Genomic DNA, 57,671 nt, shown 5'->3' with positions numbered 1-57,671 from the left:
TCCGCAAAATACCCGTATACCAGTGGCATAATCGCGTTTCCGCAGAGGCCCATAATCATCAGTGATCCACCTGCTTTGGTGAACCGGCCCAGCCGAGCCAGCGCTAACGGCCAGATGCCCGCCCACACCAGCGAATTGGGTAAACCCAAACTCACTAGAAACCAGAATGATAGCTTCATGGAGTGGCCAAACAACGTGAGGTTCCCCGGTGCAAACAGAATCCCCAAACTAAATAATACGCCCAGCAATGTACAGATACGCAGTGCGTTGACTTGTCGCATGAAGCGGGGAATGGTAATGATACCAATAAGGTAGCCGCAGATGGTTGCGAACAGAATGTACGACGGAAATCCCTTGGCTTCCAATAGCGAAACACCCATCGAACTCGCATAACCAATGACAGTGTCAATCGCGATAACTTGGGAACCGACGTGAAAAAAAATCGCTAACGCACCTAATACCAAATGCGGGAATTGCAGCACACTCGATTTGTCCGAATTAGCCGCAAATATTTCTTCGCTTTCGTGTTCGGTATCGATCTCTGGCAGAGAGGAGAAGCGGATGAACAAACCAAGGCCAAACAGCACGGCACTCACACAGGCATATGGAACCATAACGCGCCGGATCAGTTCGTCCAGGGCTATGCTTCGGTCGCCGGGTGCCATGAGCGGTAGTTGCTTGAATAACTCGGCATCGGAGGCTCTCAGAATCACAGCAGCGAACAGTAGGGGGGCAACAATACCAGCCGTTTTGTTACAGATGCCCATAATACTGATCCGCTGGGCAGCCCGCTCAATTGGACCCAAAATGGTCACGTAAGGGTTCGACGCTGTCTGTAGAACGGCCAAACCCGTGCCGATGGTGAACAGCCCCAATAGAAAAAGGCCGTATGTTCGGGTATAAGCCGCCGGCACGAAGAGCAGTGCCCCGAAGGACATGATGAAAAAGCCGACCATCATTCCCTGTTTGAACCCCACTTTTTTTAGCAGTATCGACGCGGGCATGGACATCACCAGATAAGAGATGTAGAATGCGAAGGCGACCAGATAAGACTGGAAATGAGTAAGCTCACACGCTATTTTAAAGTAAGGAATCAGGATCGAGTTGATCCAGGTAACAAAGCCAAACACAAAAAACATGACGCCAATAATCAGGATGGGGCCAATTGTGCTTTGCCTTACGCCAGGGGTACTGTCCAGTGTGTTTGTTGTAACCATATGTCGATGCCAGAACGGAAACCTGTTAGTTCAATGTTTTAAATTGAGTTTATTACCCACGAGCTGAAGCCCGTGGGTAAAAACTTTTATTGCCCGTAAGAATCCGTATCCACATACAACGTACAATCCGGGTGCTGGCGCAGGATAGAGGCCGGGCAAGCTGTTGTAATGGGCCCGTTCAACATCGCTTGTACTGCCTGATGCTTCGTCTTGCCGGGAACCACGCAAAAGAGATGATCGCCGGAAAGCAACGTAGGAATTGTTAACGTCAGGGCTTCTTTCGGAACGTCGTCGAACGTAGCAAAACACCCGTCATTCACTTGTTGCTGCCGACAAATGTCGTCAAGTTGTACGCGCTTGATGATTTCAGTGTCATTGAAATCAGCCACAGGGGGGTCATTGAAAGCCAGGTGGCCATTCTCGCCAATGCCTAAACAAACGATGTCGATGGGACCCTGCTCAAGCAATTGTTTGTACCGTTGGCAGGCGGCATCCGCTCCCTCCGAATCGTCGATAAGATTGACCGTGCGGGGCGAGACTTTCGCAAATAATTTCGTGTTCAGAAAATAGGCAAATCGTTCGGTGGCATCTGCGGGCAACCCTACGTATTCATCCATATGAAATACGTCAATTCGGGACCAGTCGATACCTTCGGCACTGGCCAGAAAATCCAGCATTTCATTCTGGGAAGGGGCTGCCGCAAACACGATGCGTAGACTTTCCTTTTCGGTAAGTAGCTCCTTTATTTTAGCCGCTACGTCCTTTCCAGCGGCAACGCCCATCGCCTGTCGGGTGTCAAAGACGCACACGTGCAGGGCATCTACCTGCTCTATTGTTGACTTCATTCTACTGTGTCCTGTTAAATTGAAAGTTGATTCTGGCTCAATACAATAGCCTAAAAGTTAGGGTTTTGTACAAGATTAGTATTCAGGGTTATTTCGGTTTGTGGAATCGGATAAAGGAGGAATTTGTCATCAATTGTCCGATTATACACCCGTTTCTGAACCTCTTTATATCGGCCCAACCGAAGCAGGTCGAATCGTCGAAGTCCTTCGGCACTAAATTCCCAGCCCCGCTCGTTCACCAGCGCGGTAATAAAATCCTCCTTTGTCGGGGTCGTTGTCAGACTCAGTTTGCTAATTCCAGCGCGCGTCCGCACGGCATTGATGCCGTCGAACTTGCTGGGGTCCCCCGCGTTCAATTGATTCAGCGCTTCTGATTGCATCAACAGTACATCGGCGTACCGTAAAATGAGAGTGTTGTTGCGGGCGCTGTTTCCCTGGCGCAATGGATCGCGAAACTTGATATAGTACGCATTAGCCAATGTTTGCGTCCCGGCCTTCTTGGTCATCGTCCAGTTTTTACGGATGGTGTCGGCGGGAGCAAAAGAATTGTAGAACCATTCTTCTACGTAAAAGGCCTGGTTGCCATCCAACGACGCGGGTAAATGCATCCGTGGGGTAATGTTGCCCGCATTCGGCGGCAGATCGAACTGAACCGAAAAGATATGTTCGGGACCATTTTCAGTCGCAATATCGAACACATTGGCATACGGCACCAACGAATACACTTTTGAATTAATGACCCGATTCGTTGCGTCCAGTGCCGACTTGTAATCTGTCGTTTCAACAGCCGATGACGCAGCACGAGTCAGATACACCTTTGCCAACAGCGAAGCCGCTGCCCCGCTGGACACGCGCCCTTTTTCACCCGCCGTGATTTTATTCTCGGGAACACAGTTGGCTTCGGCGAAAGTCAAATCCTCGATGATTTGTTTGTAGACATCTTTAATAGGTGAACGAGCCGGTTTCAGGCTCCCGTCGGCTCCCGTTGGTTTCGTCAGCAAGGGAACGTCACCATAGCTACGGACGAGGTCAAAGTAAGCCAACGCGCGCAGAAACCGGGCGTTGCCCTCGATGTTGGCGCGACGAGCCGCATCCATCTGGATTTTTGGTACATTGGCAATGACGTCGTTCGCCCGGTTGATCATCAGGTACGAATAGGTCCACCAGTTGCTGATCTCGGCATTCGTCGAGGTGTAGCTCACTTCATCCAGTTCCGGCCGACCAGCCTGCGGATTGCCGACCTTCATTAAATCGCCGGTTAGCTCCGACAAAATCCAGAAAGTCCGGGCATAATACAGGCCGTTTTGCATAAGGCTGAACACCCCGTTCAGGGCTGTTGTCGCGTCGGCTTCACTGCTGTAGAAGTTATTGGTGCTGATAAAATCGTAGGGCTCCTCCTTAAGAAAATTTTCGCAGGAAACGATGGTGAGGGAAAGGACTCCCAGTAGGATCAGAATACCTTTTTTCATGGTTTTCTTGGTTAGTAGGTAGGGTTAAAGGCCAAGCCGAATTCCAGCCGTGAAGGTTCGTACGTTCGGATAAGCGTTTAAATCGGTGTTCAGACTCAAGTTGGAAGCGCCAAACGAATTGACTTCCGGGTCGTAGCCTGAATAGTTGGTGAATGTGAGCAGGTTCTGCGCCGTCACGTAAATATTAGCAGTTTTTACAACGCTGCTGATCGCGGTAATCTTCGGGATCGTGTACGAAAGCGACACCGTTTTGACCCGCAGAAAGCTGCCATCTTCGACAATATCACTGGTTATGCCGGTTCCCCGCCGTAGCGTGCTGTTCGCTTTGGCAATGGTGTTACTGGTGCCGGGACCGGTCCAGCGCTGGGTTTGAGACTGGAGCTTGTTGCCATTGATATAGCCCCCTGTTTCGAGGTAGTAACGGTTCATATTAAGCACATTATCACCCTGAACTCCCTGGAGGAAAACGTTTAGGTTGAAATTGCCCAGGGTGAAGTTATTGGTTAGGCCATAAATGAATTTGGGCTGCGCCTGCCCAATGATCGTGCGGTCTTTGGCATCGATCAGCCCATCACCATTCAAATCGGCATAACGCGGATCGCCCGGCCGGACACCCGTACGCTTGCTGGCGCTGATTTCGTCCTGGGTTTGCCAGATTCCCTGGAACACGTATCCGTAAAAGGCGCCGATAGGCTCGCCGATACGCAACAGACTAGTGGCACCATTGCTGGCACTGGGAAAAATGCTACTGCTCGATGTGCCCACAAAGCGTTCATATTCACCGTTCAGATCGAGCACTTTGTTCCGGTTGGCCGAAATGTTGGCTGCCGTTGTCCACTTGAAGCGACCCGAATTGATGTTGACGCTATTGATGCCCAGTTCAAACCCTTTATTTTGAACACCTCCCGCGTTCAGCAGAACCGTACTATAACCCGACGAAACAGGAACCGATACGTTCAGCAGCAAATCCTTCGTCCGTTTGTAATAGTAATCGGCAGTGAGCGTAATGCGATTGCTCAACACACTCAGGTCGATGCCAAAGTCGAGCGAGGATGTGGATTCCCAGCTAATATCCGGGTTCGGAATGTTGTTTGGCGAGAGGCCAATGACCCGCGTACTACCACCTAGTGTATAGGCGTTGCTGGTATAGCGGGCAAAGGATGAATAGGACGCTATTTCCTGATTACCCGTAACACCATAGCTGGCCCGTAGTTTCAAATCGGAAATGACCGGAACCGATTTCATAAATGACTCATCAATGACACGCCACGCGAAGGCTCCTGATGGAAAATAACCCCATTTGTTGTTGGGCCCGAAGCGTGAGGAACCGTCAGCACGCATCGTGAACGTGAACAGGTATTTGTCCATGAACCGGTAATTGGCCCGTCCGAAGTAGGACATTAGGTTGTTTTTGCTCCGGCTCGAACTTGGCGGCAAGACGTTGGCACCAATACCGATGTTATCGGATTCCAGCAGGTTGGTGAAAAAGTTACTGTTCGAGGTGGCAAAGTCGGTGAAATTGAATTCCTGAAAGGTAAGACCGCCTAACAGCGTCAGCGCGTGTGATTTGTTAAACTCCCGGTCGTAGGTCAACGTATTTTCGTTCACCCAGCTATACCGGCTTCCCGATGTGCGGGTTGCTGTTCCTTTACTGTTCGAGCCACCATAAATATCGGAGGGCAGGTAGTAATCCAGGCTGGAATAATTGAAGTCCGTTCCAGCCGTACTTCTGAGTTTTAGGCCTTTCACGATTTCATATTCGCCGAAAAAATTCAGCAAACCGCGTAAATTACTGTACTGATTTTTGACTTTGTTGGCATAAGCTACGGGGTTGCCAACCAGTTCGACGTAGCCAGAGGGGCCATTGAGGTACGTATAGGCACCCGTCTGGTCGTAAACGGGCAGGGCCGGATTGAAACGCATGGCGTCCAGAATGACCCCACCCGCTTCGGTAGAGCCCGCTGTGTTGACCAACGCCCGATTCTCGACCGAGCGGGTCAGTTGCGAGGTAAACCCAATGTTGATTTTATTGCTTATCTTTTTGTCCAGATTCAACCGGATCGAGCCGCGCTGAAAGCCAGAGTTAATGACGATGCCCTGCTGGTTGAAGTAATTCATACTCAAGTTGTAGCGGGTATCGGCATTGCCTCCCAGGAAATTAAGCTGGTAGTTACTGATGGGGGCCGACCGTAGCACCTGCTTCTGCCAGTTGGTGCCTTCACCCAGTGCCGAAAGCTGGTCCTGGGTATACGGCAGAGCTTTGGCCGATGCCGGTGTTTCCTGGTTAGTAAGGGTCTGAACATCATTTAAATACGTCGCAAACTCTTTGGCGTTCATCATCTCGTACATTTTGCTCACCGTCTGCACACCGTGATACGCTTCAAAATTGACGGATGATTGCTTGGTAGATCCTTTTTTTGTTGTCACGATCACGACGCCGTTGGCCCCTCGACTTCCATATATGGCCGTGGCCGACGCATCTTTCAAGACTTCCATCGACTCGATGTCGCTTGGGTTGATGGAGTTGAGGTCCCCTGCGCCGGGAAAGCCATCAATCACGAAGAGTGGTTCGTTGCCCGAGTTGATGGAGTTGGTTCCCCGAATACGAATGCTGATATTCCCGCCCGGCTCGGCATTGGTCTGCGTTACCTGTACGCCACTAATACGGCCCTGTAAAATTTGGTCGGCGCGGGCAATAGGCAGGTTTTTTACCTCGGCTTGCGAAATGGATGCAATAGCACCTGTCAGGTCCCTTTTTCGTTGGGTACCGTAACCAACCACGACGACATCACTCAGCATTTGGGGAGATTCGTCAAGGCTAATCGTTAGGGTTGACGATTGCCCAACAGTCACTTCTTTGGCTAGATAACCGGTGTACGAAACTACCAGCACCGCATTAGCCGGCACACTGATCGAAAAGTCCCCATTCGCATCGGTGGCGGTCCCGACAGCACTTCCTTTGACCAGGACCGAAGCTCCTGGCAAGCCTGTATTCTGCGAATCCAGTACCTTACCGGACAGCTTTCTGATTTGGGCTTCAGCCATCAGAAATGTCAGACAGAACAAACTCAGCATAAGTAGTCTTATTCGCTTCATAGATAGTTTAGTTAGTGAGCCAATTGGTTAATGAGTAAGTGTACTGTAGCCGTCATTTTAAGGTCGTTATCGATTTACGGGTACGTACCCGTAAATTGGGTAAAAAAATAGAAGCTTACTTATTTAGGCTAAATTTTCACAAAATGGCCTCGACAATGGGGGCTTCTATTAAGAGAGAATTCATTGATAAGAGGGATTCGTAACTAATGAACGGGTACGTACCCGAAAATTAGAAAAAAAATAATGATTGACAAAAAATATGAGAAAATTATTTTGTCTTATAAGCCTGTTAGGAAATTAATGGTCAATTTTTTGCGCCGATATCTACGTAAAATTTTGTCAGTGCCCCTATTGATGAAGGATGGTTTGTTCTTGTAAACTGCTTTAATAATGACAGAATCCTCTAAAAGGGCAGGGCTGTTAATCTCCCTGTTTCTTTTCGCTCCTATAACAGGATAGGAAAAAGCAGAGCAATAAGTTAGTACTTAGTAATCGCGTCCTTAGAAGGGGTTAGCTTTACGGCTTAAGAAACAGTTTCTGTCTGTAGAGAAAATACATAAAGCCCCAAAGTACAGCAATGGCTGCTACAACTGAGCCCAGCGCTTGAACCGGCTCTGGAAAGAAACCAAGAATACCACCGAACAGCGCATTGGCTGTGTATCGGAAATCGATGAATTTACCAACCATGTAAATGACAATTGAATTCATGCCAATGACGATAAAAAAGAAGGTCCACCGGCGCCAATTGAGTACATCGATAATCGTATAAAAAAGCGACAGCAGTAACAGACTGAACCCACCCGTCAACATGACAAATGAACTTGACCAGAGTATTTTGTTGATGGGAAAAACGATGTTCCAGAGAAGCGCTATGCCCAAACAGATAAGGCCACTAAGGGCGAGCCACAACGCCTTTCTGGACTTCGGCATCATTTGCTCATTTGTCCGAAGTAGGTTCCCGGCAAAAATACCCAGCAAGCCCGTTGAGATGGCCGGCAGTGTCGACAAAATTCCGACGGGATCATAGATCGTGTTATACATCCGTCCGGGCAGTAGTGCTTTATCCAAGTAAGTGGCGGGATTACATTCTGGAGTAATTAAGCCAGCACCGCATCCGGGAACGGGCACAAACTGAATGATTAGCCAATACCCGATGAGTAGACCTCCAAACCAGATGTACTGAGTTCTTCTGGATGAATACAGATAGATAATCTGCGCGAACATCCCTGCCAATCCAATCCTGCCCAAGACGCTGGGATAGCGCATACTTGCCCATTCGGTTTTGAACAGGCCGTTATTATACAGAATGCCCAACAAAACGAGAATAATTCCCCGTTGAATGACTTTACGGATTAATTGATTTGGAGAAACGCCTTTCTCAAGCCGACTGCCTAATGAAAAAGGTGTGGAAACACCCGCTAGGAACAGAAAAAGCGGAAAGATTAGGTCATAGGCATGAAAGCCGTTCCAGTAAACATGAGTAAACTGCTCTGCCAGCACAAGCGACCATCCCCAACCCGTTACGTCGGCCAACACATGCATGAATTTATCTCCGCCAGAAATCCAGAACATATCAAAGCCCCGCAACGTATCGAGTGACAGCAATCGGGGGGAGGTTGCTAAAGGGATTGATCCACTACTAGTGATGCCAGTTTGGTGTCCGTCTGGGACGGCTAGTCCGGGTTGGATTTTTGTCTGCATACCTTTGAATAGGGAAATTGTTGAAACTGGAGAAAGCAGTTGTATTGGTAATAAACAGTTCTGTAGGATCGGGCGAGCCTAATAGCGCTGTAAACAGGGATTTATTCGTATTCACCTAGCCCTTAGTATAGACGATCTGGCCATTGACGATGGTTGTATTGATGGTAATGTTCTCATCGAAAATTACCAGATCGGCGTCCTTTCCGGCAACCAGCGAACCTTTGCGGGCGTCCACACCCATAATTCGAGCGGGTGTCGTGCTAGCCATTCGCACTGCATCCAGAAGCGATACGTCGGCCAATTGGACCATGTTGCGCACGAGTTGGTTAGCTGTCGCGACACTACCCGCAAACGAACTACGGTCCAGCAGCTTAGCAACGCCATCTTCGACTACTACGGGTAAGCCATTAGCCCGTGAGCCTAAAATGCTTTCCCCTTCAGGCATACCAGCCGCCCGCATGGCATCCGTAATCAGCGCGGTGCGGTCGGCGCCTTTGATTTTATAGACCAGTTTGAGCAACGGTGGTGGCAGGTGAATACCATCCGTAATGAGTTCGACATCCATATCCAGCAGTAAGGCGCTCTCGATGGCTCCGGCATACCGAAACGCATTCCGGCGGGTCACACCCGACATGGCCGAATATAGATGTGTGGCCAGGGTATACCCATTTTCGTAGGCTTCGAGTACGTCGGCATACACCGCATCGGTGTGGGCGATAGCGGCTAGAATTCCTTTTTCACGCAATCGGCGACCGAATTCGATAGCACCAGTTAGTTCAGGAGCGGCACTCCAGCGAACGATAGACGCCGAATAGGCCAGTATTTCTTCGTACTCGGCTAGGTCAGGATTGCGTATGTACCGAGGGTCCTGTGCACCCCGCTGGCTTAAGGCAAAGTAAGGGCCTTCCAGATGGATACCCAGGAATGATGCGCCCTTGTTGTTTATTTTGGCTTTCTCATAGATATCCAGTGTATGGAGGAGATCTTCCTTTTCGGCTGTTAACGTCGTTGGTACCAACGACGTAGTGCCGTATTGGGCGTGTAATTCGGCGATTTTCAAAAATGCTTCCTCCGTGCCGTCCATAAAATCGTAGCCGCCACCGCCGTGCACGTGAATGTCAACAAATCCTGGCGCAACGAACATGCCCTGTGCATCCAGAACAGTGGCTCCCGGAACATCTACATCCCGTTCGTGAACGCCTGTAATACGCCGATCTTGAATAATGATGGTGCCACCCCGAATGTAGCGAAAGGGGGTAATGAGCGTCCCGTTGGTTATTTTTAAAAATCCCATTTTGTAGCTGATGACCTTGTAATGCAGGATACACATTAGACCGTCGGCTCCCAGCGCGGCTGATAGGTCCGATGCCCGAGTTTTTCTGCTTCCCTGCTGTTTTTGATGTGTCCGTTATTGGGATCAATGGTAAGCGCTCCAACCGTATGCTGAGCAAAATTTCAGAATGGTACCCCTTTGCTTCGAGATGTTGCTGTAGAAGGGGACGCTTCTAACGGACTATATACCACTAATTGACCTCTAGTTATTTAATGGCCAGTTTCTTTTTCGCTTTTGCCAGCACAGTTTCTAGCGACACGGCGGCCCCGTTCTGACGTTTGCTTTCGTCAGCGGCTTCCATAAACGCGAAAATTTCGATGGTTTCTTCTGGCGTCACCGGCGATTTTCCCGTTTCGAAATAGGAAATAATCTCTTTCAGCAACGGCTCGTAGCCCCCATAAGGCCCCAGCTTCGTATTTCCAGCCTGCGTGTAAACGGTTCCGCCATATTCGTGTTTTCCAGTACGTGTACCCCGGAACGTACCCACCCGGCCATCGGCCCAAGTCCCAATAGCAATATCGGTTCCGTCGGTATGAACCCGTACCACTTGCCGACAGCCAGTTCCCATGGCTGTATAGAGCGTTTCTACCCCATGAACACCATACCAGAACAGATCGGGGTGTGTTTTTTCCAGAACAGCAGGGCTAAAGGTATCGGCTCCCAAAACATGACTTTTATCGATCCCCTCTATACCTTTGATATAGCGCAGGGAGGACGCGGAGAAAACGGGAATGTTGTATTTACTGGCAAGCTCGAAAATGGCCAGTACATCGGCGAGGGATGCAGCAATTGGTTTATCGATAAATACACGTTTCCCGGCTTTAAGTACCTGCGTTACCTGCTCAAGATGAAGCCGTCCGTCGTTCGTTTCCAGCAACACTACATCGACTTTTTTGAGTAGCTCGTCGATTGTGTCAACTATGTCCACATTCAGTTTTTTGACTTCGCTGGTGTAGTCCGGGATTCTTTTCGCGCTACTCTCAATGGTTTTACTGCCATAGGGATAAGCAGCCACAACCTTGTAGCCAGCATAAGTGGAACTTGCTTCCGTAGTATTAAGCGCTTTGGTGAATGCCACGCTGTGGGACGTATCCAAACCAATCATGCCAACTCGTTTGCCGGGTTCTACTATATTACTGTATGGCCAGGTGAGTGGTGCAATACCCAATGCCAAGCCACCCAATGTAGCCTTTCGTAAAAAAAAACGCCGGTTGTGAATCGAGCTGGTCATAGTTAAGAAGGGGCTAAAAAATAGCAATCCGCATATTTACGGGTACGTACCCGTAAATATACAAACAATCTTAAGCAAGAAAGAAATTTAGGAAGAAAGTGGGCTAAAATTTTGCCATGATAGGATCTGGCGGTAGGAAATATTGCCTGGATGCGGAATAGCTCTGTCTATCAATTTCGATAAAAGGCCTGATTCTCCTTAGTGACGATATCGATTGGCATATAGTATTCTTTGGCAACAGGAGCTAATAGAACCAGATGCTGATACAACGCCATGATGCTGCGATATCCCTGGTCTTTAGGTTGGTGGCAGATCAGAAAATCGATGGTTCCGCTGGCTAAGAAACGGATGTTTTCGTTGACAAAATCATAGCCAATTAGGAGAGGTTTGGGAAGTGATCGTTGACCATCCAGAAAGCGAGCTACTGAAAATACCCTGGAATTGCTGACAAAAACCGCATCAATATTGGTATTCGCATCGAACAACTGTTGAAGATGATTCGCAATAGATGCAAAATCCGTTTGCCGAATATCGGTCCGTATAATTGGGTACTTCAGTTTATGATCTGTAAAATAAGTCCTGAAACCCTCTTCAATCTGCTTGTAGGTAAAGCTATCCAGCGACGTAGCAATATTGACAACCAGTAATTTACTAGCTTCCCGAAGTTTGTAAGTGCTTAGCTTTCCGGCCAGATAACCACTTTGAAACAAAGGTGGCCCGATGTAAGAGAGGCTTTGCTGGCCCGGTATGTCAGCGTCTATAAATACAAAGGGAATACCTTTTGTCTGGCAGGCAGTGGTAAAATTCTGGGCTTCATCAACAAATGAAGGGGCTAAGACAATGCCATCGACGGTAGAATCCAGAATTCGATTTGCCTGTGTAATAAAAGAATTAGGGTCACTTAGCTCAAAAAAAAACAGATTTACGTTGATTCCATACGATCTAATTTCGGCTTCGGCTTGCTGAATACCCTGTAAAGGAGCTTCCCAGAAGTCGGTCTCCTCAGTGACAGAAGGAATTAAAACGGCGATCGAAATAGTCTTCCCTGACGCTAATTGCCTAGCTAACAGGTTTGGCTGGTAATTAAGCTCGGCAATGATTTTGTTAATTTTTTCCCGTGTTTTGGCCGAAACGCCAGTCCGGTTATGGATTACCCGGTCAACAGTGGCAATCGCTACGTTAGCACGTCGGGCTATTTCCTTAACTCCCTGTAATTCCTTTTTTTTCATCAGCTGGATATGCGGTCAGAGATAAGTGACCAAATGGGTTAGCCTCTTCGTAAAGTTTTGCAATATTAAAAATTGTTTTGGCCTGAAAACAACTGGACCTTTTTCTGAACGTTAGCCCGCTAGGAGGGAAGTGCCTGAAACAGCCTTTTTTGCGTTCAATAAACCCGTTCAGTTTAATAGTTCAGCGTTTTGAATGGGGCTGAGGTTTTCTGTACGATTTGTCCTATTTAAACTTGGTTACATAAATGACGTGGCTGTTGCACAACTCGGAATGTAGGGCAGTCCGCTATTCATGATTTGCTATAAGAGCCGTTTTAGCCTTCCATTAGCACGGAATTTTGACCGTAAGCGGCTTTTTTAACTATGTTCTTAACCGAAGATGAGTTGTGCAACAGCCGCACTCATCTACCTGAGACTGTCTTGTTACAAAAGATTCGATGCAGTAGTTATTCACTGCCTTCATCTAACCCCTAATCACTTTACCTCAGTGAGTCGATGACCGACGCTGCTACCCAATAAATATCGCCGTCTTTTGAAAAGAAAAAGTATTTTCCGTCTCCGGTCACGAACGGACAAAACTCATAGCCACTCGTATTGATCACAGAACCCATGTTCTGAGCTTGCTGCCACTCGCCAGCCTTGCTCTTGAAACTGATGTACAAATCACCTTGGCCAAAGCCATCCGGCCGTTCGGCGCAAAATATAAGATATTGCTCATCCGGTGCGACAAATACATCCGCTTCGTAATGCTCCGTATTGACTCGATTCGTTAAGAACTGAGAAGCTTGAAATTGACCCTTGTCGTACCGGGAAAACCGGATGTCATAATTCTTGTCAGTAGACGGATCGGTGCCACCATTCGAGGAGAAGTACATCGTTCCCTCAGCGGTAAAGGACATGTAATATTCATTTCTAGCCGTGTTGATGCTGGGTCCGGCATTAACCGGCTTATCAGACCACCCCCCTTTTTTCGCTCGATGTACCAGATGTCAAAATCCTTCTTCTTACCCCGCCCGTCAGCGGCTCGGTCCGAAATGAAGTACAATCGCTGACCATCCGGCGATAGAAACGGATCATTGTACTCGTATAGATCGCTGCCGATAATAGTTTTGGGAGCTGTCCAGGCCTTCTTGTCAAACTTTATACACCGAATTTGGGGGTTCCCATTGATAATGACCGCATAATAGAACTCCTTGCCGTCTTTTGAAAAGACGGACCCATATTCATAGTGCTCTGTTGAGGAGACCCCGTTGGGAGCGAATCGGGTGGGAACTAGACCCGGCGGCTTCTGATTCAGATACAGGGAGGGAGTGGGTATGGCTGGTTGAGCCAGTAGCGATCCAGCCGTAATGAGAATCAGCGTAAATATAGTCCATAAAGTCTTCTCATTAAATGCTCCCGTGTAAGACGGAGGAGTTCATTTGTTAGCTCCTTTATTGGCCAAATAACCAGACTATACCTCCAAGAGTAAGGATAATAACCATCCAGTTGACAAATACCTCCAGCCCACCTTTAATAACAAATGTTTCTGGTTTGTCTTCCTGATAATAAACCGTCACCGCTCCCTGACGGACAAAATAATTCAGTTCATGGAATATCGAGTGGTCTGGCTGACCCTCAATCCAGGTATTATCGCGCGTCTTAAAGCGAACTAGCGGGACAAAAAGCTTGCGAAGTAAAAAGAAATCACTTCGATCGAAACCGGTAATCATTCCGGTTGCCTTATGGGCCCTGCTTACTAATCGATAATAAGAGAGCAGGAAGAGACCCGAAAATAGGGAATAAAATAGGCCTCCTATTAGAAGGGGTATCAGGAATTTCATAGGCTACCCAGTGGCTAGTGGTTCAAAGATAGGCCACAGGCAGGGGCCATACCAGCGGTTAACTACGCATATGAGCAGGTAGAGTAACGGGTTGGTAGGCTTAGCAGGCCTTTTAACCATACGACTTACCCTCAGTTCGACCGTTGGCGACTTACTACGTTTGACAGATGTTAAAGTATGCGTCTCATAATTCGCTCTTTAAATGGGCGTCTATTTAAACCCTTGTCTACACGACTGATCACCGCGCCACTTAGATAACCACTTGGACCGCGTGGAAATAATAGATTCTGTTTCTAACTAGATGGTTATTTTTTCGGCTTATTGGCGGAGGGTGGGCCAGGGATATTTGGGATTTGTAAGGCCACTAATTTTTTTCGCGTTGCCGATGCCTCTTTCACAGAAAGCGCTTTCTGGAAATTAACGCTGGCATTGACCGTGTCTTTTTGGGTCACTAAGTAATCCCCATACGAGTCATAGACGTTGAAACTGGTTGGGTAATTCACCACATTGAGTTTGAACAAACTTTCCGCTTTTTTAAACTTCTTCTGGGAGACCATATACTGGCCCAGTTCATTGACCAGACCTTCCGGGGGCTTCACCAGGTAGCCCAACTGCCGGGTGGCGGCCCTAAAATGGGTTGTCAGTTTATCGGCTAGTTGGGTATTGTCTTGCTCATAGTCTTGGTCGGTCAGCTTTAATCGGTAGGCGTCAAAAATGAAATGGAGCGCGTCGTACTCGGTGATGAGTGGCACCGAGCTATGGTCATCCAGGCCGTAATATTTCCCCTGGTAGCGTAAGCCGGTTTGGCCATTGGCCTTTAGCAACCGATCCAGGGCTAAGATGGAGCGAATGTGTTTGGTCGAGCCACTCGTATCGGCCTGTACCTGTAAGGTATCCATCGCCGACTCCATCGTATTGGCAATACCCAAAAACAGGACTTTGCCCGCATACTGCTGGCGGGCTATGACCTGCTTAGCGGTCTTGAGCAACTGTTGATCCGCCCACCACATACTGGGGTCGATAGCCACGTAGGCGTTGAACAAGTTGGGGTGATGAATGAGCGTGTTGATGACCAGCAGCCCGCCCAGCGAATGGCCGATGAATACTTTGTAGGGCTCAGTGGGATACAGCGAGTCAATGTGGGGAATCAGTTCGCTTTCGATGAAGGCGGTGAATATCTCCCCTCCGCCCGAGTTCTTGCGTCGTGTACTGTCGGCAGCCGAGGGAATCATTCCGCCCCCCGGTGTGGGAGTCAGATCCCGCCCCCGGTTGGTATTGGCAATCCCCACCACGATCATCTCGGGGCAAATTGTATTGCCATTGACGGAGCTTAGTTGATGGATCATGCCTACCACCGAGGGAAAGTGGCTTTCGCCATCCAGCAGATAGACGACCGGATAGCGTCGTTTGGACGGTCCTTTCTGTTTATAACTGTCAGGGACATGCACCCATAGTCGACGGGTCTCATGGAGAATTTTTGAGGTCAGGCTATCAATCTGCCCGATGACAATTGGCCGAGTTGGCTGGGCTGGTAGTAGCTGGGGTAAGAGGAAAAACAGGGTAAGTAGAAACCATTTTTTCATAGCGTTCAGGCAAGAAGATTGATGGCACAAAGGGACACAAGCCAACCCATAAACGAGGCAAATCTATTTGTATGGTGGATGCCAATAAATACAACAATTTAGTTTACAGCAAGTTATTTCAATTCATAAATTTATTGAAAACCAGTTATAGTTTAGCGAAACTACGAAAAATGGTAGACTAACTACTCATGAATTATTCGTCTCAATAATCGCTTCCATCCGAGACAAAGGCAGGGGGCGCTTAGGAGAAAGATATTGTTAAAGTTTCATAAATGGCTAGTGCTGGTCAATAGGTAAACCAAAGGACCGCCTTTTACGCTAACAATCAGTCGCCAATTCCAGTGGCGGATCTCTAACCATGAAATCATTTATCCACTGAATCATTAATGGCGGGCGGAGCCACTAAACGGGAGGCCCGTAATTTAGTCGCACAATCGTTAAAGGATTTGAGACAACAGGTTTAGGGGACGAATAAGTTTTCGTTGAACAAAGCTACTTGCCTATTGCCTCATTCCCCGGAAAGCCCTGATACAATAGCTGATTTATAACCTATACGTTGAAGTAGCCATCGTCGTAGGCGGAGCAATAAGCGGCATAATCTGTTTTAACCTGCCGGGCGTACTGACGGGCATACTCAATAAGTTGGTCACGCCAAGTGTTGTAGTCCAGTCCAAAGGCAATCAATTCGTCGGCAATGGCTGACCCCTGGCGGCCACTGCTACGGAGATGGCCCCAGGCGCATAAGCGTCCCAGACTACCAACCAGGTTTTCCAGTTTCTTTACTTTGCCAATCAACTCGGTCAGGATAATTTTGTCTTCGCTGGGTTGAAGTTCGCGCAATACATACGATGTACCATCCGGCATCATTAACGGATGAAGCAGCGCAGGCGACGCTCCCTGAACCCGTTTCTGGATTTCAACAATCCGCTCAGCTTCGCTGAACCAAAAGGGCTGCTGAGCCGCCAAATGGGCTTGAAGCGTCGATGGCCTGGCTTTTTTGAGGTCCAACAGATACTCCTTGCCCGGCCGACCCAGTCCCCGAACCAGAATCATAAACCGTTCGATGCCCAGACTGCCCGTTCCGGCCACGCGACGGGCAACATCCAGGACAGAAAAAAAACGAGGATCGGGTTGACTTTCTGCCCAACCGTTGATCGTGTTACTGATGTGTATTTTTGTCGCCTGATCAATTTTGGGAGTAGGCAGGATGCGTTTTCGAAATTGAGTGCTACGTTTTTTGTACGCAACCCGGTTTTCCAGAAACATATGCCGTTTTCGGCACTCGACCGACCGAAGAAGGTCGCGGATAATGCCCGTTGCCGTATCCTGTTCCAATTGCCGAACGTAACCACGGGACAGGGTAACCGCATAGGCATCGGTGAGGGTTCTAGCCAGGTGGTTTAGCTCACTGTTACTCAGCTTCAGATCATCGGCGGCTACAAACAGGCTGCAGATCAGGCGGGCCAGGTCAGTCAGATTTGGTGCCAGAATGCATTCGTCGAAGTCATTCAGGTCAAAATACGTAACCCGGTTGTCAGCCTTGAAGGAGCCAAAATTTTCAATGTGAAGATCCCCGACATTCCACGTGTTCGGCGCATTCCAAAGAAAGGAATCTGCTGGAATATCATGATTGAACAGGTGGCTGGTTCCGCGAAAAAAGCGGAAGGGGTCTTTGCGCATGGCCGCATATTTTCGTTGCATCAATACTGGGTTTCGGCCAGCATTGAATGACCGGATACGCCAGGGGATGGAGGAGGCCGCCATAATATTTGTTAATTAATGCCGATTAGGTGGGTAGTCACCCAAATATAGTTGTCAGTCGTTGGGATTAGCCCGAACTTTGTGCTACCGGTCGATAGCGCACCAGCGTTTAGCAAGAACGTAGAAGAATGATTCTCAGAACTGAAAATTTGATTAAAAAATATGGATCGCGGTTGGTCAACAACAACGTATCCTATCAGGTTGAAACGGGCGAAATTGTGGGGTTGCTAGGGCCAAACGGAGCCGGTAAGACAACGTCGTTCTACATGGCTGTTGGCCTGGTGAAACCCAATAGCGGGAAAGTTTTTATCGACGATATGGACGTGACCGATCTGCCGATGTACAAACGGGCTCGTCTTGGGTTGGGCTATCTGGCGCAGGAAGCCTCCGTATTTCGCGACCTGTCGGTTGAAGAAAACGTGCTGGCCGTTCTGGAAATGACCGATTTACCCAAAAATAAGCAAAAGGAAAAGGTAGAAGAACTACTTGAAGAGTTTAGCCTGACGCATGTTCGCAAAAGCAAAGGCAAGGTGCTGTCTGGTGGGGAGCGCCGACGAACGGAGATTGCCCGGGCGCTGGCCGTCGATCCCAAATTTATTCTGCTCGATGAACCCTTTGCCGGTGTCGATCCGATTGCCGTTGAAGACATTCAGAGTATTGTCGCTAAACTGAAACACCGGAATATTGGTATTCTGATTACCGACCATAATGTAAATGAAACGCTCTCCATTACCGACCGGGCTTATCTGTTGTTCGAGGGGAAAATTCTGAAGCAGGGAACGGCGGAAGAGTTAGCCAACGATGAACAGGTACGCCGGGTATATCTGGGACAGCATTTCGAACTCAAACGCAAAATTTAATTGGCCAGCAATGTCTGAAGGATTGAATATAACTCACCAACCGTAAACGCACGAACGACAGGTTTCTGACCGAAGCCAAACCACCAACTTGGAATATCCCACCCTTCACTGTGAAACAGATACTCATTGGGACTCAATTTAAACGGTTCTCGGACACCAGTTTGATTGTTGCCTATAGCTACACCGAAGTGGTTCTCCACGGCTTCCAGTAACTCCACACCATCATCACCGGTAATACCCAGATCTTTCTCAAACTGAGTAGATGGACAAATGGGCTTCTTGCTGGAAATTCCAGCGTATTACCGAATGAAATCACTCAAGTTTTCAAACGTAATCTCCTGCATAAAAAAGTCAATTATCACCCTAATACTTCCCGTAACACCGGCAGCGATTTTACTTCACCAAGCGAATCAATATGAATGTGGTAGTAGGTGACCAGGGCGTCGGCCAGTTCATTCCGCGCAGATCGGTCTAGCTTGATTGGCGTACCGAACGGCTGGCGCAGCATCGTGTTTAGCGCAACATCCATCTCTTCATCGGGTAAGAAAGGATAAGAGTTTTCGCGGAGCTGGCTCTCAAACTCACGCGCACTCTCGGGCCCAAAGCCCAGAAAGAACGAAAGCTTTAGTAAAAAAACCAGGTGGAAGTTCTCGTAATTTGTTTTTGCTTCTTCCAGAAAAACCACCGACTCGACCAGAAACCGGAATAGTACCGGACTGCCCGTTTCTTCTTTCAGCACTTTATTGAGCATCTCTGTCACGAACATGGCAATGGTGGACTTGCCGACTTCGAAAGGTAAGCTCTGAAATGGATAGTTCGTTTTAACTTCCGAAAGCCGTGTCAGGTCACGGTCGTTTTTATAATAAACGACCATTTCCAGCAGTGTTAATGGCTGGAAAAGAGCAATGCGGTTGTTTTTACTCCGGGCTGTCCGCACACTATTGACAATGTAACTTTGCAGGCCAAACTCTTCGGTGTATACGCGGGCAATGATGGAGGTTTCGCGGTAACGAATATAGCTGAGGGCAATACCCCGTGTTTTTTGCAGCATCTCAGGTTGACAGTAAACTATACAATATAACACCTTTTGGGATAAATCGGTCTGTTTATTGGCCAATTATCGCTTAGTTCGTCGCTCATGAAACTTTACAAAACTCGTACCGGTATCGTCATTGACTCGCAAAATCAATTTTATTCTGTTCCTGCCACCGACTGGGATGAATTGATCAACCGAGATGATTTACATGAATTTTTAAATACCCTGACTGCCGTGGCTGAGCCATCGGATGAGTATCAGGCTGCAACGACATCTGGCTTGCTCGCACCCATTGGCCGACAGGAAGTATGGGCATCGGGCGTAACCTATCTACGCAGCCGCGACGCTCGAATGGAAGAGTCGAAAAAATCGGGGGGAGACAATTTCTACGATCGGGTTTATGATGCTGAGCGGCCAGAGTTATTCTTTAAATCGACACCTGAGCGGGTAGTGGGACCAGGCGCAGAAGTACGCATTCGCGCCGATTCGAGCTGGAACGTGCCCGAACCCGAATTAACCCTTTTTATTACATCATCGGGAAAAATCGTGGCCTATACGTGTGGCAACGACATGAGTTCGCGGAGTATCGAAGGCGAAAATCCGTTGTATCTACCACAGGCCAAAAGTTATGACGGTGCCGCGGCACTCGGGCCGTGCCTGTATGTGCCAGGAGCACCCATTGCTTCTGATACACAGATCCGGCTGGAAATTATCCGTGATGAGCAGGCCGCTTTCGCCAACAGCATCGCCATCGATCAGATGAAACGGCAGCATACCGAACTCGTGTCGTTCCTGTACCGCGAGTGTTCGTTTTCGTACGGTTGCTTCCTGATGACGGGTACGGGCATTGTGCCACCCGATGATTTTACCCTTCGCTCGGGCGATGTGGTTCGAATTACGATTGATGAAATTGGTACGCTGGAAAATGTAGTGGCGTAATATTATTTCTTAACCGCCAGGACGCAAGGGGTATCGCGAAGAACGCAAAACGCGCTACTCGTTGCGTTCTTCGCGGTTAAAAACCAGTTATGAAATTACCCGAATCCCTGTTCGCACCACGGCCACTTTTTCGCGCAGGGAATCCAATGAATCGTCCATAACGGTCACGTGGCCCATTTTACGGAATGGTTTGGTGATGGCTTTCCCGTAAAAAAATGGGAATACCCCCGGCATGGCCAGCAGATTTTCCAAGCCCTCGTAAACAGCGGGGCCTGTATGATCCTCTTCGCCGAGTAGATTGACCATAGCGGCTGGTTGATAGGCCGTGGTATCGCCAAGGGGATAGTTCAAAATAGCCCGCCAATGCTGCTCAAACTGAGAGGTAACATTGGCGCGCATGGTGTGATGACCACTATTGTGCGGACGCGGAGCGACTTCGTTGATCAGCACGTTGCCTTGTTTATCCAGAAATAATTCGACGGCCAGTAGCCCCACAATGCCAAAGGCTTCGGTGGTTCTTCGGGCAATGTCCTGTGCTTGCCGGTCTATGGACTCCGAAATCTCGGCCGGAGCAAACAGGTATTCTACCAGGTTTAATTCAGGGTGGAACACCATCTCCACCGTTGGAAAGGTTTGCATTTCGCCCCGCTCGTTGCGGGCCACAATGACGGCCAGTTCCTTCTCAAAATCGACCGCTTTTTCCAGGACACCGGGGGCGTCGAACGCTTTTCCCACATCAGCCACCGAGGCAATCCACTGAACGCCCCGACCATCGTAACCATCGCGGCCAAGTTTATGAAAAGCGGGTAGAAAATCGGGTTGTTGAATCTCCAGGAGAGCCACATCGGCACGATTATCCGTTAAAATAAAATCGGCGGTTGGCAGGTTATGGTCGCGATAAAACTGCTTCTGTACTCGCTTATCCTGAATGATACGGATGACGGAGGGTTGGGGGAACACCCGCTTTCCCTCTCGTTCGAGAGCTTCAAGGGCTTCCACATTGACGCGCTCAATTTCAATGGTCAATACGTCAACGGACTGGCCAAACTGATAGACTGTATCATAATCAGTGAGAGAGCCCTGTGTAAACTGGGTGCAAAGGTGTCGGCAGGGGGCTTCGGCGTCGGCGTCGAGTACATGAACGCGGAGGTTCCAGTCAATAGAAGCCTGCAGGAGCATCAGGCCCAACTGGCCCCCGCCAAGAATTCCAATAGTAGGTGTCAAAATGGTGAAAGACCGGGTCGCCGGTACGAAAAAAAGAGTGAAAGAGCGAAATTAGCTATTCACTCTTTCACTCGTTCACTCTTTCGCTCTTTTTCTAATCTTTCCGCTTAATATCGGAGCCGCCCGATTTGCTGCTCGCGAGTACGCGGCCCTGGCCATAATAATAAATATCAGAACCGCCCGATGCTTTCAAACTCAGTTCTTTGCTGGCGTTGACATATACGTCTGAGCCGCCGGATGAGTTGGCATTGCAGATCTCCGCGATGAGTTTGCGTGCATCGAGGTCGGAGCCTCCCGAACCATTTGCATTCAGTGTCCGGGCCGATCCTTGCAAAACCGCATCCGCTCCGCCCGATGCCGTCACATTTAACCGCTCCGCTTTAAGGTCTAGTTTCACATCGGACCCGCCCGATGCATCCAGGTTCAACTCATCGAATGACATCGTCCCCTGGCCGAAAACATCGGAGCCGCCCCCGGCTTGCAGATTGGTCAACTGCTTGAAGGTTATATAGGCTTTCACGGAGTTGTTCCGGTTGAAATTCCAGTTCATGCCCTTTCGGTCGATGTAGAGTTCGAGAACCCCGTTTTTCACCCGCGAAACGATCTGATCTTCCTCCATTCCTTTTACCTCAAGGGTCAGTTTTTCGGAATTGCCCTGCGTCAGGTAAACATCTATGCCACTGGTTACGCTCAGACCCGTGAAACCAGAAACCGTCCGGTCTTTTTTCCATTGGCTGCTGGCGGTGTGCGAACCCGCTACCAGCATGAAAAGTACTAGAGCAATTGCTTTCATTGTGTTGGTGTTTTTAGCTTTATCAATAGATGATGAAAAAAACTGTTGCGTTGCATGCCGAACGGAAAAGGTGTCCGATTTCAACGGTATATTTGTCCGTAAGCGGACGTTGCTGGTACTAGCGTAGGTGATAAAATTCTGTCAATTAGAGTTTTATGAATCTGGCACGACGCTTGAACCGCTAAAGAAAAGAAATTAAATCTAATTGTAGAACCAGCGAAAAAGATGCGTGTTTGGTCAAACCCTCATTGGCTTTCGTATATCCCTACAAAAGCCGGGTGTTGTAATCCTGAACGAACTCATCCAGAATGCTATAATCACCAGAAATTCACGTTGTCTTAACCTACGTAAAAACCTTTTCAAAAGTAATTAATTATGATTCAACTCCACAACGTCTCTAAATACTACCCGGCTGGCTTCGGACGGGTCTATGTGCTGCGTAACATTACCCTCGATATTGCCCAGGGCGAGTTTGTGTCGATCATGGGGCCATCGGGCTCGGGTAAGTCCACGTTACTGCACATTCTGGGCCTGCTGGAAGAACCATCAGAAGGAGAATACCTGCTCGACGATCATCCGGTGCAGAAACTGTCCGAAAAAAGACGCACTGAACTTCACCGGACACAGATCGGCTTTGTGTTTCAGGCCTATCACCTGATCGATGAGCTGACCGTTTATGAAAACATCGAAACGCCCTTACTCTACAAGGGATTAAGTGGCTCCGAGCGCAAAAGCCGCGTGGCCGAATTGCTCGACCGGTTCAACATCGTGGCCCGGAAAGATTTGTTTCCCGCTCAGTTATCGGGTGGGCAGCAGCAATTGGTGGGCATTGCGCGGGCACTGGCGGCACATCCATCCGTTATTTTTGCGGATGAGCCAACGGGTAATCTTCACTCCGATCAGGCCCGCGACATTATGGATATATTCCGGGAGCTAAATCAAAAAGATGGCGTAACCATTGTTCAGGTCACGCACTCCGAAGCAAACGCCGAATATGGATCGCGGATCATCCGCCTGAAAGACGGCTGGCTGGAGCCCTCAGCGCTGGATGTGACGCCATAATACGTCGAGTCGTTCTCTTGCCTTTTCCGACTGATGTATGTTGTCATTATTTACGCCATTCAGCCATTGAATGCCCATGACATTAGCGCAAAATATAGCTTGGGCTTCACGAAGAGTTTCGGGTTTGTATAATCCCTCCTGTACGGAAATTCCCAACCCCGGAGCCGTGCGTAAAAGTTGCTGACGGATAATACCGTTGATGCAGCCGGTTTGCAGAGAAGGCGTGTAGAGCGTTTCGTTAGCGTACCAGAATAGGGTAGAGGCCAGGCATTCGGCGAGGTGACCGTCGGTATCGAGTAAAATGACATCGTCGAGTTTATGGTACTCTTTATGCACGCCCGCCAGCACATAAGGAAGAGCATTCAGGGTTTTAAAAGCCGAAACGGGGGAGGGCGACAACCGAAAGGCGTCATAAATTCCTGTTTGGGCTTTTTCTGTGATTGAAAAGGGAATCCCTGGCCGCACTGTGATGAGTAGATTGACTTCGTTCGTGGCAGGGGTGTATAAGCCACCCGGTTGCCGCCAAACCTGAATCTTTAATCGGGCGGGTTGATGAGTAAGTCCATTACTACTCAGCAGGTGAAGAATAGCCTCGTGAATGGTTTCGGCCGAAAAGCTTTTTGGGGGTGTAAAGTGAAAAGCTGACATGCCAGCCGACAGGCGGGCGAAGTGGTCGGGCCAGAACCATACGCGGTTGGTTTCATACCGAATTGTTTCAAAGAGGCCGTCGCCATACTGAAAAGCGCGGTCATTGATTGCCAGGCGAAAGTCGCCTTCAGAAAGTATATCCGAATTATAAACCAGAAACATGCTTAGTTTGCGCCGTTTATCCCAAAACGATAGCCGCGCCGAAGGTAAGTTTGTATCATTGAACCATCAAATACTATGAGTATGCAAGTGGCGTGGAAACAGGTGCGGGTTGTGATGACCCTATTACTAACGACAGGTTTGTCGGCAACATACGCACAGAATACAGGCTCGGCTGTATCGCCCGGTAATGGAACGAATGCATCGAATCGGCTGAATCTACAACAGTGTATTGACATTGCCCAACAGAACAATATTCAGATTCGGCAAGGACAGTTGACGGTTGCCAATAGTGATTTACAGTTACACCAATCGCGGTTAAATCTCTTACCGACAACTAACTTCCAGGCCAATCAGGGCTTGAACGGGGGTAGGAGCATCAACCCGCAATCCAATGGATTTATTCAGCAATCCATTTCTTCGGGTAACTACCAGCTCAATGCCTCGGCAACGCTGTATAATGGGATGGTGTTAAGAAATACCATCAAGCAAAACGACTTGATATTACAGGCGAGCCATCAAGAGTTGAATGCAACAAAAAACAATGTATCGTTAACGGTTGCTCAAAATTACCTGAATGTGTTGGTCGGTTCAGAACAGTTGGCCGTAGCCCAGCGGCAGGCCGATGTAACCCGGGCACAACTGGACCGGACACAGCGCCTGGTGAATGCCGGTTCGGCGCCGGAAGCAAACTTGTATGAGCTTAGGGCAACGCTGGCCAGTAATGAAGTGGATATTGTAACGGCGCAAAATACGCTGGACCTGGCAAAAGTTTCGTTATTGCAGGCCATGAATGTGCCCATCAATCAGGAATTTGAGGTTGAGCAGATCAATGTCCCGGATCCAGGTTTAACGCCTTACGAAGCATCTGTACAGCAACTTTTCGATGTGGCTGTTGGCAATTTGCCCGAAGTAAAAGGGGCCGACTTGCGCGTCAAAGGGGCTGCTTTGGGTGTGCAGGTTGCTAAAGGGGCCCTTTATCCGGTATTGACATTGAACGGTAACTTAAGCAGCGTGTACTCAAGTGCGGCCAATCAGCAACAGATACCTAATGGAACAACCCGCCAACAAATTACTGGGTTCTTTACGGATGCGAATGGGTCTCAGGTACCCGTATATACAACCATAAATGGGGCAGATGTTGTGAATGTTAGTTATTTTGATCAGCTACAGAATAACTTCAACCGGTCAGCTTCCTTATTTTTACGAGTTCCTATTTTTCAGGGTAATTTGTCCCGTAACCGGATTACAACCGCTAAAATTCAACAACAAAACGCTGAACTAACGGCCCAAAATACCCGATTGACACTTCGTCAGCAAATTGAGACGGCTTACACCAGCATGAAGGCGGCTGCCAATAAATTTAAAGCCACTCAGGTGCAGGTAGCATCGCTGGAAAAGGCGTTTCAGGTTGCTGAAAGTCGGCTGAATGCTGGCGCTATCAACGCTACGGATTACAGCATTGCCAAAACCAACCTGGATCGTGCTCGCAATAGCCTGGTGCAGGCCAAATACGATTACGTATTTCGGACAAAAATTTTAGATTACTATCAGAACAAACCGCTTAGTTTTAATTAAGTTAGTGAATTAGTGATTGAGTGAATATATACCACACGTTCATTCCGTTGCTCTTTCACTAATTCCCTAATCATGAAAAAGAAGTCAAGTCGCATTTGGTGGATCATGGGTGGGCTGCTGGTCCTGCTCGTTGGAGGATTAGTAGCCGCAAAACAGGCGGGTATGCTAGGCAAACCCAAATCAACGGAAGTTGATTTTGCCGCAGTCAGGCGTCTCGATATTACCGAACATGTTAGTGCCTCCGGCCGGGTTCAGCCCCAGGTTGAAGTAAAAATTAGTCCCGACGTATCGGGCGAAATCATTGGCCTATACGTTAATGAAGGCGATCCCGTTAAGGCGGGGCAGCTTCTTTGCCGCATCCGGCCCGACAACTACGAATCACTCCTGGCGCGGGCGCGGGCGGCCGTCAACCAGAGCCGGGCGCAGTTAGAACAGTCAAAAGCATCTGTAGCGCAGTCGAGCGCCCGGTTGATTCGGGCCAAAGCTGATTATGATCGTAATCGTAAACTGTTTGCGGATAAGGTAGTTTCGTCTGCCGATCTGGAAACCAGTGAGGCCAACTTCAATGTGGCCAAGCAGGAAGTTGAAGCGGCCAATGCCAACGTGAGAGCTTCGCAGTTCAACATTCAGAGTGCTGAAGCCAGCTTGCGCGATGCCAACGAAAACCTGCGTAAAACCTCAATTTACTGTCCCGTTAATGGCACGGTTTCCAAGCTTAACATCGAGTTAGGCGAACGCGTAGTGGGTACGTCTCAAATGGCAGGTACCGAAATTATGCGGATCGCCAATTTGCAGAATATGGAAGTACGGGTCAATGTCAACGAAAATGATATTGTACGGGTAAATCTTGGTGATACCGCTGATATCGAAGTGGATTCATACACGACCGCCGGCCGTAAATTTAAAGGTGTTGTCTACGAAATAGCCAATACGGCCAACGGATTGACGAGTTCATCAGGAGCGGCTGCTTCTCTATCGGCCGATGCCGTTACGGAGTTTGAGATAAAAGTTAAAATTCTGAATACGTCATATGCCGATCTGCTGGCCCTAAAAGATAAAAAAGGATATCCTTTCAAACCCGGAATGACGGCTTCGGTCGAGATCATTACGGACCGTAAGTCGGGCGTGCTGGCCGTTCCTATTGCGGCCGTAACCACCCGTGCTGCCGACTCATCGGCCATCGATACGGCGGAAGTAAAGGACAGATCGAATGGTACAGTTGATGAGAAACCCGCCGATGTTGTCGAAAAGAAAGACAAGCCTAAAGAAATTGTCTTTGTGAATGTTGGCGGTAAGGCCACGCAGCGGGAGGTAAAAACGGGCATCAGCGACTTTGAAAATATCGAAATTTTATCGGGTCTCAAAGCGGGCGAACAAATCATATCCGGCCCGTTCATCGCCGTGTCGAAGAAGCTTAAAAATGGCGAATTGGTGGTGAAGCGTGATCCAAATAAGAACAAGAAAAAAGAGGACGAGAAAGAGGAGTAAAACTGTTCGCACATAAGGCAAGTGGGTAAGGCTAGGCTGTCTTACCCATTTGCTTTATGTAGGAAACCCATTTTACAACTGATAGAGTCTAATTCAGGCCGGGGTCAATGGTAGATTTGGCCTGCAACTGCTTTCTTCTTTTCTTTACCCCATGAAAGTAAATCAACCGATTCGGCTGACAATGGTTGGTGGAGGAAGCTGGGCAACCGCACTCGTCAAAATCCTCTCCGAAAACAATGTCAGTGTCAAATGGTGGCTTCGTAAAAAATCCGACGCAGACCATATTAAAACCTTCGGACATAACCCAAGCTACCTGAGCGACGTGCAGATCAATACCCGCAAAGTGAAAGTCTGCACAAAAATTAAAGAGTCATTTAAGGATAGTGACTACGTTATCCTGGCCGTTCCGGCCGCCTTCATCAGTGATGCACTGACAGGCTTGAAACCCGCGGATTTTATTGGTAAATCGGTCGTTTCAGCCATTAAAGGCATGATTCCGGGTGCGAATCAGTTAGTGACCGATTGGGTCCGTGAACAATATGGTGTTCCGGTAGAGCGAATGTCAGTTATTGCCGGCCCCTGTCATGCTGAAGAGGTTGCCCTCGAAAAAAAATCTTACCTCACCATTGCTTCTCAAAACCCGGCCTGTGCTGCATCCGTAGCTGACTTCCTCCGGTGTCGCTTTGTACAAACGACACCCGTCGATGATATCTATGGCATCGAATACAGCGCGGTTATGAAAAATATTATTGCCCTGGCTTGTGGTATTACCCGCGGTCTGGGTTATGGCGATAATTTTCAGGCCGTTCTTGTATCGAATGCCATGCAGGAAATCAGGCGGTTTGTGGATGCCGTGTATCCCAAACACCGCGATCTGAGCGGTTCCGCTTATCTGGGTGATTTACTGGTGACGGCTTATTCGCCCTTTAGTCGAAACCGGACATTTGGTACGCTTATTGGCCGGGGCTATACCATACAATCGGCGCAGGCAGAAATGAACATGATTGCTGAAGGCTACTACGCCGTAAAGAGTATTTATGAAATAAACCAGCAATTCGGCGTCAATATGCCGATTACAGATGCTGTTTATGCTATTCTTTATGAACGGGCCGCTCCCACAACTGAAATGAATTTGTTGACAGGTGTGTTAGCCTGATATCCTTAAAAATAAAAAGCCTCCTGACTCGTCAGAAGGCTTTTAACCGTTTATAGCGATGTCGGTAAGATGTACCGGCAGTTGTGCCTTAGCAAAAATTACTTCGCGCTATCAGCAGACATCGTCGAAGCAGAATCCGTAGCCATCGTCGAATCGGTAGCCATCATCGAAGCAGAATCTGCAGTCGTTGTGGTGGTCGTTTCGGTGCTTTCGGTCTTCTTCGAGCTGCAAGACGTAGCCAGGGCGATCATAGCCATGAAAAAGAAGGCGGATTTCGTGATTGCTTTCATATTTTTGGGGATGTTTTTGTTTAGTGATTACTAATTAATGTCAGTGTTAATACCCTATAGGGAGAAAGGTAACCCAACTTTTTTTTAATTTTTTTATGGGTTACGTCTCAATCGTTTCTGTATTAAGTAATGACTCAACTCAATGAAGGAAAGTAGGTCGCCCATATTCACCGATGACGAATTGCTGATGGGGTTGGCCGATGGCTCCGACGACGCCTTGACGCAATTGTACCGACGATATTTTCCGATGGTTCTCCATTTCGTCACCAGCAACAGTGGGAATGAAGATGACGCCAAGGATATTTATCAGGAAGCCTTAATTGTGCTGTATGAAAAAGTGAGGAGTGGTTCGCTGGAATTGCATTGCCAGTTGAAAACATACCTCTACTCGGTTGGCAGGCGCTTGTGGTTGAAACAGTTAGCCCAGCGAAGCCGATATATGGTACGCGATGTGGAAAGGCCCGCTACGGACGAATTTGCGGCCGGACAGATTGACGACGATCTAACCGATCATGAAGAACGGGATCGTCAGTTCGATTTGATGGCAGATTCACTGTCCCGCCTTGGCGAACCATGTCGAACGTTGCTGGATGATTTTTACATTCAGCATATGAGTATGCAGGAGATTACCGAAAAATTTGGCTATACCAATGCCGACAATGCCAAAACGCAGAAATATAAGTGTCTGATGCGGCTGAAGCGGTTGTTCTTTTCGGAATATAAACAGTAACTGTTGTCAGATTAGAGAGGTATAAAGGGTTACCGTAGCTTAACTATATACCTTTTTGTCTGATAACTCGATAACTCTTTTTAGCGATGGACGAAGAAAAAGATATTGAGAATGCACTGCAGATGTATGGCGAACGCGTTCAGTTCAGGCAAAAGCTGAATGCTGTGCAGGCACGTACGGACATGAACGTCATTCGTCAGGATGCCGCCAATTACCGATCTGAACCGGCTGTGCAGATGCGTTCTCTCTGGAATACCTATCGGACCACACTGGCTGTGGCTGCTTCGGCAGCTATCATCACCACGTTCAGCTCTATTTTTCTTTACCGGTCCTATCAGCAGAGCCATAAGCAGGAACAGCAGTATAGCCTGTTGAGCAAGGAAATTCAGGCGGTTAAATCCTCACAACGTAAGTTGTTGAACGATTACAATGGCCGTGGACAACGCCTGAGTACGAACCCGGCGCAAGTAGCAGGGTCAGGATTTTTAATTACGGGTGACGGCTATTTTGTAACCAATAACCACATCGTCCGGGATGCGGACTCGGTTTATGTTCAGAGTACGAAGGGCGAAGTGTATAAAGCGCGCGTCGTATATGCTGATAAAGCCCATGATCTGGCGTTTCTGCAACTTTGTGACGACAGTGCGTTTCGGTCAATGCCGTCCGTTCCGTATAGTTTCGACGCGCGTCCGTCCGACCTTGGTGAGCGGGTGTTCACACTCGGCTACCCGCGTGAAGAAATTGTTTATGGCGAAGGCTACCTCAGTTCGGGCACTGGTTATCGGGGTGATTCCACGGCTTATCAGGTTGCTATTGGTGTGAACCCTGGTAACTCGGGTGGTCCTTTGTTGGACGAAAAAGGGAATGTGATCGGTATCATCAGCGGTAAACAAACGACGTCGGAAGGGGTTAGCTTTGCCGTGAAAACAAATTACATGCTCGAAGCGCTTAACAACATTCCGGCTGACTCACTCAAAGGCCAGCCACTCCGGCTGAATAAAAAGAATGTACTGTCGCACTTGTCCCGTAAACAGCAGATCAAGCGCATGCAGGATTATGTGTACCAGGTTAAAGTATTCAAGCACAAGGACTAACAAATAACCTAGTTTCTGTCTATTCAGGAAACGAGTAAAAAAAGAATCCGGCCTAAACAATTGTTCATTCGTGGAGTTATTTTGAGGACAAATCAACTCAACTTCCATGAAAAAGTTAACAATGCTGGCAGCTGCGCTTTTCTTCTCAGTTGCCCTGGTATCGGCTCAGGATACAAAGCAAAACGCGAAAGAAACGGCGCATCAAGCTAAAGAAACCACGAAGGCTGCCGGTAGAAAGGTAGGTCGTGAGGCTGACAAAGCAGGTGATAAAATATCCGATGCGGCTAAAAATACGAAAGAGGATATTAAAGACGGGACAAACAAAACCCTCAACAAAGCGGATCGTAAGATGAAGAAAGCTGAGCGGAAAATGGACAACTCGAACTAAGTCATCCGGTATCAATAAATGGAACTGTGCCACTACCTTAAAGCAGTGGCACAGTTTTTTGTTGGTATCTGGCGAACTTCAACTAACCTTTGCTGCGTTCTGCTGACAACTTACTGCTTTATCAAACGGCCTTACCCGTACTCATGACCCAATCTGTTTCGGTGCTTTTATTTGGTATCACCCGTGATCTAACCGGCCAGTCGGCGGTTGCTGTACCGCTTAGCGAAGGGGCTAGTGTTGGCGACCTGCTTAGTCAGCTGCACCAGGCTTACCCTGCTTTAGCGGGCATTCGCTCGCTGCTGGTGGCGGTTAACGGCGAATATGCCGAACCTGAACAACTACTCGCTCACCACGACGAAATAGCCCTTATTCCACCCGTCAGCGGAGGCTGATTTCTGCTTTACCTTATTATGATTGCTCTTACTTCTGACCCCATTGATGTTGCCGCTGCCCTAACATACCTTCAGTCGGAGCAGGCAGGGGCCATTGATTTTTTTCTCGGCGTTGTTCGCGATAATACACAGGAACGGCCGGTCGATCGGCTCGAATACGAAGCGTATGACCGTATGGCACTCACTGAAATGCAAAAGATTGCAGATGATGCGCAGCAACAGTGGCCTATCTTGCGGTACACGATTATCCACCGAAAAGGAACCTTACAAATTGGTGAAATTGCGGTACTGATCGGTGTGGCCACTGCCCACCGGGCGGCTGCCTTCGAAGCCTGTCGGTATATCATAGATACCATTAAGCAAACAGTACCCATCTGGAAAAAAGAAGTTTTCACCGATGGCGAATCGTGGGTGAACGCACACCCGTAAATGATATAGGGGATACATCATATATACTACCTCATTTGAGCAGGTAGGTGCCTACGATGGGGTAATGGTCGGAATACTTGATGTAGTTGATGGTTTCAAAATTCAGCAACGTGAATTTCGGATCGTGGAATTGGTGGTCGATACGAATGAAACCCGGTAAATGGTTATACGTAAACCCAAAGCCTCGACCAGCGTCTTCAAAACTGTTCGGTAAGGTTCGGCGTAGTCGCTCATAGACTACACTATAGGGGGTATCGTTATGGTCGCCGGTAACAATAACTGGATAGGGGCTCTCATGAATGTATCGTTCCACTTTGATTACTTCCTCCCGTCGGTCGGTGAAACCGTTGTGCAGCGCGCTCAAGACGCCACGCGTTTCGCGCTGGACGCCCTTTATTTCTTTTTGTTTTAGGACCTTCCCAACCCGAATGCCCATTGAGTGAAGATGAACATTAATGATCCGTATAGTATCATTGCCTAGTTTAATGTTAGCCCACACAATGCCATTTTGCGGTCCAAATGCCTCACGGCCAGAGGCTAGTATGGGGTATTTAGAAAAAATGGCGACCCCAATATCACCATCCTTTGCCTGGGCCGCTTCCGGGAACAGAAACGCTGTGTAGTGATAACCGGCCTCCCCAAATCGTTTGACAAGATTATAGTCGGGTATCGTTGTCGAATTGTAAAACTCCTGGAAGCATTTAATTGGCGCGTCATAACGCAATACATAGTTCATCGTTCGGCGGACCCGTGGCGAACTTTGATAAAGGTCATAGGAGGCAGTCAAGTCAAATGACTGGACATTGTAACTGAATACCGTAAGGGGTTGGCCCTTTCCTGAATAGTCGGTGGGGCTATGCCAGACAAATGTTCGGGAGCCGAATAAAATCAGCCCGACGATTAATGTAACGCCTGAGAGCCAGCTACGCCAGGGTCTGGCCGTTAACCATAAGCAAACGACGATAAAGTTGAGCACCCAGGCCACGGGTAACGTAATCATAATCATGCTGGCCGACCAGTGCTCTGTCTGCAAACTGTACAGCAGCCAATAGGCCAGACACGTATATAGAACCAGTAGTAAATTAATTGACCACAGCAACGACCGAAAAAAATAGGCGATGAACTGTCCAACTCGCATTCTGAGCGTCATATCGTCGTTATTGAGCGAGACTAATACCTTGAGAAAGCCAAAAATAAGGCATAATGCCCGGAATGCCTGCAATTGCTCCAGTAGAAGGGCTTGCGATGCATGTATAAACGTATTACCTTTGTGGCACAAAAACCATACGGCATTGATTAAAAAAGGGAGTCGCACTCCCTTTTTTGTTAGCCTTACCTTATGGACGACAAAGCGAAAATTACCGAATTACTACAACCCTACCTGAACGGCGATGAGTTTTACATCGTTGATATTCAGGTTGCTGGAAGGCAAGGTGGCCGCTTAAAGGTCACTATTTTATTGGATAGCGATGCAGGCATCAAAATTGATGACTGCGCCGATATCAGCCGTAGGCTGGGTGGGCAGATGGATGAAATGAATTTTTTTGGAGATTCGGCATTTACACTCGAAATTTCATCGCCCGGAGTTGATTATCCGCTAACGTTCCCACGGCAGTTTACGCGAAACGTGGGTCGGCAGCTAACGGTCACGCTTACGGATGGGAAAACGAGAAAAGGATGGCTGGATTCTGTCGCCAACGATCATATCGTGCTGGATATAGAGGCTGAAAAAGTATCGAAGAGTAAAAAGAAAAAAGAAGCTGATTTAACTGCTGAAATTCCACCAGTCGGGCTTACACCGATTCCATTCGAGCAGATAAAGAAAGCGCAAGTAGAAGTATCATTTAAATAGAGTAGTAAGGAATAAGTCGATACGTTTTAACCCATTGCTGCCCGCTTTATCGGTGCCGCACGGCTTACTACCCTTGATTTACAGACTTACGACTTACAGACTGTTTACTACCATGACCAGTGGACTATTAATAGAATCGTTTGCTGATTTTGCCCGGTCGAAGAACATTGACCGGCCTACCATGATCGCTATTCTGGAAGATGTCTTCCGGACGATGATTCGTAAAAAATACGGGACAGACGAAAATTTCGACGTTATTATCAACGCCGAGAGTGGAGATCTGGAAATGTGGAGGACGCGCGAAATTGTTGACGATAATTCGGAAGATATTTGGGATTATGATAAAATCCCCCTCGCCGAAGCGCGTAAAATTCAGGATGACTTTGAAGTAGGCGAACAGGTTGCTGAAGAAGTAAAACTGGACGATTTTGGCCGCCGGGTTGTGCAAACAGCTCGTCAGACGCTCATCCAGAAGATAAAGGACATGGAGAAAGAACTCCTTTATCAAAAATATAAAGACCAGGTTGGCGATCTGGTTGGGGCTGAAGTATATCAACTCCTGAAGCACGAAATTATTCTGGTCGATAGCGAAAATAACGAATTGAGTCTGCCCCGTACGGAACAGATTCCTAAAGATCGTTATCGGAAAGGAGAAGCCGTCAAAGCGGTGATCAGCCGGGTCGATATGCTGAACGGGACCCCAAAAATTATCCTGTCACGTACGTCGCCAGTATTTTTGGAGCGTCTTTTTGAGATTGAGGTACCGGAAATTTACGATGGCCTGATTTCGATTCGTAAGATCGTTCGGGAGCCGGGCGAGCGCGCTAAAGTAGCGGTTGAATCCTATGACGACCGCATTGATCCTGTTGGCGCCTGCGTTGGTATGAAAGGTTCGCGCATACATGGTATCGTTCGTGAACTTGGTAATGAGAACATCGACGTAATCAACTACACTGAAAATCTCGAACTGCTTATCAGTCGGGCACTTAGCCCGGCCAAAATAAGCTCGATGCAGATCGACCGGGAAACGAAACGCGTATCCGTTTTTCTAAAACCCGATCAGGTGTCGCTGGCCATTGGTAAAGGTGGTCAGAACATTAAACTGGCCGGCCGGTTGGTTGATATGGAAATCGATGTATTCCGCGACAACGAAGGCCAGGAAGATGATGAAGACGTCGACCTAATGGAATTCTCCGATGAAATCGACGAGTGGATGATTCAGGAACTGCGTAAGGTTGGCCTTGATACGGCCAAAAGTGTGCTGGCACTGAACAAAGAAGAACTCGTTCGGAGAACGGATCTGGAAGAAGACACCGTCGAAGAAATTTTGAATATCCTCAAACAGGAATTTGAATAAATGCAGTGACTGTAGAAAGAGGAATAGGCGTTTGTTAATTTATTCCTCTTTTTACACCCTAAACGCTTCAATATTGAAGAGAAGGGATTTTTATTGTTGGAACTGGTGTTCATACCTTACCAACAACTATTAAATTTGCCGAATATAGACCGAAGTATGGCAGAAGAAAAGTCAATGCGCCTGAGCCAAGTGGCAAAAATTCTCAACAAGGGACTATCCTCTGTTGCGAGTAGTCTGTCTGCCAAAGGGTTTAAGGTTGAAATTAATCCTAACACCAAAATCAACACAGAACAGTTGGAGGTGTTAGCGAAGGAGTATAAATCTACGGAACTCCTGAACGGAACTCGCCGGGCTGAACCGCCGGTTGCAGCCGCCGAGCCACCGCGTCGTCAGGAGGAGGATGTCGTTTTGTACCGTCGTGATGATGCGAGACGTCCAAATGTTGAAAACAAACCAGACTCAGCACCAGCTGATTTACCTAAACCTGCTCCAGAAGAGCAGAAACCAACTCCACAAACCGCTCAGACCGGTTTGCCAGGGTTGAAAGTGTTGGGTAAAATTGATTTGAACGCAAAGCCTGCCTATTCACAACCTGCTCCGCAAGCGAAAGCTCCTGCACCACAGGAGGTGAAACCGGCCGTGGTTACTCCGGCTGTGGCCCCGCCTGCTCCGGCAGTTGCGGTGGAAACGCCAAAGCCTGTGGCTGCTCCAGCACCGCCTGCTCCCGTAGCACCGCCGGTTGCTGTAGAAACGCCAAAGCCCACGCCAACACCACCTGTCGAAGCAAAACCTGTTTCGACACCACCCGTTTCTGCACCAGCTGTAACTGAGCCACAAGCTAGTACTGCTAAAGCAGATACCAAACCTGTGGAGACGCCTAAGCCAGTAGTTGTTGAATCAACACCTGTACCGACTCCGCCGAAAGCAGTTGTCGAACAGCCAGCAACTCCAGCCCCGGTTCGGCAGGAAGAACCGAAACCAGCAGCACAGGAAAAGCCAAGGGAGAATCGACCTGCAAACAACCAGCCGAAACCAGATGCTCAGCCAGCCGCTAAACCGGCCCCCGCTGACGAGCCGGATGCAGCAACGGAAACGATCCGCGCAGCCGGTAGTCACCAGCTAGGTGGTTTGAAAATCCTTGGCAAAATTGAGTTACCCGTTAATAACCCACGTCAGGGTGGTGGCGGCAACAACGTCGATAAGAAAGGAAAACGTAAGCGTATTCGCGGTGGTCGCGAAGGCGGCAGCAACCCCGGTCAGCCAAATCAGGGTGGCGGTCAACCACAAGGACAGGGCGGTAATCGTCCTCCTCGTGAAGGCGATCGTGGCCCGGCAAACCGGACACAGGGCGATCGTCCACAAGGCGACCGCGCTCCGGCAACTGGCCAAGGTGATCGTACCGCTGCACCACGTGATGGTAACCGTCCGCAAGGCCAGGGTGATCGTACCGCTGCACCAGCAAATCGTGCTGGGGGTACTGGAACGGGTCAGGGCGGCAACAATGCCAACCGGGGCGGAACGGGTAACAACGCCAACACTAATAATAATAATCGTTCGGGCGGTGGAACGGGCAACAATGCCAACCGGAGCGGCAACAATGCCAACCGGGGTGGAACGGGCAACAACGCTAACCGGGGAGGAACCGGTCGTCGGGAAGCACCTACACAGGCAGACGTTCAAAAGTCCATTCAACAGACGAACGCCCGGATGCGCGGTAACACGCCGAACCGTGGAGCCGACCGTCGGCGCGATCGCCGTAGCCAACGCGAAGATGATCGTCGTTTGATGAACGAACAGGAGGAACTGGAAGCAAAAACGCTGAAAGTTACTGAGTTCGTATCTGCCAATGACTTAGCCTCGTTAATGGACGTGTCGATCAATGAAGTAATCTCAGTTTGTTTGAACCTGGGTATGTTCGTATCGATCAACCAACGTCTCGACGCGGAGGCCATTACTGTTATTGCCGATGAATTTGGTTATGATGTTCAGTTCATCTCAGCGGAAGACGAAACAGAAGCTAGTATCGATGTTGAAGCCGATGAGCCCGGTGAGTTACAACCACGGGCACCAATCGTAACCATCATGGGTCACGTTGACCACGGTAAAACATCATTGCTTGATTATATCCGTCGGGCGAAAGTTGCCGCCGGGGAAGCCGGTGGTATTACGCAGCACATTGGTGCGTACAGCGTAAAACACAATGGCGATCGGATGATCACCTTCCTCGACACACCAGGTCACGAAGCTTTTACGGCCATGCGTGCACGGGGTGCTAAAGTAACTGACGTCGTTATTATCGTCATTGCGGCTGATGACAGCATCATGCCGCAAACACGCGAAGCCATTAACCACGCTCAGGTAGCTGGTGTTCCGATTGTATTTGCTTTCTCGAAAGTAGACAAACCGGGTGCCGATACTGAAAAAATCCGGACTGAGCTGGCGTCTATGAATATGCTTGTCGAAGAGTGGGGCGGTAAATACCAGGCGCAGGAAATCTCGTCGAAATCCGGTCTTGGTGTTGACGATCTACTTGAAAAAGTATTACTCGAAGCTGAACTGCTTGAACTGAAGGCTAACCCGTCACGTCGGGCATTAGGCACGGTCATTGAAGCGTCGCTCGATAAAGGTCGCGGTTACGTTTCAACCGTTCTGGTTGAGAACGGTACGCTTCACCAAGGCGATATCATGCTGGTTGGCGCTCATTATGGTCGCATCCGGGCTATGACAAACGACCGGGGTGAGCGGATTAAAGAAGCGGGACCATCGCAACCTGTGCAGATTCTTGGTTTGCCGGGTGCTCCGCAGGCGGGTGATAAATTTAACGTGATGGAAACTGATCGTGAAGCCCGTGAGATCGCAAACAAACGGGAACAGCTATTGCGTGAGCAAACATTGCGAACCCGCAAGCACATCACACTGGAAGAAATTGGCCGCCGGAAGGCAATCGGTACCTTCAAAGAGTTGAATGTAATTGTGAAAGGCGACGTGGATGGGTCGGTCGAAGCTCTTTCGGATTCACTCCTGCAACTGTCTACGGAAGAAGTACAGGTGAACATCATCCACAAAGCGGTTGGACAGATCTCCGAGTCGGATGTATTGCTGGCGTCAGCTTCAGATGCGGTCATCGTTGGCTTCCAGGTCCGGCCATCGGCCAGTGCCCGGAAACTATCCGAGCAGGAGCAGATTGAAATACGGCTTTACTCAATTATCTACGATGCGATCAACGAAGTGAAAGACGCTATGGAAGGGCTGTTAGCTCCGACTGTGGAAGAAGTCATTGTTGGTAACATCGAGGTAAGAGATGTCTTTAAGATCAGTAAAATTGGTACTGTAGCAGGTTGTTACGTAACCGAAGGTACGATCAAGCGGAATAACAAAATCCGGATCATTCGGGACTTCATTGTGGTGCATACGGGTGAAATCAGCGCTCTGAAACGCTTCAAGGAAGACGTTAGTGAAGTGAAGTTCGGCTACGAATGTGGTCTGAGCGTACGGAACTTCAACGACATCGAAGTCGGTGACGTGATCGAAAGCTTCGAACTGAAAGAAGTGAAACGGACACTTTAATCTGAACCTGGATTTATGTGGTTTTTCTGATCACTCTGAAAATAGAATCATAGTCTGTCAGAAAAATCACACAAATCCAGATTCAGATATAAGCCCCGGTAGGTTTTCCTGCCGGGGCTTTTTGTATCTTATGGTTCGATTTTAACGGGATGAATATTCTAACCATAAGCGACCTGCACGGGCGAACCGTCTGGAAAGAAGCACACACAGAAGGGTATGACCGAGTTATTTTCCTAGGGGATTATACCGATAGCCATGTTTTCGATGATGGGACGATTTATGCTAATCTGAAAGAGATCATTCGGTGTAAAGGCCGTCAGCCCGATAAGTTTGTGCTGCTCATTGGTAATCATGATGCGCAATACCTGCATTTTCCCTACTATCGCTGTTCGGGATTTCGCGAACGGGCACAGCCCCAATTAAGCGCATTGTTTGCGGAATACAAGAATCTGTTTCAGATTGCTCATCAAGAGGGTAATTTCCTCTTTACGCATGCCGGAGTGACCAATAAGTGGCTGACTCGTTTTCTGCTCCAAACCGGTAATAACGCATCTGAGATCAGTTCGGCAGGTAATCTGGCCGGATTATTGAATGAGACAAATCAGCTATCCGGAAGCGACCGGGACAAGTTATTCGAGGTTGGCCCTGTTCGGGGTGGTTCCGATGCGTTCAGTGGACCCGTATGGGCTGACCGTTCCGAAACAAGAAGGGATTTTTTGGCTGGCTTTCAGCAGGTTGTTGGCCATACGCCCGTAGCCGACTTCACAACAACAGGTAACGAAACGGGTTCTATTACTTATACGGATGTGTTACAAACCAAAACGGCATTTTACGAAGTCATAATACCTGATTAACTTGGGAACTAAAGAAACGAAAGGCTTATAGCCGGTCGTTAGTATAAAAAACCTGTTTGCCGAAAATACCCTGAATGAATTTTCTCTATCCTTCTTTTCTGTTTGGTCTGCTAGCCGTATCGGTTCCGATTGCCATTCACCTGTTTAATTTTCGGCGAACTCGGCGGGTCTTCTTTACAAATGTCGCCCTGCTGCGGACAGTGCAAACCGAAACGAAATCATTTCGTCGGCTGAAACATTGGCTCATTCTGGCCTGTCGTTGTTTGTTCCTGGCGTTTCTGGTATTGGCCTTCGCTCAACCCTTTATTCCCAGCAAGAATAAGCTCGGTTTATCCCGGCAAGGTGTAACGAGTCTGTATGTCGATAACTCGTTCAGCATGCAGAATGAACGGAACACGAAACGATACCTCGATATTGCCATCAGCAGACTGGACGAGCTACTCTCACTATTTCGTAACGCGACCTCGCTTCAGTTATTAACCAACGATTTTTCGGCCGCCGAGCAGCAGGCCGGAACCGCCGAATCGGTTCGGGATCGTGTATCCTCCATCCGGTTTGCCCATACCCCCCGCACGCTAGAAACAGTTTATCGTCGGCAACGGAATTTGTTGAGTTCGTTGAATCCAGGTGGTCGTAATCAGCTTTTCTGGTTTTCTGATTTTCAGAAGAGCACCGCAGGCGATTTATCCAGACTTAGGATTGATACAACGGATCGGCTGTTTATTGTACCGCTGGATGCACAAGCAACGAAAAACGTCTACGTTGATTCGGTGTGGCTTTCTACACCCTTCATTCGTGAGATGCAGAACAACAGCCTGAACGTAAAATTGAATAATGCGGGCCGGGAGAATGTGAAAAACCTGGCCATACGGTTGTATCTGGACGATACGCAAACATCAACGGCTTCAGCCACGATAGCTCCCGATGGTACGGCCACGGTTTCGCTTAATTTCAACGTAACGTCAAAAGGCTACCACCGGGGCCGCATTGTGTTTGAAGATTACCCCATTACGTTCGATAACCAGTATTTCTTCGTCATTGAAGCCTCTCCGGCGGTTCGGGTGCTGCATTTATACGAGCAAAAGTCAGGTCCGTCAGATCGTTCAGCCGATTATGTCGATGCGGTTTATTCCAATGATAGCCTGTTTGTCCGGCGGAGTTTCAATGTGCAAAACTTTGATGTGGGCCAGCTTAAAGAAACGGATCTGGTGATTATGGAAGGCGTTACCGATGTGACAGGTACACTTCGTACGGAGTTGGAACGGTTTGTCCGGCAGGGCGGTAGTTTAACAATTATCCCACCCACAAGCCCGAATGTTAACTCGTATGGCCCTTTCTTGCAAGCCCTGGGTGTAGGCGGTGTGCAGTCGACGGCAACAGCGGGGGATGCCCCCACCACGTTACCCGTGGCTGACCCCGACCGGAGAAATCCGTTTTTCCGGGATGTTTTTCAACAAAGTTATCAATCGGAGCCGTTGAATATGCCAACGGCCGCTCCCGTTTGGCGTTGGCGTGCTGGTGAGCGCATATTGAGCCTGCGTGACGGAAATCCTTTATTAACGCAGTCGAAAGTGATTGGCGGTACGGCCCAAGGAAGCGTCTACCTATTGGCTAGTCCGCTTGCATCGGCATACGGTAATCTGGCTGAACATGCGTTGTTTGTACCGATTATGTATAAAATGGCTGCGCTCAGTGTTCGGGCGCAACGCACGGCTTATTCGTTCGATGACAACCTGATCACGATTCCAGTCAGCAACCCATCGGAGCGGGCGGTTTATAAGCTCAAGCATGACAAGTTAGAAATTATACCTATTCAGCGCATTGTTGGCAACCAACTCCAGCTTGAAATGCCTAAAAGTAACGAACTGGCTGCCGGTCAGGAAGTGGAAGCCGGCTATTATGAGCTACGGCTAACCCGTAATGACGGATCAGACAAAACCGAGCGATTGTTGGCTTTCAACCACGGCAATCAGGAGTCGGCAATGAACTTTTATTCAGCGGACGAATTACGCAAAGTCTTCGCTAATCAACCGAATGTCGAAGTGTTTGACAGCATTCAGGATGGCGATTTCGTGCAGGTGTTGGAGCAGCAGAATCTGGGTAAAAGCCTGTGGAAGTACTTTCTGTTAGCTGCTCTGGCGTTTATGCTGCTCGAAGTAGGGCTCGTGCGTTTCATGAAGGGCTAATCTATACAATCATGGCGTAATCTGCCACATTGGTAGGTATACGGTTATAAATGAAGTCGTCAACAACCTATCTTGTCTTTGGCGTTAACGTCACGGGGCCAAGCAAGCCTGAGGGTAGAGCATCCCATGTTGTGGCATCAAATGGTTTATAGCGAATGTCGACAATGTTGATATCGTAGAACTTTTTCCAGCCGGGGTTTTGCCGGTCGTAGAGTCGTATGTAATTGGCTGACAGATTGGTGACCGCAATGTCCAGCGTATTTCCGCTTGCTTTCAATCGATTAGCTGGAATGGACAGTTGAAAAGGAATGCACCAGGCCGTCCCCAGCGGTTGGCCGTTTAGCTGTACCTCGGCTACTTCGCGCACATCGCCTAGCGTAAGCACATACGTTGACGCGGTTGCACCCTTGGGCAAATCGAAGGTGGTCGTGTAGTGGGCCGTACCCGAAAAATAACCTGCTGAATCGGAAAGCGTAGTCCAGGAAACCAAGTTCGGCATACTGGCAGGCGTGCTTAATACCGGGCGCCCCTGAGCCGGATACCCCTTCCCGAATTGCACTTGCCAGGGGTTTTGTAATGGAATGGCTGGTGTTGTCGACTCCGAAGTGAGTCGTTGTTGTCCGGCCGCATCGATATAAGCGGGTGTGCCTGAACAGACATTGATGAAGCAGGACTCTCCCGGCTCAAGGTGTAAAAAAACGTTATTCCGCCCGTTCTTGCCTTTTCGGATGGAGAGAAATTCCTGCTGATTCGTCAGTGGGTTATAGCGAACGGCCTGACCCGTCGCCGAAAGTGTAAGCCAGTCTTGATGAAAGCGATTTCCCAGATTCGTGATAAAGTACTGAATGGTATCTGCCGAATTACTGGTTTTCTGTCGTTTACGAATGAACGATAAACCCTGAGCTGCCCAGCTTTCTACTCGGATACCCAGGTGTTCCATCGTTTGGAAAACATCGGTACTAACCACGACCGACGGAAGCTTTCGAAGCATTTTACCCAGTTGCTGCACGGCTGCCGATCGGGCCTGATGCTTATAAAAACCGGCTGCCTGCTGGGGCAACTGCCCCTCGAAAACAATTCGTACGCCTTGTTGAGCCAGTTTTGCTAGTTGCTTCAGTGAAGTTTCGGGAATATAGGTAGTCCGGGGCACCAGAATAACCGGATACATGGCGCCACTGGGGCTACGAACACCCTGCCTGCTGGCCGTCAGGCTGTTCAGTAATGCGTCGGAGACATAATCAAAGGTGTAGCCCTTCTCAGTCAATTGCTCGCATAACCGACCAAACGGCTGAGGTAATAACCAGTTCTCTACATGGTGAACTTCCAGTTGGTGGATGCCGCCTGCCGATTTGGCGGGTGTGGTCCATACATCGTGGATAGGGAAGTAAACGAGTATGTCGTTGTCGGGTTTGCTCGTTTGCAAGCGTGTCTGGCAGCGTTCGATGTACTGATTCAGCAGGGGCAGATGTGGCCAGAAATGCGACGTGGGTCCGTAATTGGTCGATGCGTAAAATAACCAGCCGGGCCAGGTCTCGGCTGGTGGCGAATAGGGTATGCCGTGATAAAAAACGTGGTTGATACCCGCCGTAAACAGCTCGTCTACCTGTGGCTTTATCTGCGACAGCGAGACTTGAAAATGGTTGGCCAGCCAGGTGCCGGTTTCTGAACTGACCAGCGGTTTTCCCAGCAGGTGAGCCGCCGACGAAGCAAATTTCATGGCCAGCGGATTCGGCGTACCAAACCGGTCGACTTCGTAGTTGGCATCCACGCGCAGTCCAGGAATTGGAAATCGGCTGGAGCCAAACGATTCGGTTTCGGGAATATCGGCGGCTGCATAGAGGTCGATCAGGTTACCGGGCGAGCCATGTGCCTGGTTGCGGGTTTTATAACCCATTTTGTGCGCCCAGTTGGCCCAGGGTTTGGCAAAGCCATCGAGTAATAATTCGGCCAGTGTCTGATGATAGTCCTGATGAACGAGCTGGCTGGTTTCGGTTTGCGTGGTATCCAAAAAAGCAGCCAGCTGGCTGTTGAGATCGTAGCCGCGCCGGTTCCTGAATTCGATCAGGAAATTGGCCGTCCAGTTGGCACCGTATACTTCGTAGGAGTCATTATAAACGGAACGGGGTTTTTCGGGCAAATGAGCCAGGGTGGAGTCGAACCGGCGAAGGTACTGCTCTACGGCCTGTTTGCTAAAGTAGTCAATGACCAGCCCCTGTCCGCCCGGTGCTGGTCGCTTTACCTGCTGATTGGTCAGTGTAGCCGTCAGTTTGCCATTTTCCAGCGCCCACTTTTTAGCCGCCATATGGGGCGAGACACCGGGTCCACCAAAAGGCCAGCCAGTTCCGGTCGTCAGGTCAACGCCCATGCCCAGCCGGTTTCCTTCACGAACCGTATGCGCAAACACCGTCAGCCAGCGATTCGTCAGAAAGGTAATAAACTTTTTCTCGTAGCCTTTTACCCCATAAATCGGGATGATGTGAACGCCCCCGATGCCGGCCTGCGCAAACTGTTCGAGCTGGTTCGTAATATCGGCTTCGGTCACGGCATTTCCCATCCACCACCAATAGGTCCAGGGCCGAGCGGTGCTGGGTGCAGGTTGTTGATTAACCGACGTTACGCGAGCCTGGGCAAAGGAAACCCGCGATGTGTTCAGTCCTAAAACCAGTGCCAGACCAGCGAGGAAAATGGATCTCATGGAAATTGCAGGAGAACAAATGAACGAGCGACGTACGGACGGCCCGTACTCACTTACTTCGGGTTGTTTTTTACCTCAAACAGCACACGCTGGCTACCGGCCTGGCCATCGGTCGTCAAACCATTGACGTCCACAACATAGGTCCCCGTCTGATCGGAGGTATAAAACTGAACCCGACCTTTGCCCTGGGCGTCGGTCTTAAGGTCAGGATTCCAGTACAACAACGTTCGGGCGTCGGGAAGGCGACTGCTGAGTTGTTTTTCCGTCTCGTAACGGGGTGAATAGAATTCCCGCTGTAGCTGCAATCCGTCATAGTCCAGCCTGAGCACACTGGGGCTTATCGGGAACCCTGCCAGATCACCTTTGTAGGACATGAAACTGATAATGCCCGGAAATAAAGCCGGACCAATGAAATAATGATTCGTGATGACATCGATCTGCTTGATTTTTAAGGGGCTAAAATCAATAATTTTATCCATGTCAAATTGAGGAACACCATCCAGCAGCACCAGTGATGGGTCTTCGAAAAAAGTCCGATACGGTTCATTGGGAACATAGAGCCGGAAATGGCCCTGTTTTTTTCGGGGCATTACGCCCAGCACATACTCCCGCAAGACCTCTTCCATTCTGGGAAAACGCGTATACGCATCCAGGGCATAGGATTCTACGGGTTTTCCATAAAACGCGGAGCTGTCTACTAGCGGGTATCGGTATCGGATGGCCTGGTCGCCCCCGTACGTAGCCTGTACCTGCATGGCCACACTGCGGTTAAGGAGCTGATCGGCTTGCGACTCCATGACGGACAGTTCCGGCAAATGCGTGGTCGATACGGAGGCCGAGAACGGATTCGCTATCGTCAGTTTCAGAAGGCTATCCTTTGGATTAGTTTGTACCAGAACGTTTTTTGGTCCGTAGAAATCCTGCATCTCAAAACGGATTTGCCCGTCGGCATTACTTCTGGATACATACAGCCGAAGTGGTTTACCGGGCGATGACAGATAGGTTATCACGTTTGGCATGGGCCTGCCCGATGCGGGGTCCGTTACGGTTCCCTGAATGAGTAATCCGTTATGTTCGGGAATAAATGATCGTTTGGATGCCGTTGTGGTTTGGCTGCCGAGAATGTCGTTCCACCGGAACCGGCGCCACCCGTGGGTGAGCATCAGATTATCGGTTGCCTGGGCAACCTCGGCCGTTTCGGATTGTAAATAATAGTCGGCCGATTCAATTTGTCCCTGCAAATCAGAGGTCATCCATAAATAACTTAGGATATTGCCCGAATCCATACCCGCCAGGGAGTCGAGCCGATAAACGGATACCGACAACGCAGCCTGTTTTGGCTGTGCCGCAGACGCTTCGACAAGCGCATCAAGCGTGACCTGGGTGCGGGAGGCATACTGTTTATGATCAGGTTTGAGGCCAATCGTCAGGGGTGTTGTGGGGCGTTTGAAATAGAGCCGTTCACAAACGGGCTTGCGATCGGCGTCGAAAATAGTCAGGTGAGTGATGCCTTCACCCAACGCTTTTTTATCCACTATAAAGGTGGTTTCGCGTTGGATAGACCGCTGTTCAGCGGCTTTAACTTCATTTCGGGTATGGGCAAACAAATAGACTGTCGAGGCCCTATCCAGGGTGGTATTAACCGTTATTTTAAGCTGGTCGTTCGTCGCTTCGTCGAGCCGCATGGTATAGCCCTGAGAGTCCACTGGTGGGAGTGGCCGGGTGACTAGCCGCCCTTTTTCGTCGGTCATCAGGACCCGATAACGGGTGTTGGCCAGTGGCGTAAAGGCAAATTTTCCGATACCAAACTTGTGAGGTGAGAATTTTGCCAGCGTATCATTTCGCTCGTTCAGCAGCCATCCCCGAACGGCCACACCATGACCCGATGCATCGACAACCTTAAACGCCACATTACCGGGAAGATCCTGTACCAGATGACCACCTTCGGGGAAAAACTGAATCTCATAGTTGGGTGTTTCCTGCAGCAAAGGCAGTCCCAGTGGCTTAAATGGATTGACGAGCGTAAGGGTCTTTTCGAAGAAAAAGCCGGGGCTAAAATTTTTCATCCAACTGGTGTAGGCCCGCAGGAGATACGTTCCTGAATTGAGCGAGGACGGCAGAAACAGCGTGCCATTACCGCCACCCGTGCCGAGGGTCACTTTCGTTTGGAGAACGGACTGGTGTTCCTTATCGAGTAATTCGACATACGTTACCTTGCTGACATCAAGGGGCTGATGGCGCGTTCCATCGACATAATACACCTTAAACCACATCGTCTCGCCGGTGAGGTAAAAGGCCTGGTCGGTATGCACAAACAGCTTTTCCTGAAGCGCTTGACGTCGGTATGTATCAAATGACTGCACAAGTGTATTGGCCGATGGAGCCTGACCAAAGGACCAAAGACTGCTGGCAAGGAGCAGGCCAAAGAATACGCGTTGTAGAGAAATCGGCATAAGAAAGCTTGTTCGGCAGAGAGTAATTACTTCCAGAAACTGGGCCTCGTCAGTACACCGCCCAGTAAGCGGCAATCCACGCAAAACTCAGAGGAGACCAGGTACCTACTAGTCTCACCATATTTTTTGATTGGAGCAGACTGAAATTTTATGATATCAGCCTGCGTAAAGGTATCGATCACACAGCCGTCGTAGCCCGTGACCGTACGGAATGGCACGTCAGTATAAGTAATAAAGATTCGTTTGGTTTCCACCGTTCCTACCCGGAAGAAGCCCAGCGCCAGTTCGTTCGGGTTGGTGGTGCAGTGTAGGTTTCCCGTAATCTGCGAGGGCTGAGGGTCGAAAATAGAGCCGATGTTCTGCGTTATCTTAGCCAGTTGATCATAATAGTCGAATCCCGGCTGGCTCAGGGCAAACTGCCTGACAAGAATGCTGTATTTGACGCTCAGCTTGTTCGAATTAGCCAAGACAAAGACCAACGGGAACTGGCTCACAACATCCTGGCTAAGCCGCGTTGTGGAGGTGGTCATGATGTTGGTGGAACTGCCGCTGCGCCAGCATTGATTGACGCTGAACTGGCGGTCAACAATTTGGTTATTCTTCAACTCCAGCGTTGAATAGTAAGGCGTAAAGTACTCCCAGGTTTCGTCGTACTCCCAGCGGTAATAACGTGTATTGTTGGTTGGATCATGGGTATTCACATTGATCTGGACGCCGTCGTTTTCTATCCGCCAGCTAACGCTATCAATGGGGGGCGTCTTAATCAGCGGAACATAGTCCGAGTAGTACTCCACTCCTTTGGCCGTTCGCACGTGCAGGCGGTACGTCTCCCCCGCTTGGGGCGTTACACCCGACAGCGTATACGTGCCAGCGTTGCCTTCTACCAGGGGAAAGGTGGCTTTACTCTGGCTTTCGATTGTCACGATGGCCTTCGTTTCCACGGTCGGGGTTTTGGTATCCGTCAGGTTCTGGGAGCGGGATAACTGAATCGTCGATGTGGCGCCCGCTGCACTGTTGAAGAATCCGTTCATCACCAGATAACTACCCGGCGATGTAATTTCGGGTGGACGGTAGGGATCTACGCACCCGCCAACGAGCAGGATGAGCCACCAGGTGAAGATTTTTATAGCTGCGTTTTTCATACGTGTAAAGCGTTAATCATTGTGTCATTCTTTTTCGGTGTGGTCAGGTTCTTAAACCTGACCCCGTTAGGTTCCTCAAAACCTATTGATAGGGAATAAACGAGGTTTTAAGAAACCTCGTTGAGTCGTGTTTAAGAACCCAACCCTACTAAAAAAGAATAATCTTCTCAAAATCTGAAGTTATACGTGATGGATGGGATAGGGTTGCCAAAAATGGATAGCTGATAGCCGTTGATGCGGCCATTTTCGGCTTTAAAATACACCGAATACGCATTGTGCCGACCCAGCAGATTATAGACCGAAACGGTCCAGGAACTGTGGGCCAGCTTTTTTACTTTATGATTGCCTTCGATATTCATGGCGATATCGGCGCGGTAATAGTCCGGAATTCGATACTGATTGCGTTCTGAATAAAGCAGCCGGGCCGAATTGTCGAGTATGTACTTGCCAACCGGCAGGGTAATGGGTCGCCCGGTGCTGTAGGTGAAGTTCAGCGATACACTAAACCGGCGGCTTAACTTGTAATTGCTGATCATCGTAAAATCGTGCGGCTTGTCGTAGCTGCTGGGGTAAAAATTGCCCTGATTGATATTTTCGCTGTTGTTGAGCCCGTTGGTACGCAGCAACGTCCGGGCATAGGTGTAACTGAGCCAGCCATTCAGTTTGCCCGTCATTTTTTTGAGCAGAAATTCGATGCCGTAGGCTTTGCCCTCGGCCTGCACGACATCCGTTTCGATATGGTGGTTGAGGATCAGCGTGGCACCACTCCGGTAGTCGAGCAAGTTCTGAAGGGTTTTATAATACGCTTCGACGGATAGTTCAACGGTGTTATTGCGGTTGTTTTTATAGATACCCACCGCATATTGATCACCTATCTGTGGCTTGATATTCGGGTCGCTGAGTTTCCAGATGTCCGTCGGCGAAATAACCGTTGTGTTCGACAGCATCTGAATATACTGCCGGGTTCGGTTAAAGCTCGCTTTCACGGAAGCCGTGTTCGACAGGGCATACCGGATGGCCAGCCGGTACTCTGGCCCGTGGTACGTAGAAATGGCTTTGTTGGTGTTGTACGAAAGGGTATCGATAATGGTGTTCACCGACTTCGGGAAGCCCGGCGCATATTGGTAGACCGATCCCGGCCCTAAATACGAATAAAAGGAATAGCGCAGCCCTGCGCTGATCGACAATTTAGGGCTGACATCGAAGCGGTCGCCAATGTAGACCGCACTTTCCAGGCCCTGCTCGGTAGGGACCACATCGGGCACAATCAACGACTCCCCGCCACTAGGGCCAAAAGTACCCGGAGATATTCTATAATGGGTGGCACTGATCCCAAAATCAACGGCATGCTGATTGGTGGGATAATAATTGAAGTCCGCTTTTAGTTGCGATTGTTTGATGGAGAAGGCCAGCTTATAGGCATTGACCGGATTCTTATCACTCGACACGTCGTATTTATAGCCACTATAGCTTCCCGTAAATACACTGTAGAGCTTATTGGTAAAGATGTGTTTCCATTTCAGGGTTGCGGTCTGGTTCTGATACCGGTAGGCTGTGTCGCTGTTGAGCTTGAACCGATCCTGGCTTAAATAGCCGGTCAGGTAGATCGTATTCTTCTCATTAAAGTCATGCGTAATGTGCAGATTGACGTCATAAAATTGCGCCTGACTTTTCTGGAAAGACGCGTTTTGCAGCTGTTTCAGCAACCAGTCGGAATAGGAGGAACGAACCCCGGCAATGAATGACGTTTTATCTTTGAGGAGCGGACCTTCCAGCGTCAATCGGCCCGTGAGCAGGCCAATTCCCCCCGATCCAACAAACTTCTTTTTGTTGCCATCTCGCGTCTGCACATCCAAAACGGACGACAACCGGCCCCCAAACCGCGATGGAATGGCGCTCTTGTAAAGCTCGGCACTCTTGATCATGTCGGGGTTGAAGGCCGAAAAAAAGCCGAACAAGTGCGATGAGTTATAGATCGTCGCGTCATTATATAAGATCAGGTTCTGGTCAGTAGCGCCCCCGCGCACGTTGAGCCCGGTCGAGCTTTCGCCCACGGTTTTTACGCCGGGCAACGTCTGAATAACCCGCAGCAGATCGGCTTCACCCAGTGCCGTGGGTACTTGCTTGATGCTTTTGATGTCGACCCGTTCCTGCCCCATTTGAAGGCTGGAGATGTTTTTATCTTTTTCGGCCTCAATCACGACCTCTTTCAGGGCAATGATATCATCTTCCATATCGATATCAAACTTGCCATCGGCATACAGGATAATCCGGCGCCGGGTGTCTTTAAGGCCGATACTGCGCAGTTTGAGGTCATGCCGTCCGCGTGGCAGCGTGATGGAGTAAAAGCCAAACTGATCGGAAAGAGTACCAACGCGTGGATTGTCCAGATAAACGGCGGCTCCCACAATGGGCTCGCCCGAGGAGACATTTCGCACGTAGCCCGAGAGCGTAGACCGCCCCGGCCGAATCGGATTTATACGCTTACCAATTTCGAAAACTTTCGTTTCGGGCTCTACTCGTTTAATTTGACTCTCCGTCAGGTACGTTGAGTCGACGCCCGAATCCGACCGTCCCCGCACAAAGAAGCCAATGGGTAATTCAGTACGAATAGGCCGGGTCGTTGTGATATAAACCCGTTGCTGGTTATCAATGGCAAACGAATACCTGGTATCCTTGAAAAGTTGCTGGAGCACAGATCGGACGGTTTGCTTTTCGACCCGCATATCGACCGCAATGCTATCGGTATCCGCTGGATTATAAAAAAAGCGATAGGGCGTTTGGGCCTCAATCCGCTGAACGAACTGGCTAAAGCGCAGGTTTGAAAAATCACCACTAATGGATTTGTCAGGTACTACCTGCCCCGATACGGTTGTCAGGCAACAAAGTAGTCCGAGAAAGAGGAGACAGGCGCGGTAAACTTGGGCCATAATTACTTGGTTAGTTCTTCATACCGTTTTGTTACCTGCGTAACGGCTGTTTCACGCTGGTCCTCGGTAAACTTGAGTTTGTTGGTCCGGATGTATTTACGCAGATTTTTCGCCTGATCGGGAAACAGGTTAAGCAACGAACGCTTACTTTTTACTTCATGATAGAGCCCTTCTTTCAGGATATAGAAGCGATCTTTCTGTACATAATCTGCTCGGTAGGTGCCACTTGAAATATCTTCGTGAATGGTTTTGACCCGATGCGACAGGGCTTTGGCTCGGCCATTGTACAGCACTTCATAAAAGCCCGTTGGTACACCCACTGCGCTATCACCAACAATGCGTGAAAACTGATAGTCTCCCAGCGAAAAGGCCGCCACATAGTCGTTCCGCACCCGAAGACGATACCCACCGCCTGGTGGTTGAATAGCTAGTTCATCCCGAACAATGTCATACAGCATTTGCACTTGATTATAGTGCACCCCATTGTAAAAAATAGTACCCATCTGAAGGCTGTCGATCCGATAGAAGGGATGGATTTTTATGCGGTGGTCGTGAGGAATGTATTCGTTGCCTTCGTAAATATGAGCCTGCTCATAAAGCGTTCGCTCGTATGTTGTTATGGCTTGATTTCGGGCAACTTGCCGGAAGGAGGTATCGGGCTGGACGGGTTGTCCAGTAGCGGGTATGGTCAGGTAGAGAAGAAAAACAACGATAAACGTATAAGGCATAGGAGTCGAGGAAGCTGTGCGGTTAGATGACTGCCTAAAAGTAGCGTAAACCGATCAAAAATTCCCGTTAACGAGCTATTATATGATGATAGACAAATTTACTAATTTGCTTCTCGGTTGAGCGTGCCGTTGATATAGCTCACTTGCTAAGCGTTATACTATCGTTTATATACGCAAATAGAAGCCAAGGCCTGTTGTTTTAATGACACAGCGCAGGTTATATGCCCTGTCTAAGATACTGACATACAGTAGTTTGGTGTTTTGTTTGGCGCTATAGAAAATCTTTGATAATGTTTATATTTGCTTAAACAAAATGAACCCTTGACCTAACAAAATGAACCGGACGAATCTGCCTTCAACAGAGTTATTGCAAAGCGTAATGATGGCGTCGACTAACGGCGTGCTGGTTCTTCAGGCTATTCGAAGTGCCGATGGCAGAATAATCGACCTGTACATGACGATGATAAACGCCGTGGCCGAACAGGAGCTGGATTGTCCGGCTGTTGAAGCCTTAGGTCAGTTGTTTTCCCAGTCATTTCCCCATTTGGCAGAAAAAAACTTGCTGGAACTGTATCGGAGGGTATTGGATACAGGGCAATCCGCTCAGTTTGAGGTTCGTTATTTTCGCTCTGGCCAGACCAGGCCCACTTGGTTAGCCGTATCCGTTGTGCGGTTGGAAAAAAAACTCCTGATTACGTTTACGAATAATACAGATACGAAAATAGAGGTCGGTGAGGTGGAAATGGCCGATACAATGCAACTGGTCTTCGATGAATCGGTCAATGGAATATCCATTTTTAAGGCTATCCGCGACGAACATAACCAGATCAGCGATTTCCGATTGATGATGGTAAATGAAGCCGGCCTGCGAATGACGGGCTATCAACGCGACGATGTGGTGGGCCGTACCATCTGGGAAATGTATCCGGCAACGAGCATCAATGGTCTTTTCAAGCAATATGTGCGGGCTTGCGAAACAAACCAGATCATTCAGGTAGAACACTATTATCCTGAGTATGACATCTGGCGGGAAGGGAAGATTGTCCCCATACCAGAAGGGATTATGGTTACCTATAATGATACGACAGCGATCAAAAAAGCCCAAGAAAAAGTTAATCAGCAGGCTGAACTTCTGGATGCCCTTCTGGAACATATTCCGACGGGAATAGCGGTTGTCGAGCCGATCTGGGCAGATAAGGGATCTCCTGAACGCGTAGTCGACTTTGAGGTCCTTCAGGCTAACTCAGCTCTGGAACAGGTCATTGGCCAGTCAAAATCCCAGGTGATTGGCCAGTCCTTAACCAGTGCGTTCCACAATACCAATGCTAGAACATTGCTTAGCCACTGTCTGGAAGGCCTCCAGAAAGGTAATGTGCAGACGTTTGACATGCAGTTAAGTCAGCACGACTACCGAGTTTCAGTAACGGCAAAGGGTGACCAGCTACTGTTGGCTTTTACCAGAACAAATTAATACAATTTAGCCAACCTGATTTTCCGATCACCCACACTTTCTGTGGGCGTGAGCCTTATTGCCCCAACTAACGAAGTTAGCCAGTCTACGTGATCACTTGTCAGGCAGTAGCTTGTCGGGGTGCTCATTTCTCCAGGTCAATCCCCATTTCATGGCAATACACGCATGCTTACACGGCTGGTGGACTAGCCATGGACAATTAATAGGCTCCAGTAATCACGAAATTGTTGAGTGATGTTTTGACAAGTTTCATTTAATTCCATTAATTTACATAATCGTTTTATTTGTATATAAATTAGTAATTATATTTGGCGATTAATGTGTATTATGATTTTATGCTCTTGTTATAAATTGTATGCTGATCGGCTAAAGTGCTGCTACGAGAATCAAGCGATACACCTAGCACTAGGACAGATCGACTCTGTTCATTAACGAGTACTTACGCCAAAACTTAATGAGAAAACTATTACTCTTTTTTGCGCTGTCCGTGTGTATGGAAAGTTTGGCCCAGCCGACTGATTGCGCCTTTACAACGAGTTACACACTCACTTATCAGTCAACGGATGGAGCTGGTCATTGTACTTTTCTATTTAAACCCACCGTGACCATCATTCAATCAGGAGCTTCAGTTAAATTGGTACGGTATACCTTCACCGTTGGTGCTACTAGCGTAACCGTTTGTTACGCCAACAATCCGGTTGCTATCGTAAATTGCAGTGGTTCGTTCAATGCCATGCCGGGTGGAGTAAATCAGGTTTTTCCGGTAGCTACCGTTGTATTGCCCTGCGGTAGTGGCAACCTGGTGATGACAGGGAGCACCTCGGCACAGGGCGCTAGTACGTGCACCTCTCAACAGATTTTTAGTGGTCCTCTGCCCGTTAAACTCGTTTCGTTCTACGGTACGACAAAACCGAATGGGATAAACCTGAATTGGGTGACCGAATGGGAGTCTACGAATGCCGGGTTCGACGTGCAGAAAAGCACCAATGCCAAATCATTTGAGGGAATTGGTGCAGTGAAAGGGAACGCCACTACTAGCCAGACGTCTACGTACGACTTTACCGATCAGGATGTCCAGCCAAGACAAACGTATTACTATCGCTTGAAACAGAACGATGTAGATGGGACGTTTACCTATTCCCGAATCGTGGCCGTTCGGTATATAGCTGACCAGGATATACCAGTCAACGTGTATCCTAATGCCACCACAGGGGGAAGCTTTATGCTATCGATGCTGGGGGCTCAGTCGGCAACCGTTCATCTGTATAGCCAAGCCGGGGTTGAATTGCCCATAACGATCACGAAAACGGGAGATCCGAATGTAGTTTCGGTCGTTGCCCAATCACCTTTGGCCAAAGGAATTTACCTGCTTAAACTTTCCAGCGCGGATAACCTGGATCATAAGTCACTGAAAGTAGTTGTTCAATGAACACTGCGCGGTTAAAATGGTGATCTGAAACGTAGTTATCAACCTTTAATTTTTCTAAAAATGGCTATAAAAGCGAAGCCCTCCGTCCATTCATTTCCTAAAAAATCATACAAACCCCCCTCCGTCAAATTACTTGGGAATGCTAAAAAACTAACGCTCAAGAGTGGCTCCGCTGCTGATGGCTTCGGTGCATTTACTTAACGTTTTCCAGGGCTAATCATGCGAATAGCACAAGGTCCACCCGTCATGCTCAGTAACAGACGAATGGACTTTGTGTTATTTTAAGAAAAGAGTCGTTCAGCTTTTTTCGCCTGCTCCTTCCATCTGTTCCGTCTGAGCATGGCCCGCTGGTGTTGGTGGCCCCAACATAGGTTCACCACCCATCGGTTGCGCTTTCACCTCCCGGAATTCGCTCCGGCCATCCAGCGATGGGCCGTGGGTCCATCGGCGATTGGCGCCAACGGTTGGCTCTGCAGGATCAATATTTGTATTCACAAAGGCATAGTTGAATTCCTGATTCTCCAGCTTTTGCGGGAAGCTGTTTGGAATTGGCAGTACATTACGGGCGTCACCATTGCCCAGCTCTTCCAGAACGGCTAACCACTGCTGCTGGTGCATGGTGTCGCGGGCAATCAGGAACGACAGCATATCTTTCATGCCAGCGTCGTCCGTTAGTTCATACAGGCGCGTTGCCAGCGTTCGGCCGGTCGCTTCAGCCATAACGTTGGCATACATGTCGGCCGCAATATTTCCCGAACTCACGACCCAGGAACCACTGAAGGGGACGCCGTTGGCATCTGAAGCCAAAGCACCCAGACCACCCGACAGAAAATGCCGTGGGTCGCCACCACCAACGATTTTCTCCATGATTGGATCGTTCCCCACAATCGTGTCAATCACGCTACTCGACGCGCCTTCCAGGTTGAGGGACACGGCCGTAGCCAGCATCTCAATGTGGGCAATTTCTTCGGTGCCTGTGTCTAATAGCATATCGCGATAGCGTACAGGACCGCGCGAGTTCCATGCCTGAAAAAGGTACTGTAAACACACCCGGATTTCTCCCTCAATGCCGCCGATGGCCTGCTGAAGCGCGCGTGCAAACTGCGGGTTTGGTTTATCAACCCGTACGTTATACTGTAGTTTCTTGTCGTGATAGAACATAATGTTTGAGTAAGGGGACTATTGGTTATAACTTTGACTAACTGTGCGGCTGTTTGTCTAGAACCGCTGTCAATTGAACTGCAACCGTATCTGCCAGGCCAATAAATTTGAGTGTAAATGAGGTAGCGGTCACCTTTTAATGAGCCTAGATTAATTTTTGCGATGTAGGTTTAGGCTGAGTCAGCAACCCTGCCCCCAGTTCGAGCAGGCCGAAGGCAAGATGTGGCCAGACGATGCGTTTGGCGAAACCCAGGAGCCATGGCGAAGCCGCAACCAGGACACCACTCAGCGTATCGACGGTTAGGTGCGTTGTCATAGGTACTTTTTTTACGACCCCGGCTTCGTAGTCTGTAAAGGCCGATAAGCCCAACACGGCTGCACCCGTACCAAGCGCTACCTGGCGAGCCTTATCGTTGTCGGCAAAGTCAAACAACCAGGGTGATGCCATAAAGAGGGCCCCCGTCGTATAGTCCAGCAAACCATGGACTTTGGTTGGAATCGGTTTCATAAGGTTATCTGGTTTTAGCGCTCAGAGAGATTTTTCTGAATACGTACCGGTCATAACCTGACGCCGGCTGGTCTGTATTCTGAAGAGGCCTCCGAATAAGGTAACGGCCATCGGACCATTCCCTTATTTGCCGGGTACCCGGCTGGCCTGATCGGTTGAGTAGTCAGGAAATGCATCGCTAAATCAATCTGATAGATGGAAACAGATCGTGCTCAATCTAATCCGCGAGCGAGTTCACGCATGGCCGGTATTGTCGAGCGCAATATAAAGGCCCTGTTGGTGCGCCGACAGCAGGAGAAAGCAGGGAAAAAAATGGCTGATAAACTGGCCGATACGGTCACGGCTTTTGCGGGCAGCTTACCCTTTGTCTGGATTCATATGCTGTTGTTTGGCGGCTGGATTGCCTGGAACGTAGGCTGGCTGGGGCTCAGGCCGTTTGATCCGTCCCTGGTTGTGCTGGCCATGGCAGCATCGGTAGAAGCCATCTTCCTGTCGACATTTGTTCTCATCAGCCAAAACCGAATGGCCGCGCTGGCCGACAAACGCGCCGATCTGGATTTACAGGTAAGCTTACTGGCGGAACACGAAATTACACGGCTGGTAACGCTGGTGACTGAGATAGCCAGGAAAATGGATATTCCGGCTGCCCATGACCCGGAGATAGCCGAACTGGCCAAGGATATACGCCCTGAGAACGTGCTGGATACGATGGAACATCACGAGCGGAACAGCGCGTAAACGGGTAGGGGATGTATCAGCTCGACAGGGAGCCATCAACGGTTAGGACCATTGCCTCACTAGGCTATAAACGGGCAAGCCGTACTGAAGGAGACCCGTGTTGAAGATATCTAACCAATGACTGGACTCCTGGCCTGAACGGGTTTCAGCCGGGCAACAATTACAATGAGTAATCGTACTATAAATCGATGGCCGCAAAACAGAGTTCAGCAAACCGAGCTGGCGTTGTGGGGCGGCCTGGAGTGTACCGTTAATCGGGTCGGTGATGCGTATCAGGATCAGGTAATTCGAAGCGGACATCATCATCGACCGCAGGATTTAGACCTAATTGCCAGTCTGGGTATCAGCGCCCTGCGTTATCCCGTTTTGTGGGAGCGAACGGCTCCCAACCATCCGGATGAACTGGACTGGCGCTGGCCCGACGAACGACTGAACCGCTTGCAGGAGTTGGGTATTCAGCCAATTGTTGGCCTGGTGCACCACGGTTGTGGCCCACGTTATGCCACCTACGACAAACCTGCCTTTGCCAGCGAGCTGGCCCGGTATGCGGGACGTGTTGCGGAGCGATATCCCTGGGTAGATGCCTATACGCCCATCAACGAGCCACTTACCACTGCCCGGTTTGGGGGACTCTATGGCCATTGGTATCCGCACGGTCATTCCAGCCGGATATTTATCGATTTACTGCTAAGGGAGTGCCGGGCTACGGTTCTGGCTATGGCTGAGATCAGGAAGGTCAGGCCCAATGCTCAGCTCATTCAAACCGACGATTTAGGGAAGACGCACAGCACCGCGCTCCTAAGCTACCAGGCTGACATGGAAAATGAACGTCGGTGGCTGAGTTGGGATTTGCTCTGTGGGCGAGTAACGCCTAATCATCCCTTATGGGACTATCTGCGCCAATCTGGAGCGAACGAGCGCGACTTGTGGTTTCTGGTCGAGAACGCCTGCCCGCCCTCACAGATTGGCGTTAATCATTACGTAACTAGTGAGCGATACCTGGACCATCGGGTGCATAAGTACCCTCCTCATCTGTGTGGGGGGAA

46 protein-coding genes (2 of these 46 running past the window's edge) are annotated in these 57,671 nt (G+C 49.1%); 20 read left to right on the top strand and 26 right to left on the bottom strand.

From position 1 onward, the window contains the following. The 12 genes from ACYVAM_RS04085 to ACYVAM_RS04030 form a co-directional block, all read right to left on the bottom strand. Positions 1-1,217, bottom strand: partial view of a sugar MFS transporter gene (locus tag ACYVAM_RS04085; protein ID WP_461064172.1) — the 5' portion only. The gene continues 100 nt to the left of window position 1, outside the view; only the first 1,217 of its 1,317 coding nucleotides appear in the window; the start codon lies at positions 1,215-1,217; its stop codon lies beyond the left edge, outside the window. 86 nt (positions 1,218-1,303) lie between these two features. Continuing rightward, on the bottom strand, positions 1,304-2,062 hold the full coding sequence (locus ACYVAM_RS04080; RefSeq protein WP_461064171.1) for a glucosamine-6-phosphate deaminase: 759 nt from the start codon (positions 2,060-2,062) through the stop codon (positions 1,304-1,306). Positions 2,063-2,112: 50 nt separating this feature from the next. Continuing rightward, on the bottom strand, positions 2,113-3,531 hold the full coding sequence (locus ACYVAM_RS04075; protein ID WP_461064169.1) for a RagB/SusD family nutrient uptake outer membrane protein: 1,419 nt from the start codon (positions 3,529-3,531) through the stop codon (positions 2,113-2,115). Positions 3,532-3,555: 24 nt separating this feature from the next. Beyond that, positions 3,556-6,627, bottom strand: coding sequence for a SusC/RagA family TonB-linked outer membrane protein (locus ACYVAM_RS04070; RefSeq protein WP_461064167.1), 3,072 nt, complete (start codon positions 6,625-6,627; stop codon positions 3,556-3,558). Between the two features lie 516 nt (positions 6,628-7,143). After that, positions 7,144-8,328, bottom strand: a complete 1,185-nt coding sequence (locus ACYVAM_RS04065) for an acyltransferase family protein (RefSeq protein ID WP_461064165.1) — start codon at positions 8,326-8,328, stop codon at positions 7,144-7,146. Positions 8,329-8,443: 115 nt separating this feature from the next. Further along, positions 8,444-9,622, bottom strand: coding sequence for an N-acetylglucosamine-6-phosphate deacetylase (gene nagA / locus ACYVAM_RS04060; RefSeq protein WP_461064163.1), 1,179 nt, complete (start codon positions 9,620-9,622; stop codon positions 8,444-8,446). Positions 9,623-9,866: 244 nt separating this feature from the next. Beyond that, on the bottom strand, positions 9,867-10,892 hold the full coding sequence (locus ACYVAM_RS04055) for a Gfo/Idh/MocA family protein (RefSeq protein ID WP_461064161.1): 1,026 nt from the start codon (positions 10,890-10,892) through the stop codon (positions 9,867-9,869). Positions 10,893-11,062: 170 nt separating this feature from the next. After that, on the bottom strand, positions 11,063-12,121 hold the full coding sequence (locus ACYVAM_RS04050; protein ID WP_461064159.1) for a LacI family DNA-binding transcriptional regulator: 1,059 nt from the start codon (positions 12,119-12,121) through the stop codon (positions 11,063-11,065). A 479-nt stretch (positions 12,122-12,600) separates the two neighbouring features. Further along, entirely contained in the window at positions 12,601-13,020 is a 420-nt protein-coding gene (locus tag ACYVAM_RS04045; RefSeq protein WP_461064157.1) for a hypothetical protein, read from the bottom strand. A 534-nt stretch (positions 13,021-13,554) separates the two neighbouring features. Continuing rightward, positions 13,555-13,833: a hypothetical protein gene (locus ACYVAM_RS04040; protein ID WP_461064155.1), complete on the bottom strand. Its 279-nt coding sequence runs from the start codon at positions 13,831-13,833 to the stop codon at positions 13,555-13,557. Positions 13,834-14,249: 416 nt separating this feature from the next. Further along, the gene (locus ACYVAM_RS04035) at positions 14,250-15,527 is read right to left on the bottom strand and encodes an alpha/beta hydrolase (protein WP_461064153.1); all 1,278 of its coding nucleotides are present in this window, start codon (positions 15,525-15,527) and stop codon (positions 14,250-14,252) included. 549 nt (positions 15,528-16,076) lie between these two features. Beyond that, positions 16,077-17,291, bottom strand: coding sequence for a DUF2252 domain-containing protein (locus tag ACYVAM_RS04030; RefSeq protein WP_461064151.1), 1,215 nt, complete (start codon positions 17,289-17,291; stop codon positions 16,077-16,079). A 125-nt stretch (positions 17,292-17,416) separates the two neighbouring features. Between ACYVAM_RS04030 and lptB the strand changes: the two genes are divergently transcribed. Further along, a complete protein-coding gene (lptB, locus tag ACYVAM_RS04025) occupies positions 17,417-18,148 on the top strand; it encodes an LPS export ABC transporter ATP-binding protein (RefSeq protein WP_461064149.1) in 732 nt (243 codons plus the stop codon). Here lptB and ACYVAM_RS04020 read toward each other — a convergent pair. Further along, positions 18,145-18,366 carry a hypothetical protein gene (locus tag ACYVAM_RS04020; protein ID WP_461064147.1) on the bottom strand — a complete coding sequence of 74 codons (222 nt, stop codon included), beginning with the start codon at positions 18,364-18,366 and terminating at the stop codon, positions 18,145-18,147. The two genes, lptB and ACYVAM_RS04020, sit on opposite strands and share 4 nt — an antisense overlap. 140 nt (positions 18,367-18,506) lie before the next feature. Further along, positions 18,507-19,199, bottom strand: coding sequence for a DNA repair protein RecO (recO, locus tag ACYVAM_RS04015; RefSeq protein WP_461064145.1), 693 nt, complete (start codon positions 19,197-19,199; stop codon positions 18,507-18,509). Between the two features lie 87 nt (positions 19,200-19,286). Here recO and ACYVAM_RS04010 point away from each other — a divergent pair, with 87 nt between their 5' ends. Further along, positions 19,287-20,123 (top strand): fumarylacetoacetate hydrolase family protein, encoded by an 837-nt coding sequence (locus tag ACYVAM_RS04010; protein ID WP_461064143.1) that lies wholly within the window; start codon positions 19,287-19,289, stop codon positions 20,121-20,123. An 87-nt stretch (positions 20,124-20,210) separates the two neighbouring features. Here the strand turns inward: ACYVAM_RS04010 and ACYVAM_RS04005 are convergent, their stop codons facing one another. Further along, positions 20,211-21,347, bottom strand: a complete 1,137-nt coding sequence (locus ACYVAM_RS04005; RefSeq protein WP_461064141.1) for a 5-(carboxyamino)imidazole ribonucleotide synthase — start codon at positions 21,345-21,347, stop codon at positions 20,211-20,213. A 94-nt stretch (positions 21,348-21,441) separates the two neighbouring features. Then, positions 21,442-22,140, bottom strand: coding sequence for a head GIN domain-containing protein (locus ACYVAM_RS04000; protein WP_461064139.1), 699 nt, complete (start codon positions 22,138-22,140; stop codon positions 21,442-21,444). 375 nt (positions 22,141-22,515) lie between these two features. On the opposite strand from ACYVAM_RS04000, the gene ACYVAM_RS03995 reads away from it, so the two are divergent. Beyond that, a complete protein-coding gene (locus ACYVAM_RS03995) occupies positions 22,516-23,202 on the top strand; it encodes an ABC transporter ATP-binding protein (RefSeq protein WP_461064137.1) in 687 nt (228 codons plus the stop codon). Here ACYVAM_RS03995 and ACYVAM_RS03990 read toward each other — a convergent pair. After that, complete coding sequence (locus ACYVAM_RS03990; RefSeq protein ID WP_461064135.1) at positions 23,179-24,012, bottom strand: aminotransferase class IV; 834 nt, start codon at positions 24,010-24,012, stop codon at positions 23,179-23,181. The two genes, ACYVAM_RS03995 and ACYVAM_RS03990, sit on opposite strands and share 24 nt — an antisense overlap. A 75-nt stretch (positions 24,013-24,087) precedes the next feature. Here ACYVAM_RS03990 and ACYVAM_RS03985 point away from each other — a divergent pair, with 75 nt between their 5' ends. The 3 genes from ACYVAM_RS03985 to ACYVAM_RS03975 all read left to right on the top strand — a co-directional run bounded on the left by ACYVAM_RS03985 (position 24,088) and on the right by ACYVAM_RS03975 (position 28,231). Then, positions 24,088-25,587 carry a TolC family protein gene (locus tag ACYVAM_RS03985; protein WP_461064133.1) on the top strand — a complete coding sequence of 500 codons (1,500 nt, stop codon included), beginning with the start codon at positions 24,088-24,090 and terminating at the stop codon, positions 25,585-25,587. A gap of 72 nt (positions 25,588-25,659) precedes the next feature. Beyond that, on the top strand, positions 25,660-27,075 hold the full coding sequence (locus ACYVAM_RS03980; RefSeq protein ID WP_461064131.1) for an efflux RND transporter periplasmic adaptor subunit: 1,416 nt from the start codon (positions 25,660-25,662) through the stop codon (positions 27,073-27,075). A gap of 151 nt (positions 27,076-27,226) precedes the next feature. After that, positions 27,227-28,231: an NAD(P)H-dependent glycerol-3-phosphate dehydrogenase gene (locus ACYVAM_RS03975; protein ID WP_461064129.1), complete on the top strand. Its 1,005-nt coding sequence runs from the start codon at positions 27,227-27,229 to the stop codon at positions 28,229-28,231. A gap of 98 nt (positions 28,232-28,329) precedes the next feature. Here ACYVAM_RS03975 and ACYVAM_RS03970 read toward each other — a convergent pair whose 3' ends face one another. Next, positions 28,330-28,521, bottom strand: a complete 192-nt coding sequence (locus ACYVAM_RS03970; RefSeq protein WP_461064127.1) for a hypothetical protein — start codon at positions 28,519-28,521, stop codon at positions 28,330-28,332. Positions 28,522-28,663: 142 nt separating this feature from the next. On the opposite strand from ACYVAM_RS03970, the gene ACYVAM_RS03965 reads away from it, so the two are divergent. From ACYVAM_RS03965 to ACYVAM_RS03945, 5 genes are all read left to right on the top strand, one after another. Then, positions 28,664-29,251, top strand: coding sequence for an RNA polymerase sigma factor (locus ACYVAM_RS03965; protein WP_461064125.1), 588 nt, complete (start codon positions 28,664-28,666; stop codon positions 29,249-29,251). Positions 29,252-29,337: 86 nt separating this feature from the next. Then, a complete protein-coding gene (locus ACYVAM_RS03960) occupies positions 29,338-30,345 on the top strand; it encodes a S1C family serine protease (protein ID WP_461064123.1) in 1,008 nt (335 codons plus the stop codon). 106 nt (positions 30,346-30,451) lie between these two features. Continuing rightward, positions 30,452-30,733 carry a hypothetical protein gene (locus tag ACYVAM_RS03955; protein WP_461064121.1) on the top strand — a complete coding sequence of 94 codons (282 nt, stop codon included), beginning with the start codon at positions 30,452-30,454 and terminating at the stop codon, positions 30,731-30,733. 143 nt (positions 30,734-30,876) lie between these two features. Beyond that, positions 30,877-31,125, top strand: a complete 249-nt coding sequence (locus ACYVAM_RS03950; protein WP_461064225.1) for a MoaD/ThiS family protein — start codon at positions 30,877-30,879, stop codon at positions 31,123-31,125. A gap of 18 nt (positions 31,126-31,143) precedes the next feature. After that, entirely contained in the window at positions 31,144-31,554 is a 411-nt protein-coding gene (locus tag ACYVAM_RS03945) for a molybdenum cofactor biosynthesis protein MoaE (RefSeq protein WP_461064119.1), read from the top strand. Between the two features lie 31 nt (positions 31,555-31,585). Here the strand turns inward: ACYVAM_RS03945 and ACYVAM_RS03940 are convergent, their stop codons facing one another. Next, positions 31,586-32,869, bottom strand: coding sequence for an endonuclease/exonuclease/phosphatase family protein (locus tag ACYVAM_RS03940; protein ID WP_461064117.1), 1,284 nt, complete (start codon positions 32,867-32,869; stop codon positions 31,586-31,588). A 24-nt stretch (positions 32,870-32,893) separates the two neighbouring features. Here ACYVAM_RS03940 and ACYVAM_RS03935 point away from each other — a divergent pair, with 24 nt between their 5' ends. From ACYVAM_RS03935 to ACYVAM_RS03915, 5 genes are all read left to right on the top strand, one after another. Beyond that, complete coding sequence (locus ACYVAM_RS03935) at positions 32,894-33,406, top strand: ribosome maturation factor RimP (protein WP_461064115.1); 513 nt, start codon at positions 32,894-32,896, stop codon at positions 33,404-33,406. A 112-nt stretch (positions 33,407-33,518) separates the two neighbouring features. Beyond that, entirely contained in the window at positions 33,519-34,763 is a 1,245-nt protein-coding gene (nusA, locus tag ACYVAM_RS03930) for a transcription termination factor NusA (protein WP_461064113.1), read from the top strand. A 156-nt stretch (positions 34,764-34,919) separates the two neighbouring features. Continuing rightward, positions 34,920-38,330: a translation initiation factor IF-2 gene (infB, locus tag ACYVAM_RS03925; protein ID WP_461064111.1), complete on the top strand. Its 3,411-nt coding sequence runs from the start codon at positions 34,920-34,922 to the stop codon at positions 38,328-38,330. Positions 38,331-38,479: 149 nt separating this feature from the next. Then, entirely contained in the window at positions 38,480-39,184 is a 705-nt protein-coding gene (locus tag ACYVAM_RS03920) for a metallophosphoesterase (protein ID WP_461064109.1), read from the top strand. Positions 39,185-39,258: 74 nt separating this feature from the next. Next, entirely contained in the window at positions 39,259-41,370 is a 2,112-nt protein-coding gene (locus ACYVAM_RS03915; protein WP_461064107.1) for a BatA domain-containing protein, read from the top strand. 67 nt (positions 41,371-41,437) lie between these two features. Here the strand turns inward: ACYVAM_RS03915 and ACYVAM_RS03910 are convergent, their stop codons facing one another. The 5 genes from ACYVAM_RS03910 to ACYVAM_RS03890 form a co-directional block, all read right to left on the bottom strand. Next, positions 41,438-44,065 (bottom strand): glycosyl hydrolase, encoded by a 2,628-nt coding sequence (locus ACYVAM_RS03910; RefSeq protein ID WP_461064105.1) that lies wholly within the window; start codon positions 44,063-44,065, stop codon positions 41,438-41,440. A gap of 53 nt (positions 44,066-44,118) precedes the next feature. Further along, positions 44,119-46,518: a hypothetical protein gene (locus ACYVAM_RS03905; RefSeq protein ID WP_461064103.1), complete on the bottom strand. Its 2,400-nt coding sequence runs from the start codon at positions 46,516-46,518 to the stop codon at positions 44,119-44,121. Positions 46,519-46,544: 26 nt separating this feature from the next. Continuing rightward, on the bottom strand, positions 46,545-47,660 hold the full coding sequence (locus ACYVAM_RS03900; RefSeq protein ID WP_461064101.1) for a DUF4249 domain-containing protein: 1,116 nt from the start codon (positions 47,658-47,660) through the stop codon (positions 46,545-46,547). Between the two features lie 167 nt (positions 47,661-47,827). Further along, complete coding sequence (locus ACYVAM_RS03895) at positions 47,828-50,590, bottom strand: TonB-dependent receptor (protein ID WP_461064099.1); 2,763 nt, start codon at positions 50,588-50,590, stop codon at positions 47,828-47,830. 2 nt (positions 50,591-50,592) lie between these two features. Beyond that, positions 50,593-51,318, bottom strand: coding sequence for a hypothetical protein (locus ACYVAM_RS03890; protein WP_461064097.1), 726 nt, complete (start codon positions 51,316-51,318; stop codon positions 50,593-50,595). Positions 51,319-51,652: 334 nt separating this feature from the next. Between ACYVAM_RS03890 and ACYVAM_RS03885 the strand changes: the two genes are divergently transcribed. Continuing rightward, positions 51,653-52,789 carry a PAS domain-containing protein gene (locus ACYVAM_RS03885; RefSeq protein ID WP_461064095.1) on the top strand — a complete coding sequence of 379 codons (1,137 nt, stop codon included), beginning with the start codon at positions 51,653-51,655 and terminating at the stop codon, positions 52,787-52,789. Between the two features lie 454 nt (positions 52,790-53,243). Further along, complete coding sequence (locus ACYVAM_RS03880) at positions 53,244-54,218, top strand: T9SS type A sorting domain-containing protein (RefSeq protein ID WP_461064093.1); 975 nt, start codon at positions 53,244-53,246, stop codon at positions 54,216-54,218. A gap of 297 nt (positions 54,219-54,515) precedes the next feature. On the opposite strand, the gene ACYVAM_RS03875 is transcribed toward ACYVAM_RS03880, so the two are convergent. Together ACYVAM_RS03875 and ACYVAM_RS03870 are read right to left on the bottom strand one after the other, a co-directional pair. After that, positions 54,516-55,379, bottom strand: coding sequence for a manganese catalase family protein (locus ACYVAM_RS03875; RefSeq protein ID WP_461064091.1), 864 nt, complete (start codon positions 55,377-55,379; stop codon positions 54,516-54,518). A gap of 145 nt (positions 55,380-55,524) precedes the next feature. Next, the gene (locus tag ACYVAM_RS03870; protein WP_461064089.1) at positions 55,525-55,887 is read right to left on the bottom strand and encodes an SPW repeat domain-containing protein; all 363 of its coding nucleotides are present in this window, start codon (positions 55,885-55,887) and stop codon (positions 55,525-55,527) included. A 195-nt stretch (positions 55,888-56,082) separates the two neighbouring features. On the opposite strand from ACYVAM_RS03870, the gene ACYVAM_RS03865 reads away from it, so the two are divergent. Next, positions 56,083-56,625 (top strand): DUF1003 domain-containing protein, encoded by a 543-nt coding sequence (locus ACYVAM_RS03865; RefSeq protein WP_461064087.1) that lies wholly within the window; start codon positions 56,083-56,085, stop codon positions 56,623-56,625. A 165-nt stretch (positions 56,626-56,790) separates the two neighbouring features. After that, positions 56,791-57,671: the 5' portion of a family 1 glycosylhydrolase gene (locus ACYVAM_RS03860; RefSeq protein ID WP_461064085.1), read on the top strand. It continues 475 nt past the right edge of the window; the window shows 881 of its 1,356 coding nt (coding positions 1-881); its start codon is at positions 56,791-56,793; its stop codon lies beyond the right edge, outside the window.

The sequence above is a fragment of the Spirosoma horti genome (assembly GCF_054776595.1).
Note: the sequence above shows the minus strand (reverse complement) of the source record. Positions and strands in the feature narration are given on the sequence as shown.

What these genes read in the sequence shown, in the direction of transcription:
- ACYVAM_RS04080 (WP_461064171.1), bottom strand. Translation starts at nt 2,062, where the DNA reads ATGAAGTCAACAATAGAGCAGGTAGATGCCCTGCACGTGTGCGTCTTT.
- ACYVAM_RS04075 (WP_461064169.1), bottom strand. Translation starts at nt 3,531, where the DNA reads ATGAAAAAAGGTATTCTGATCCTACTGGGAGTCCTTTCCCTCACCATC.
- ACYVAM_RS04070 (WP_461064167.1), bottom strand. Translation starts at nt 6,627, where the DNA reads ATGAAGCGAATAAGACTACTTATGCTGAGTTTGTTCTGTCTGACATTT.
- ACYVAM_RS04065 (WP_461064165.1), bottom strand. Translation starts at nt 8,328, where the DNA reads ATGCAGACAAAAATCCAACCCGGACTAGCCGTCCCAGACGGACACCAA.
- nagA (WP_461064163.1), bottom strand. Translation starts at nt 9,622, where the DNA reads ATGGGATTTTTAAAAATAACCAACGGGACGCTCATTACCCCCTTTCGC.
- ACYVAM_RS04055 (WP_461064161.1), bottom strand. Translation starts at nt 10,892, where the DNA reads ATGACCAGCTCGATTCACAACCGGCGTTTTTTTTTACGAAAGGCTACA.
- ACYVAM_RS04050 (WP_461064159.1), bottom strand. Translation starts at nt 12,121, where the DNA reads ATGAAAAAAAAGGAATTACAGGGAGTTAAGGAAATAGCCCGACGTGCT.
- ACYVAM_RS04045 (WP_461064157.1), bottom strand. Translation starts at nt 13,020, where the DNA reads ATGTCCTTTACCGCTGAGGGAACGATGTACTTCTCCTCGAATGGTGGC.
- ACYVAM_RS04040 (WP_461064155.1), bottom strand. Translation starts at nt 13,833, where the DNA reads ATGATTACCGGTTTCGATCGAAGTGATTTCTTTTTACTTCGCAAGCTT.
- ACYVAM_RS04035 (WP_461064153.1), bottom strand. Translation starts at nt 15,527, where the DNA reads ATGAAAAAATGGTTTCTACTTACCCTGTTTTTCCTCTTACCCCAGCTA.
- ACYVAM_RS04030 (WP_461064151.1), bottom strand. Translation starts at nt 17,291, where the DNA reads ATGGCGGCCTCCTCCATCCCCTGGCGTATCCGGTCATTCAATGCTGGC.
- lptB (WP_461064149.1), top strand. Translation starts at nt 17,417, where the DNA reads ATGATTCTCAGAACTGAAAATTTGATTAAAAAATATGGATCGCGGTTG.
- recO (WP_461064145.1), bottom strand. Translation starts at nt 19,199, where the DNA reads ATGCTGCAAAAAACACGGGGTATTGCCCTCAGCTATATTCGTTACCGC.
- ACYVAM_RS04010 (WP_461064143.1), top strand. Translation starts at nt 19,287, where the DNA reads ATGAAACTTTACAAAACTCGTACCGGTATCGTCATTGACTCGCAAAAT.
- ACYVAM_RS04000 (WP_461064139.1), bottom strand. Translation starts at nt 22,140, where the DNA reads ATGAAAGCAATTGCTCTAGTACTTTTCATGCTGGTAGCGGGTTCGCAC.
- ACYVAM_RS03995 (WP_461064137.1), top strand. Translation starts at nt 22,516, where the DNA reads ATGATTCAACTCCACAACGTCTCTAAATACTACCCGGCTGGCTTCGGA.
- ACYVAM_RS03990 (WP_461064135.1), bottom strand. Translation starts at nt 24,012, where the DNA reads ATGTTTCTGGTTTATAATTCGGATATACTTTCTGAAGGCGACTTTCGC.
- ACYVAM_RS03985 (WP_461064133.1), top strand. Translation starts at nt 24,088, where the DNA reads ATGAGTATGCAAGTGGCGTGGAAACAGGTGCGGGTTGTGATGACCCTA.
- ACYVAM_RS03980 (WP_461064131.1), top strand. Translation starts at nt 25,660, where the DNA reads ATGAAAAAGAAGTCAAGTCGCATTTGGTGGATCATGGGTGGGCTGCTG.
- ACYVAM_RS03975 (WP_461064129.1), top strand. Translation starts at nt 27,227, where the DNA reads ATGAAAGTAAATCAACCGATTCGGCTGACAATGGTTGGTGGAGGAAGC.
- ACYVAM_RS03970 (WP_461064127.1), bottom strand. Translation starts at nt 28,521, where the DNA reads ATGAAAGCAATCACGAAATCCGCCTTCTTTTTCATGGCTATGATCGCC.
- ACYVAM_RS03965 (WP_461064125.1), top strand. Translation starts at nt 28,664, where the DNA reads ATGAAGGAAAGTAGGTCGCCCATATTCACCGATGACGAATTGCTGATG.
- ACYVAM_RS03960 (WP_461064123.1), top strand. Translation starts at nt 29,338, where the DNA reads ATGGACGAAGAAAAAGATATTGAGAATGCACTGCAGATGTATGGCGAA.
- ACYVAM_RS03955 (WP_461064121.1), top strand. Translation starts at nt 30,452, where the DNA reads ATGAAAAAGTTAACAATGCTGGCAGCTGCGCTTTTCTTCTCAGTTGCC.
- ACYVAM_RS03950 (WP_461064225.1), top strand. Translation starts at nt 30,877, where the DNA reads ATGACCCAATCTGTTTCGGTGCTTTTATTTGGTATCACCCGTGATCTA.
- ACYVAM_RS03945 (WP_461064119.1), top strand. Translation starts at nt 31,144, where the DNA reads ATGATTGCTCTTACTTCTGACCCCATTGATGTTGCCGCTGCCCTAACA.
- ACYVAM_RS03935 (WP_461064115.1), top strand. Translation starts at nt 32,894, where the DNA reads ATGGACGACAAAGCGAAAATTACCGAATTACTACAACCCTACCTGAAC.
- nusA (WP_461064113.1), top strand. Translation starts at nt 33,519, where the DNA reads ATGACCAGTGGACTATTAATAGAATCGTTTGCTGATTTTGCCCGGTCG.
- infB (WP_461064111.1), top strand. Translation starts at nt 34,920, where the DNA reads ATGGCAGAAGAAAAGTCAATGCGCCTGAGCCAAGTGGCAAAAATTCTC.
- ACYVAM_RS03920 (WP_461064109.1), top strand. Translation starts at nt 38,480, where the DNA reads ATGAATATTCTAACCATAAGCGACCTGCACGGGCGAACCGTCTGGAAA.
- ACYVAM_RS03915 (WP_461064107.1), top strand. Translation starts at nt 39,259, where the DNA reads ATGAATTTTCTCTATCCTTCTTTTCTGTTTGGTCTGCTAGCCGTATCG.
- ACYVAM_RS03910 (WP_461064105.1), bottom strand. Translation starts at nt 44,065, where the DNA reads ATGAGATCCATTTTCCTCGCTGGTCTGGCACTGGTTTTAGGACTGAAC.
- ACYVAM_RS03905 (WP_461064103.1), bottom strand. Translation starts at nt 46,518, where the DNA reads ATGCCGATTTCTCTACAACGCGTATTCTTTGGCCTGCTCCTTGCCAGC.
- ACYVAM_RS03900 (WP_461064101.1), bottom strand. Translation starts at nt 47,660, where the DNA reads ATGAAAAACGCAGCTATAAAAATCTTCACCTGGTGGCTCATCCTGCTC.
- ACYVAM_RS03895 (WP_461064099.1), bottom strand. Translation starts at nt 50,590, where the DNA reads ATGGCCCAAGTTTACCGCGCCTGTCTCCTCTTTCTCGGACTACTTTGT.
- ACYVAM_RS03890 (WP_461064097.1), bottom strand. Translation starts at nt 51,318, where the DNA reads ATGCCTTATACGTTTATCGTTGTTTTTCTTCTCTACCTGACCATACCC.
- ACYVAM_RS03885 (WP_461064095.1), top strand. Translation starts at nt 51,653, where the DNA reads ATGAACCGGACGAATCTGCCTTCAACAGAGTTATTGCAAAGCGTAATG.
- ACYVAM_RS03880 (WP_461064093.1), top strand. Translation starts at nt 53,244, where the DNA reads ATGAGAAAACTATTACTCTTTTTTGCGCTGTCCGTGTGTATGGAAAGT.
- ACYVAM_RS03875 (WP_461064091.1), bottom strand. Translation starts at nt 55,379, where the DNA reads ATGTTCTATCACGACAAGAAACTACAGTATAACGTACGGGTTGATAAA.
- ACYVAM_RS03870 (WP_461064089.1), bottom strand. Translation starts at nt 55,887, where the DNA reads ATGAAACCGATTCCAACCAAAGTCCATGGTTTGCTGGACTATACGACG.
- ACYVAM_RS03865 (WP_461064087.1), top strand. Translation starts at nt 56,083, where the DNA reads ATGGAAACAGATCGTGCTCAATCTAATCCGCGAGCGAGTTCACGCATG.